Annotated in this window: 42 protein-coding genes, 1 rRNA gene and 1 other annotated feature; of the genes, 5 read left to right on the forward strand and 38 right to left on the reverse strand. The window is 39.8% G+C overall.

Features of this window, described 5'->3' with window-relative positions; genetic code table 11:
- Window positions 1-67: 67 nt before the first annotated feature.
- A 16S ribosomal RNA gene (locus tag PYW42_RS13910) occupies window positions 68-1,628 on the reverse strand.
- A 666-nt stretch (window positions 1,629-2,294) separates the two neighbouring features.
- Between PYW42_RS13910 and croR the strand changes: the two genes are divergently transcribed.
- From croR to serS, 3 genes are all read left to right on the forward strand, one after another.
- Window positions 2,295-2,984: a response regulator transcription factor CroR gene (gene croR, locus PYW42_RS13915; protein WP_002355963.1), complete on the forward strand. Its 690-nt coding sequence runs from the start codon at window positions 2,295-2,297 to the stop codon at window positions 2,982-2,984.
- Window positions 2,974-4,155 (forward strand): sensor histidine kinase CroS, encoded by a 1,182-nt coding sequence (gene croS, locus PYW42_RS13920; protein WP_002395290.1) that lies wholly within the window; start codon window positions 2,974-2,976, stop codon window positions 4,153-4,155. Before croR ends, croS begins: the two co-directional genes overlap by 11 nt.
- A 40-nt stretch (window positions 4,156-4,195) precedes the next feature.
- Window positions 4,196-4,402, forward strand: a binding site (T-box leader).
- An 87-nt stretch (window positions 4,403-4,489) separates the two neighbouring features.
- Complete coding sequence (gene serS / locus PYW42_RS13925) at window positions 4,490-5,761, forward strand: serine--tRNA ligase (RefSeq protein ID WP_002355965.1); 1,272 nt, start codon at window positions 4,490-4,492, stop codon at window positions 5,759-5,761.
- 211 nt (window positions 5,762-5,972) lie between these two features.
- Here serS and guaB read toward each other — a convergent pair whose 3' ends face one another.
- The 32 genes from guaB to PYW42_RS14085 form a co-directional block, all read right to left on the reverse strand.
- Complete coding sequence (gene guaB / locus PYW42_RS13930) at window positions 5,973-7,454, reverse strand: IMP dehydrogenase (RefSeq protein ID WP_002389478.1); 1,482 nt, start codon at window positions 7,452-7,454, stop codon at window positions 5,973-5,975.
- A gap of 157 nt (window positions 7,455-7,611) precedes the next feature.
- The gene (locus PYW42_RS13935) at window positions 7,612-9,294 is read right to left on the reverse strand and encodes a 6-pyruvoyl-tetrahydropterin synthase-related protein (RefSeq protein ID WP_002389487.1); all 1,683 of its coding nucleotides are present in this window, start codon (window positions 9,292-9,294) and stop codon (window positions 7,612-7,614) included.
- Between the two features lie 166 nt (window positions 9,295-9,460).
- Complete coding sequence (locus tag PYW42_RS13940; RefSeq protein WP_002363563.1) at window positions 9,461-10,150, reverse strand: DUF1129 domain-containing protein; 690 nt, start codon at window positions 10,148-10,150, stop codon at window positions 9,461-9,463.
- A 112-nt stretch (window positions 10,151-10,262) separates the two neighbouring features.
- Window positions 10,263-11,378: a redox-regulated ATPase YchF gene (gene ychF / locus PYW42_RS13945; protein ID WP_002355971.1), complete on the reverse strand. Its 1,116-nt coding sequence runs from the start codon at window positions 11,376-11,378 to the stop codon at window positions 10,263-10,265.
- 56 nt (window positions 11,379-11,434) lie between these two features.
- Window positions 11,435-11,620: a DUF951 domain-containing protein gene (locus PYW42_RS13950; protein ID WP_002355974.1), complete on the reverse strand. Its 186-nt coding sequence runs from the start codon at window positions 11,618-11,620 to the stop codon at window positions 11,435-11,437.
- Between the two features lie 117 nt (window positions 11,621-11,737).
- Window positions 11,738-12,628 carry a ParB/RepB/Spo0J family partition protein gene (locus tag PYW42_RS13955; protein WP_002355975.1) on the reverse strand — a complete coding sequence of 297 codons (891 nt, stop codon included), beginning with the start codon at window positions 12,626-12,628 and terminating at the stop codon, window positions 11,738-11,740.
- Entirely contained in the window at window positions 12,621-13,382 is a 762-nt protein-coding gene (locus PYW42_RS13960; RefSeq protein WP_002355976.1) for a ParA family protein, read from the reverse strand. Before PYW42_RS13960 ends, PYW42_RS13955 begins: the two co-directional genes overlap by 8 nt.
- Before the next feature lie 15 nt (window positions 13,383-13,397).
- Window positions 13,398-14,114 (reverse strand): 16S rRNA (guanine(527)-N(7))-methyltransferase RsmG, encoded by a 717-nt coding sequence (gene rsmG / locus PYW42_RS13965; protein ID WP_002363562.1) that lies wholly within the window; start codon window positions 14,112-14,114, stop codon window positions 13,398-13,400.
- A 247-nt stretch (window positions 14,115-14,361) separates the two neighbouring features.
- A complete protein-coding gene (locus tag PYW42_RS13970) occupies window positions 14,362-15,348 on the reverse strand; it encodes a DUF3114 domain-containing protein (RefSeq protein ID WP_002359189.1) in 987 nt (328 codons plus the stop codon).
- Window positions 15,349-15,758: 410 nt separating this feature from the next.
- A complete protein-coding gene (locus PYW42_RS13975) occupies window positions 15,759-17,531 on the reverse strand; it encodes an oleate hydratase (protein WP_002361446.1) in 1,773 nt (590 codons plus the stop codon).
- Window positions 17,532-17,731: 200 nt separating this feature from the next.
- Window positions 17,732-18,409 carry a fructose-6-phosphate aldolase gene (locus PYW42_RS13980; RefSeq protein ID WP_002389452.1) on the reverse strand — a complete coding sequence of 226 codons (678 nt, stop codon included), beginning with the start codon at window positions 18,407-18,409 and terminating at the stop codon, window positions 17,732-17,734.
- Window positions 18,410-18,436: 27 nt separating this feature from the next.
- Window positions 18,437-18,793 (reverse strand): PTS glucitol/sorbitol transporter subunit IIA, encoded by a 357-nt coding sequence (locus tag PYW42_RS13985; RefSeq protein ID WP_002355981.1) that lies wholly within the window; start codon window positions 18,791-18,793, stop codon window positions 18,437-18,439.
- A gap of 24 nt (window positions 18,794-18,817) precedes the next feature.
- Window positions 18,818-19,813, reverse strand: coding sequence for a PTS glucitol/sorbitol transporter subunit IIB (gene srlE / locus PYW42_RS13990; RefSeq protein ID WP_002355982.1), 996 nt, complete (start codon window positions 19,811-19,813; stop codon window positions 18,818-18,820).
- A 16-nt stretch (window positions 19,814-19,829) separates the two neighbouring features.
- A complete protein-coding gene (gene srlA, locus PYW42_RS13995) occupies window positions 19,830-20,384 on the reverse strand; it encodes a PTS glucitol/sorbitol transporter subunit IIC (protein WP_002389431.1) in 555 nt (184 codons plus the stop codon).
- A complete protein-coding gene (locus tag PYW42_RS14000; protein ID WP_002355985.1) occupies window positions 20,384-20,869 on the reverse strand; it encodes a transcriptional regulator GutM in 486 nt (161 codons plus the stop codon). The genes srlA and PYW42_RS14000 overlap by 1 nt, the downstream gene beginning before the upstream one ends.
- Complete coding sequence (locus tag PYW42_RS14005; protein ID WP_010816069.1) at window positions 20,866-22,728, reverse strand: BglG family transcription antiterminator; 1,863 nt, start codon at window positions 22,726-22,728, stop codon at window positions 20,866-20,868. The genes PYW42_RS14000 and PYW42_RS14005 overlap by 4 nt, the downstream gene beginning before the upstream one ends.
- A 15-nt stretch (window positions 22,729-22,743) precedes the next feature.
- Complete coding sequence (locus PYW42_RS14010; protein ID WP_002355987.1) at window positions 22,744-23,544, reverse strand: SDR family oxidoreductase; 801 nt, start codon at window positions 23,542-23,544, stop codon at window positions 22,744-22,746.
- A gap of 171 nt (window positions 23,545-23,715) precedes the next feature.
- A complete protein-coding gene (gene mnmG / locus PYW42_RS14015) occupies window positions 23,716-25,614 on the reverse strand; it encodes a tRNA uridine-5-carboxymethylaminomethyl(34) synthesis enzyme MnmG (protein WP_002389467.1) in 1,899 nt (632 codons plus the stop codon).
- A gap of 19 nt (window positions 25,615-25,633) precedes the next feature.
- Window positions 25,634-27,031 (reverse strand): tRNA uridine-5-carboxymethylaminomethyl(34) synthesis GTPase MnmE, encoded by a 1,398-nt coding sequence (gene mnmE, locus PYW42_RS14020; protein ID WP_002355989.1) that lies wholly within the window; start codon window positions 27,029-27,031, stop codon window positions 25,634-25,636.
- A gap of 232 nt (window positions 27,032-27,263) precedes the next feature.
- Window positions 27,264-32,228, reverse strand: a complete 4,965-nt coding sequence (locus PYW42_RS14025) for an Ig-like domain-containing protein (RefSeq protein WP_002389408.1) — start codon at window positions 32,226-32,228, stop codon at window positions 27,264-27,266.
- A 740-nt stretch (window positions 32,229-32,968) separates the two neighbouring features.
- A complete protein-coding gene (gene citG, locus PYW42_RS14030; RefSeq protein ID WP_002363553.1) occupies window positions 32,969-33,838 on the reverse strand; it encodes a triphosphoribosyl-dephospho-CoA synthase CitG in 870 nt (289 codons plus the stop codon).
- 6 nt (window positions 33,839-33,844) lie between these two features.
- On the reverse strand, window positions 33,845-35,017 hold the full coding sequence (locus PYW42_RS14035) for an NAD(P)-dependent malic enzyme (RefSeq protein ID WP_002363552.1): 1,173 nt from the start codon (window positions 35,015-35,017) through the stop codon (window positions 33,845-33,847).
- Window positions 35,018-35,134: 117 nt separating this feature from the next.
- Window positions 35,135-36,532, reverse strand: a complete 1,398-nt coding sequence (locus PYW42_RS14040; RefSeq protein WP_002355994.1) for an oxaloacetate decarboxylase subunit alpha — start codon at window positions 36,530-36,532, stop codon at window positions 35,135-35,137.
- Window positions 36,525-37,061 (reverse strand): citrate lyase holo-[acyl-carrier protein] synthase, encoded by a 537-nt coding sequence (citX, locus tag PYW42_RS14045; RefSeq protein WP_002386428.1) that lies wholly within the window; start codon window positions 37,059-37,061, stop codon window positions 36,525-36,527. The genes PYW42_RS14040 and citX overlap by 8 nt, the downstream gene beginning before the upstream one ends.
- The gene (gene citF / locus PYW42_RS14050; RefSeq protein ID WP_002355996.1) at window positions 37,054-38,586 is read right to left on the reverse strand and encodes a citrate lyase subunit alpha; all 1,533 of its coding nucleotides are present in this window, start codon (window positions 38,584-38,586) and stop codon (window positions 37,054-37,056) included. The genes citX and citF overlap by 8 nt, the downstream gene beginning before the upstream one ends.
- A gap of 2 nt (window positions 38,587-38,588) precedes the next feature.
- On the reverse strand, window positions 38,589-39,476 hold the full coding sequence (gene citE, locus PYW42_RS14055; RefSeq protein WP_002411369.1) for a citrate (pro-3S)-lyase subunit beta: 888 nt from the start codon (window positions 39,474-39,476) through the stop codon (window positions 38,589-38,591).
- Window positions 39,464-39,772, reverse strand: a complete 309-nt coding sequence (gene citD / locus PYW42_RS14060) for a citrate lyase acyl carrier protein (RefSeq protein ID WP_002389668.1) — start codon at window positions 39,770-39,772, stop codon at window positions 39,464-39,466. The genes citE and citD overlap by 13 nt, the downstream gene beginning before the upstream one ends.
- A gap of 5 nt (window positions 39,773-39,777) precedes the next feature.
- The gene (gene citC, locus PYW42_RS14065) at window positions 39,778-40,770 is read right to left on the reverse strand and encodes a [citrate (pro-3S)-lyase] ligase (RefSeq protein ID WP_002356000.1); all 993 of its coding nucleotides are present in this window, start codon (window positions 40,768-40,770) and stop codon (window positions 39,778-39,780) included.
- 32 nt (window positions 40,771-40,802) lie between these two features.
- Window positions 40,803-40,937, reverse strand: a complete 135-nt coding sequence (locus PYW42_RS14070) for an OadG-related small transporter subunit (RefSeq protein WP_002356001.1) — start codon at window positions 40,935-40,937, stop codon at window positions 40,803-40,805.
- Window positions 40,938-40,958: 21 nt separating this feature from the next.
- Window positions 40,959-42,074, reverse strand: a complete 1,116-nt coding sequence (locus PYW42_RS14075) for a sodium ion-translocating decarboxylase subunit beta (RefSeq protein WP_002383526.1) — start codon at window positions 42,072-42,074, stop codon at window positions 40,959-40,961.
- 29 nt (window positions 42,075-42,103) lie between these two features.
- The gene (locus PYW42_RS14080; RefSeq protein ID WP_002389557.1) at window positions 42,104-42,505 is read right to left on the reverse strand and encodes an acetyl-CoA carboxylase biotin carboxyl carrier protein subunit; all 402 of its coding nucleotides are present in this window, start codon (window positions 42,503-42,505) and stop codon (window positions 42,104-42,106) included.
- Window positions 42,489-42,851, reverse strand: coding sequence for a hypothetical protein (locus tag PYW42_RS14085; protein WP_002356004.1), 363 nt, complete (start codon window positions 42,849-42,851; stop codon window positions 42,489-42,491). Before PYW42_RS14085 ends, PYW42_RS14080 begins: the two co-directional genes overlap by 17 nt.
- Before the next feature lie 404 nt (window positions 42,852-43,255).
- Between PYW42_RS14085 and PYW42_RS14090 the strand changes: the two genes are divergently transcribed.
- Both PYW42_RS14090 and PYW42_RS14095 read left to right on the forward strand, forming a co-directional pair.
- Window positions 43,256-44,653, forward strand: a complete 1,398-nt coding sequence (locus PYW42_RS14090) for a CitMHS family transporter (RefSeq protein ID WP_002356005.1) — start codon at window positions 43,256-43,258, stop codon at window positions 44,651-44,653.
- A gap of 133 nt (window positions 44,654-44,786) precedes the next feature.
- Window positions 44,787-45,482, forward strand: coding sequence for a GntR family transcriptional regulator (locus PYW42_RS14095; RefSeq protein ID WP_010816071.1), 696 nt, complete (start codon window positions 44,787-44,789; stop codon window positions 45,480-45,482).
- Window positions 45,483-45,525: 43 nt separating this feature from the next.
- Here the strand turns inward: PYW42_RS14095 and PYW42_RS14100 are convergent, their stop codons facing one another.
- The 5 genes from PYW42_RS14100 to rpmH form a co-directional block, all read right to left on the reverse strand.
- The gene (locus PYW42_RS14100; protein WP_002363545.1) at window positions 45,526-46,248 is read right to left on the reverse strand and encodes a response regulator transcription factor; all 723 of its coding nucleotides are present in this window, start codon (window positions 46,246-46,248) and stop codon (window positions 45,526-45,528) included.
- A 366-nt stretch (window positions 46,249-46,614) separates the two neighbouring features.
- Entirely contained in the window at window positions 46,615-47,391 is a 777-nt protein-coding gene (gene jag / locus PYW42_RS14105; protein ID WP_002361456.1) for an RNA-binding cell elongation regulator Jag/EloR, read from the reverse strand.
- A 14-nt stretch (window positions 47,392-47,405) separates the two neighbouring features.
- Entirely contained in the window at window positions 47,406-48,233 is an 828-nt protein-coding gene (locus PYW42_RS14110; protein WP_002356010.1) for a YidC/Oxa1 family membrane protein insertase, read from the reverse strand.
- Window positions 48,233-48,589: a ribonuclease P protein component gene (rnpA, locus tag PYW42_RS14115; protein ID WP_002356011.1), complete on the reverse strand. Its 357-nt coding sequence runs from the start codon at window positions 48,587-48,589 to the stop codon at window positions 48,233-48,235. Before rnpA ends, PYW42_RS14110 begins: the two co-directional genes overlap by 1 nt.
- A gap of 203 nt (window positions 48,590-48,792) precedes the next feature.
- Window positions 48,793-48,927: a 50S ribosomal protein L34 gene (gene rpmH, locus PYW42_RS14120; protein WP_002356012.1), complete on the reverse strand. Its 135-nt coding sequence runs from the start codon at window positions 48,925-48,927 to the stop codon at window positions 48,793-48,795.
- Window positions 48,928-49,449 lie beyond the last annotated feature (522 nt).

Raw genomic sequence — 49,449 nt, forward strand, 5'->3', positions numbered from 1 at the left:
TTGAGAGTAGACCTCTCAAAACTGAACAAAGTAAAGACGAAATGTGTATTTCCGTAATATTCCTTAGAAAGGAGGTGATCCAGCCGCACCTTCCGATACGGCTACCTTGTTACGACTTCACCCCAATCATCTATCCCACCTTAGGCGGCTGGCTCCAAAAAGGTTACCTCACCGACTTCGGGTGTTACAAACTCTCGTGGTGTGACGGGCGGTGTGTACAAGGCCCGGGAACGTATTCACCGCGGCGTGCTGATCCGCGATTACTAGCGATTCCGGCTTCATGCAGGCGAGTTGCAGCCTGCAATCCGAACTGAGAGAAGCTTTAAGAGATTTGCATGACCTCGCGGTCTAGCGACTCGTTGTACTTCCCATTGTAGCACGTGTGTAGCCCAGGTCATAAGGGGCATGATGATTTGACGTCATCCCCACCTTCCTCCGGTTTGTCACCGGCAGTCTCGCTAGAGTGCCCAACTAAATGATGGCAACTAACAATAAGGGTTGCGCTCGTTGCGGGACTTAACCCAACATCTCACGACACGAGCTGACGACAACCATGCACCACCTGTCACTTTGTCCCCGAAGGGAAAGCTCTATCTCTAGAGTGGTCAAAGGATGTCAAGACCTGGTAAGGTTCTTCGCGTTGCTTCGAATTAAACCACATGCTCCACCGCTTGTGCGGGCCCCCGTCAATTCCTTTGAGTTTCAACCTTGCGGTCGTACTCCCCAGGCGGAGTGCTTAATGCGTTTGCTGCAGCACTGAAGGGCGGAAACCCTCCAACACTTAGCACTCATCGTTTACGGCGTGGACTACCAGGGTATCTAATCCTGTTTGCTCCCCACGCTTTCGAGCCTCAGCGTCAGTTACAGACCAGAGAGCCGCCTTCGCCACTGGTGTTCCTCCATATATCTACGCATTTCACCGCTACACATGGAATTCCACTCTCCTCTTCTGCACTCAAGTCTCCCAGTTTCCAATGACCCTCCCCGGTTGAGCCGGGGGCTTTCACATCAGACTTAAGAAACCGCCTGCGCTCGCTTTACGCCCAATAAATCCGGACAACGCTTGCCACCTACGTATTACCGCGGCTGCTGGCACGTAGTTAGCCGTGGCTTTCTGGTTAGATACCGTCAGGGGACGTTCAGTTACTAACGTCCTTGTTCTTCTCTAACAACAGAGTTTTACGATCCGAAAACCTTCTTCACTCACGCGGCGTTGCTCGGTCAGACTTTCGTCCATTGCCGAAGATTCCCTACTGCTGCCTCCCGTAGGAGTCTGGGCCGTGTCTCAGTCCCAGTGTGGCCGATCACCCTCTCAGGTCGGCTATGCATCGCGGCCTTGGTGAGCCGTTACCTCACCAACTAGCTAATGCACCGCGGGTCCATCCATCAGCGACACCCGAAAGCGCCTTTCACTCTTATGCCATGCGGCATAAACTGTTATGCGGTATTAGCACCTGTTTCCAAGTGTTATCCCCCTCTGATGGGTAGGTTACCCACGTGTTACTCACCCGTCCGCCACTCCTCTTTCCAATTGAGTGCAAGCACTCGGGAGGAAAGAAGCGTTCGACTTGCATGTATTAGGCACGCCGCCAGCGTTCGTCCTGAGCCAGGATCAAACTCTCATAATAAAAGTTAGAACAATCTTGCGATTGTTAAGCTCAATTTGTTTGCTAGCATATTGCTTGCTTGTTAAAAATGTTTGTTGTCTTGAATTGAATCAAGACGCCCTACACATTTGGTTCGTCTATTCTTTGTTCAGTTTTCAAAGGTCTACGTTACCTCGCAGCAACTTTTATATCATAACAAACTTTCGTTTGAATGTCAAGAACTTTTTTTAAAAAGTTTTTTAAGTTGTTTTGCTCGGTTGTTGTTGTCTGTTGTGACAACTTCTATATCTTATCATCTCGCTTGTTATTTGTCAACAACTTTTTTGTTGTTTTTTCAAACTTTTTTCGAGAGATTTGAAATCAAGAATTGTTATTTAATTATTGATTTCTGAATCGCTCAGCTGTGTGACTCGCCTTGCGACATGTAATAATATACCAAGATTTCAAGCATTGGTCAATCATTATTTTCACTTTTTTTAAACTTTTTTTCAATACCGATTATTATGATTGGTATAGGTATTTTCGTTCGTTTTTTACCCCCTTTCATCCTTTTTTGGCTATAGTTTATTAACTTTTAGCAAAATCTTCTAAATTTATCGTAATATATCAAGGATTTTGTCCTTTTTAGCAATTATTTGTTAAAATATGGAAAAGAGATTTTTTTATATATGGAGGAAATGAACGCTTATGAAAATTTTAGTTGCAGATGATGATAAAGAAATTGTAGAACTATTGAGTATTTATATTCATAATGAAGGATACGAAGTCGTGAAAGCTTATGATGGAAAAGAAGCGTTATCCAAATTGCACACAACACCAGATATCGATTTATTAATCTTGGACATTATGATGCCAATCATGGATGGAATGGAAGTAGTGAAAGAACTTCGAAAAGAATCGCAAATTCCAATTATTATGTTAACAGCAAAAACAACCGATATGGATAAAATCAAAGGCTTAGTTGCTGGTGCAGACGATTATGTCACCAAGCCTTTCAATCCTTTAGAAGTAATGGCTCGGGTGAAGTCTATTTTACGTAGAAGCCAAATGCAATTAACCAAAGAAGAACCCGATGAATTAGAAGTCGGCCCATTAATGATTAATAAGGACTCTCACGAAGTCAAAACAATAGAAGGAAAAGAAATTCAATTAACCGCTCTTGAGTTTGGTATCCTCTATCTATTAGCTAGTCATCCAAATCGTGTGTTTAGTGCGGATGAAATTTTTGAGCGTGTGTGGCAACAAGAAAGTATTGTTTCTGCTAAAACCGTGATGGTTCACGTCAGTCATTTAAGAGATAAGATTGAAGAAGCAACTGGTGGAGAAAAAGTCATTCAAACAGTGTGGGGAGTTGGATATAAGATCGATGCTCGTTAAACCTAAAAAGATTGAAAAACAAAAACGAATTACCTTAACTTCTAAAGAAATCAGCGAGTTATTAGCAGAAGCAATTGTGACAATTGTTTTATTACTACTATTAAATGTCTCAATTATGTTCCTTTTAGGACAACTACTTAGTGAAAACTCGCTCTTAGCTGGTGTCATCTGGGCCACTAAGGATGCGGTCGCTAAAGAATTAAATACTGATTTGTTTTGGAGCTGGAATAAATTTGTCTTACCTATTTTCTTTTTAGTAGATGCAGCTGTTCTCTATTGGCGCTTAATTCGTCGCTACCACCAAATGCAATTGCGTCATATTATCAGTGAGTTACATTACATCGCTGATGGTAATTACAATCACCGCATTCCGTTTGAATTAAGTGGTGATTTAGCAAAAGTCGTGACGAGTATTAACGGTCTGGTGGATAGTACTGTCGCAGCCATTGAAGATGAACGGCGAATTGAAAAATCAAAAGATGAATTAATTACGAATGTCAGTCATGATATTCGGACACCGTTAACTTCTATTATTGGTTATCTGGGATTGATTGAAGATCGTCAATTTCATAGCCAAGAAGATTTACTGAAATATACGCATACCGCTTACGTCAAAGCGAAACAAATGAAATTATTAGTTGATGATCTTTTTGAATATACAAAAGTCCGTCAACCAAGTGTACCGATTCATACGACGACTTTTGATATGGCACAATTAATTGAACAGCTTGCTGCCGATTTTGAATTGGAAGCGAAAAAGATTAATATGCAAATCCAAGTAAAAGCCAATCCAGCTTCTTTAATGATGGAAGGCGATACAGAAAAACTAGTCCGAGTCTTTAACAACCTTCTTTCAAACGCTTTGAAATATGGCAAAGGCGGCCATCATATTGTGATGGAAGTAGACAAAGTCGGCACCGAAGCAATTATTGCTGTTCGCAATGATGGACCAGCTATCCCTAAACATTCTTTAGATCAGTTGTTTGACCGCTTCTATCGTGTCGAAGAATCCCGATCACAAGAAACGGGGGGTACTGGTTTAGGTCTGGCTATTGCACAAAGTATTGTCGCTTTACATGGTGGATATATTTATGCGAAGTCTGATCAAAAGTGGACTTCCTTTATTATTCATCTACCCTTACAGCGTACCAACAAGAAATCAGAGAGTTAATTGACATCCCTGAACTTTTTCGGTATTCTATAGAAAAGAGAAAACTAAGAGAAAAAGTATTTATGGCACTGAATTCCAGAGAGTTTGCGGGGGTGCGAGCAAACATTCATCTATAAAGAAGTCCGTCTCTTCCAGGTGTCCAGCGAAATAAGTTGGAACGGTCTGCAGCCGTTATCTGCAAATCAAGGGCAGTAACATTACTGAACTTGGGTGGTACCGCGAGATTTCCAGTCATTTCGTCCCAAGAATATTTATTTTTGGGGTGAGATGGCTTTTTTGTTGTTTTCTACAACAGTTATTATTGATTATGTACTAATTTTAAGGAGGAAAAAATATGTTAGATGTAAAAATGATGCGTCAAAATTTTGACGAAGTAAAAGCAAAGCTACAAACCCGTGGTGTGAAAGAAGAAATCTTAGTGGAATTTCTGCGTTTAGATGAAAGTCGCCGTGATTTATTAGTCAAAGTCGAAGAAATGAAAAAATACCGGAACGATGTGTCTGCTGAAATTGCTCAATTAAAACGGAACAAAGAAGATGCAACGGCCAAAATCGCGGAAATGAAAGAAGTCGGCGGTAATATTAAAGCGTTAGATGCAGAAATTAATGCTATTGACGAAGAGCTACGTGGGATCACAACTACTTTACCGAACTTGCCAGATGATTCTGTGCCTGTTGGTGCTGGTGAAGAAGAAAATGTAGAAGTACGTCGTTGGAGTGAACCAAGAACTTTTGCTTTTGAACCAAAACCACACTGGGAAGTCGCTGAAAACTTAGGCATTCTAGATTTTGAACGTGGTGCCAAAGTAGCTGGTAGCCGTTTTGTTTATTACAAAGGCCTAGGTGCTCGCTTAGAACGTGCGTTATACAACTTCATGTTAGATTTACATGTTTATGAACATGGCTATACAGAAATGATTACGCCTTATATCGTTAATGACACCGCCATGTTCGGAACTGGCCAATTTCCTAAATTTAAAGAAGATGTCTTCCAATTACAAGATACGGATTTAACGTTAATCCCAACGGCGGAAGTCCCTCTAACCAATTACTACAACAATGAAATTTTAGATGGCAAGGATTTACCAATTTACTTTACGGCCTTGAGCCCTTCTTTCCGTTCTGAAGCTGGTAGCGCTGGTCGTGACACACGTGGGTTAATTCGTTTACACCAATTTAATAAAGTCGAAATGGTTAAATTTAGTGATGCAGAGCATTCTTATGAGGAATTAGAAAAAATGACGAATAATGCCGAAGAAATTCTGCAAAAACTGGGATTACCTTACCGTGTCATGGCTCTTTCAACAGGTGACATGGGCTTCTCAGCTGCGAAAACTTATGACTTGGAAGTTTGGATTCCCGCTCAAGAGACATACCGTGAAATCAGTTCATGCTCAAACTGTGAAGATTTCCAAGCGCGCCGTGCGATGATTCGTTACCGTGATGAAAATGATAAAGTCCAATATGCGCATACACTCAATGGTTCTGGTTTAGCCGTAGGACGGACAGTCGCTGCTATTTTAGAAAACTACCAAAACGAAGATGGCTCTGTAACTGTACCAGAAGTCCTAGTTCCTTACATGGGTAACCTAACAGTTATTAAATAAAGGGAAGATGAAGGTCGTTGTCTGATATCAGATAACGGCTTTTTTTCTATAGGAAAAGGAGCCTGTAACAAAAATCCAAAGTGATTTTTGTTACAGGTTTAAAAATTGATAAACGGCGGAAACAGAAGCAACTCCTTCATTCTACAGAAAAAGAGGCAGACGTCGAAATGACGTCTGCCTCTTTTAAATTTCAAAAAAATCAGCTTTTATTTTATTGAACAGAATAGTTTGGTGCTTCTTTTGTGATTTGAACGTCATGTGGATGTGATTCTTTCAATCCGTTACCACTCATTTGAACAAATTGTGCTTCTTCACGCAACGCTTTCAGGTCTGCTGCACCGACGTAACCCATCCCTGATTTCAAGCCACCGATTAATTGGAAGACAATATCAGAAACGCTTCCTTTGTAAGCGACACGTCCTTCGATTCCTTCTGGCACTAATTTGTTTGCTTCATTGACACTTCCTTGGAAGTAACGATCACTTGATCCTTTTTCCATTGCACCCAATGAGCCCATGCCACGGTAAGTTTTGAAACGACGGCCTTGATAAATTTCAAATTCGCCTGGAGATTCATCTGTACCTGCTAACATACTTCCTAGCATTACAGCATGTCCACCAGCAGCTAAGGCTTTCACGATATCACCAGAATATTTAATACCGCCATCAGCGATAATTGCTTTACCATATTCTCTAGCCACAGAAGCAGCATCATAAATCGCTGTTAATTGAGGAACACCAACACCGGCAACGACACGTGTTGTACAAATTGAACCAGGTCCAATACCAACTTTGACAACGTCAACGCCGACATCATACAATGCTTTGGTTGCTTCAGCAGTGGCAACATTACCAGCAATTAATGTTGCTTCAGGGAACGTTTCACGAATTTCTTTAATTTTGCGAATAACGCCGGCACTATGGCCATGTGCAGTATCGATAACAATCGCATCGGCACCTGCTTCTAATAATGCTTCCGCACGTTCGAACGTATCACTAGTGACACCGACTGCTGCCGCCACAAGTAAACGACCGTGTTCATCTTTGGCAGCATTTGGGAATTCAATCACTTTTTCAATGTCTTTAATTGTAATTAAGCCACTTAAGCGACCTGCTTCATCAACGATTGGTAATTTTTCGATTTTATGTTTTTGTAAGATTTTTTCTGCATCTTTTAAAGATGTGCCAACTGGCGCAGTGACTAAATGATCTTTTGTCATGACTTCTTCAATTTTGATTTGGTAGTCCGTTACAAAACGCATATCACGGTTTGTAATAATTCCGACTAATTTACGGTTTTCCATTGTTTCTACAATTGGCACACCGCTAATACGGTAACGACTCATTAATTCTTCTGCATCCACTACTAAGTTTGTTGGTGTTAGAAAGAATGGATCAATGATAACGCCGCTTTCAGAACGTTTGACTTTACGTACTTCGTCTGCTTGTTGGGCGACAGTCATATTTTTATGTACGACACCTAGTCCACCTTGACGAGCCATCGCAATTGCCATATTACTATCTGTAACAGTATCCATACTGGCACTCATCAATGGAATATTTAACTTGATATTTTTAGCTAATTGTACACTCATGTCTACATCATTTGGTAAGACATGGCTTTCTGCAGGGATTAATAGCACATCATCAAATGTAAGACCTTTTTTCGCAAATTTTGTTTCCCAATTTGACATTTTTTTGTCCACTCCTCAACTTAATTTTATATATGAAAATAACAGATAATACTAAGGAAGTCAACTAGATTTGTTTAAATAATCAATGAGGAATAAAGGACAAAACGCCAAAATCGGTTTGTCCTTTATTAAACTCTTCCTAATTAAGGTCCTACTTTCATCGTTGTTCTTTTATCTTGTGTTTCTTTTTTTGTTGTAAAAATCGGCTAAATCCAAAACCACCAACAGAAAGCAAGGTCATCATTGTCCCTATTTTTTGCACTTTTGTTCTTTGGTAACGGATGTCGACATGTCCTGTACCAGATAAAGAAAGAGCGGCTAAGCCTCCTTGATTGGTTAGGTTCATTTTTTTAGCGCCCGTTTGGTTTTTCATTTGAATCGTGGCTTGATAGCCTAAGTAATAAATAAAAGGAACGGTCACCTTCGCTGATTGCTTCACCACTTGGTAGTCAAATGAAATTTTCCCATAAGGCATTCTAACATTTGTAATGGTTACTTGTGCTGCCGAATAATCAAGTTGTCGTTTTTTCTGTTTCAATAATTCCTGATAATTGATTTCATCTGGCAAATATTCATGGCCCGCACCGATATAAAAAGGCGTTGGTTGCTCATACTCAGCTTTTGTTAACAGGTGGCCTTGTTGTGACTGAATACTTTGATATTGATAAATGCCTAAATTGCTGATGGCAAGGAAAACCAACAAAGCCACAGTCCAAAATTTACGGAAAACACCCCATTCGTCTTGTGAAATGAAAAAAGCGAGCATTACGGAAAGAATCCCTAAAAACCGCCAAGGAAACTGAATCGTATTTAAAGGCGTGTGGTTCAGCCAGTGCCAAGGAAAAAGCGTAGTAACCATCAATAAGAGTACCAGCGTCAAACCAATAAACCGTTTGTCCTGAATTTTTTTGCTAGCAAGCGAAACCACTGCTACAACAAGCCCTACAAACAAAAGGGTTCCTAGATTCGCTGTTTTCGCGTGAAAAACACTGCTCTTTAAACTATTAATGAAAAGAGAAACAATGGGATAACTTCTTTCGGAAATATAAGTGAGTGGATTGGACGTAACTTTAAACACTTGATTTTTCATTTGTTCAGCAACTGGTAAAAGATAAAAGGCCAGCCAAAGCAATGTCAGACCTGCAGCCTTCGCTAATGCCCACAGGACCTCCTTTTTAAAAAACTGCTGCCAATAAAACAGAATGTATAACCCAATCCAAATAGAAACCATTTCAATAGAAATAAAGTGAGCCAACCCAATCCCAGTCATCGCCAGCGTTAACAACGGCCAACATTTCGTGGTTCCCTTTCGTAATAAAAACAGGCTCGCTAAGACCAACGGAAAAAAACTTAGCGCCAAAAATTCTCCTAACGCTTGGCGATTAAACAAGTCTTGCATGCGGTAGATAGATAAGCCATACAAAATGGCAAAGAGATAGCTTCTTTTTTTAGAGAGCGCCATTAATCGGCCTGCATAATAAGTAAGACTAAATGTTGCCAAGTTTACCGCAAACACAAAAATCGCCATACTAGCGACAAAGGAAAGCCCCAGAACACGCAAAAGCGCAGGTAAATAAAGATACGCATCTGGATAAAACAAACTAGAGGCATAGCCATAGCCTCCCAAGAAAAAATAATTGATTTTAGGAAACCAGTCGTTGTTTTTAATTGCTAATGCGAGGCCTTCCACCCGATTTTGATGAAAGCGGAAATCACTTGCTCGTAAAAAATTCTCTTGAAAATAGACAAAATAGAGAGAAAGTCCACTTAATAAGAGAAAACTAATAAAAATGAGTAGCCGCTCGTGTTGACGGCACCAAGACTTCACTTGTTGTCCCATAAGAGGCTCCTTTCTTTAGCAAACTTCTGAAAACAGAAGCCTGGGACACTAGTTTTTTCGACTAATCCCCCAGGCTTTAACTGTTAAAACGCTCTATTGAGAGAGCGACTTTACTTGTTGCAGTTTCTGCGTCAGCCGAGCGCATTCACAATTGAGCGCGCGCCGTTTATTGACGTGTCATGAAACTACCTTGAATATTGTATTTTTTCTTGAAGAAATAGCGTGCTACAAAGGCTAACGCACCGATTACTAAAGCAATCATCGGATCTAAAATGGGATTGATTACTGGTGGCAGCATCGCTGAACCAGCGAAAACTGCAATCCACAAGAACATTCCGCCAAATAGAATGGCGGTCGTTTTTAACCAACCAGGACGTTTGCTTTTGTCGCCACCTTGACGATCAAAACGGTAAACATATTTGTGCATTAGATAGAAAACATAACCCCCAGCCATCGCACCTAAGATATATGTGGTTAATCCGAGAGGCTGTGCGGTTCCTTTTGAAAATAGAGACATCGCCGCTAACATGATTGTTAATAAACCAAGCAATAATAAGGTATTGTCGAGCCAAATCATCCAGCCCGCTGGTTCTTTGACTTCTGCTGGTTTATTTAAAATTGCTTCCGTCCGTTCTGAAACAGTGCCAAATAACTGACGGGCTGTTTTACCTGTTTTTTGACCGGCTACTAATTCTGGTAAAATACCGTGTAGAGCCAATGCTAGCTCCTCTTCAGATAAATTAGCCGCTTTTAATGATTTTTTTAAGTCAAAAATGTATTGTTCATTTCTTTTAGTCAAATTCTGTTCTAATTGACGATTCTCAGCCACGATTGCTCGTAATGCTTCTGCTTCCATAGTTGTATCCTCCTCACCCTCATGTAGAGGGAACCTCTTTCTAAACGGCTGAATGGCCTTAAATATGTGGGCTTACCCCAAAACAAATTGCTTGTTGGGCATGGGTCTTTTCTTAAACGTTAAAACGGAACAACATAACATCGCCATCTTGAACGACGTAGTCTTTTCCTTCTAAACGAACACGGCCCGCTTCTTTGGCAGCTTGCATATTGCCATATTTATCTAGGTCTTCATAAGAAACTGTTTCCGCACGAATGAAGCCTCGTTCAAAGTCACTGTGGATAATCCCAGCTGCTTGAGGTGCCTTGATTCCCTTACGGAACGTCCACGCACGAACTTCTTGTTCACCAGCTGTAAAGTAGGTAGCTAAGCCTAACAAATCGTACGCCGCACGAATCAATTGATCTAAGCCAGATTGTTCAATGCCCATTGCTTCTAAAAATTCAGCCTTGTCTTCTTCAGAATCCAATTCAGCAATTTCTTCTTCTGCTCGCGCACTAACCACGATTACTTCCGCATTTTCACTGGTTGCAAAATTACGAACTTGTTGTACATACTCGTTGTTGTCTGGATCCGCCACTTCATCTTCTGAAACATTTGCTACATAAAGGACCGGCTTTGTGGTTAATAAGAAAAGAGATTTAACAATTTTCTCTTCTTCTGGCGTAAATTCAATCGTACGAGCAGATAAACCTTCTTCTAAAACTGGTTTAATTTTGTCTAAAACAGCTAATTCTTCCACCGCTTCTTTATCTTTTGCTTTCGCCATTTTAGCCACGCGAGTATAGCGCTTATTGATTGAATCTAAATCTGCTAAAATTAGCTCTAAATTAATTGTATCAATGTCTGCTAAAGGATCAACGAAATCCGCATCCCGATTTTGTTCACGCATGATATTTTCGTCATCAAAACAACGAACCACGTGACAGATTGCATCTACTTGACGAATGTGACTTAAAAACTGATTTCCTAGCCCTTCTCCTTTACTGGCACCTTTAACAATTCCGGCGATGTCTGTAAATTCAAACGTTGTGGGAACTGTTTTTTTCGGTTTTACTAGTTCTGTCAAGCGTTGTAAACGGGCATCTGGTACTTCAACCATGCCGACGTTTGGATCAATCGTTGCAAAGGGATAATTTGCAGCTTCTGCTCCTGCTTTTGTAATTGCGTTAAATAGGGTCGATTTACCAACGTTTGGTAAGCCGACAATTCCAGCTGTTAGTGCCATTTGTTTTCCACTCTTTCTCTCAGTCTATTCTCTTTTCTATTAGAGGCATCAAAGCATTAGTCTGCTTTTTTCTCGATTACTTTTTTTAATTTTTTAGTAAAATCACGACGCGGCATCATGACAATATGCCCGCAATTCGTGCACTTGATTTTGATATCAGCGCCCATGCGAATGATTTGCCAACGATTTGCTTGGCAAGCATGCGGCTTTTTCATTTCGACAATATCGCCTAAATCATACATGTTCCAAGCCTTCTTTCTTCTCTTACTTATATAAAAATACCATGATTACAATACCATTTTTTAACGAAACTAGCAAAAGGATTTGTGACTTTCTGTCTTACTTTCTCACTTTGCTTTTTATTCCTCGTCAAAATGAATATCTAAAATATCTAAAATTCTAGCCAAATCCGAAGAGGACAAGTACTCAATTTCAATTTTCCCTTTGCCTTCTTTTTCTTGAATCGCTACGGTTGTCCCAAATTTATCCATTAAGCGGTCTTCACTTTCACGAATATAAATGGGTTTTTCTTTGATGGCTTTTTTCGCTTTTTTGCCCTTTTTGCCTTGTGTTTCGTTTAATTCAGCGACAAGTTGTTCTAATTGTCGAACCGTTAAATTGTCTTTAATACAACGATTAGCTAATGGCAATAGCTGTTCTTTGTTCTTCAAGCCTAATAACGTCCGTGCTTGACCCATTGACATGCTTTGTTTTTGAACCATTGCTTTGACCGCATCTGGTAAAGTTAGCAACCGTAAATAATTGGCAATATACGGGCGACTTTTGCCCAAACGTTCTGCGACTTCCGCTTGTGTTAATTTCAAATTTTTCATTAGCATTTCATAGGCTTCTGCTTCTTCTAGCGGATTTAAATCTTCCCTTTGTAAGTTTTCCAAAACAGCAACTTGCATCATGGATTCTTCATCAAATTCGCGAATAATTGCGGGAATTTTTTCTTTGCCGGCTAATTTAGAAGCCCGGAACCGACGCTCACCTGCAATAATTTCATAGCCTTTAACTGCCGATTTACGAACAATAATCGGTTGAAACACACCGGAATGTAGAATCGAGTTTGCAAGTTCTTGTAAAGAGGTTTCATCAAATGTTTTCCGCGGTTGGTAAGGATTGGGACGAAGTTCGTTTAATAGAATTTCTGTCACTTGTTCGTTCTTAACGTCGACATCTTCTAGCTTTGCGATATCTTGAAACAAGGCATCGATGCCTCTGCCTAAACCTTTGCCTTTATTCATTCTCCAACACTTCCTTTGCTAGTGCTTGATACACTTCGGCACCTTTTGAGCGAATATCATAGTCAATGATTGGTAAACCATGACTTGGTGCTTCGGATAAACGGACATTTCTTGGAATAATCGTATCATAGACTTTTTCACGGAAATATTTACGGACTTCTTCAACGACTTCGGCACCTAAATTGGTCCGAGCATCGTACATGGTTAACAAGACCCCTTCAATTTTCAATTCAGGGTTAAAATGTTTTTGAACCAAGCGAATCGTATTTAGCAATTGACTCAAGCCTTCTAATGCGTAATATTCACATTGAACAGGAATTAGAATCGAATCACTTGCTGTAAAAGCATTGATTGTTAAATGCCCTAGAGAAGGCGGGCAATCAATTAAAACGAAATCATACATGTCTCTTACTTCATCAATTGCTAATTTCAAGCGCGATTCTCGAGCCATCATTGAAGTTAACTCAATTTCGGCGCCTGCTAATTGAATAGTTGCAGGGACAATATCTAAATTTTCACGGCTGGTATGTTGAACCACGCTAGTGATTGGTTCTTCATTTACAAGGACATCATACACATCATGTGCGACATCTGGTTTAGGGACACCCATGCCACTGGTAGCATTTCCTTGTGCATCAATGTCGATCAGTAAGACTTTTTTGCCTAAGTTTGCTAAACATGCGCCTAAATTTACAGTGGTCGTTGTTTTACCAACGCCGCCTTTTTGGTTCGCTACAGAAATAATTCGTGTCATGTGTGTGCCTCCATCTTATTTAATCGGTTGTTTATTTGGTAATCCAGGTTTTCTGGGATATTTTTTAGGGGTTTCTTTTTTCTTTTGAATCACGACAATGTGACGTTCGTCTGCCGTAATCGGCAAAGTAAAACCAACTTCTTTTTGAAATTGACCGCCTAATGTAGCGATTGCAGGTTTTGCTTCATTAATTTCTTCTTCACTTTTCGATGCTTTTAAGGCTAAAAAATAGCCTTCTTTTTTAACTAAGGGTAAACACAGTTCACTTAAAACATTTAATCGTGCAACTGCTCGCGCTGTAACGTAATCAAACGCGCCACGAAATTCTGCTTTTTGACCAAATGTTTCTGCACGATCATGATACAAAGAAACATTAGCCAAACCTAGTTGATTCACCAACTCTGTTAGGAAAGTAATTCGTTTATTTAAAGAGTCAACAATTGTGACATTTAATGAAGGAAAAACAATTTTCAAAGGAATACTTGGAAATCCTGCGCCTGCGCCAACATCACAAATGGCTTTGTCACTGGCAAAGTCTTCAAAGAATGCCAACGAAACAGAATCATAGAAATGTTTCAAATAAACTTCTTTTTCTTCTGTAATGGCTGTTAAATTCATTTTTTCATTCCATTCTACTAGTAAATGGAAATATTGGTCAAATTGTGTCATCTGTTGGTTTGTCAATTCAATGCCTTTTTCGGCTAATAGTTGTCTAAATTCTTCGGGTAGCATAAAGACTCCTTCCTTTTTTGTGAAACAGAAAAATGTTTCACAATCATCTTTTCCTACTTTAACGCAAATAGCAATTTCTTGCAATGCTTTTCGGAAGATTTTTGCCTGAATGATAAAAGAAAAACCCGCCTTTTTATGTAGTAAAAAGTCTCTAGCCACGGGCCAAAATGTTCAATTGGCGGCAACGAAAACCGCCTTTCTCTAAGAGTAAAACAAGCCAATGTTTCATGTGAAACATTGGCTTGTTTTACTTACTATAATCATCGCACTTTATTTGTCGTTCTCTGCGGTAGTCGTATTCTTGGATACGGGGACTTAACCAACCTTTTTTGGCTGTTTTTCGTAATTGATGATCAAATCTCCCTGGTGGTGAACTATCTAGTAATTCATGGGTACGATTATTCCGATTTGCATAATTAAACGATTCACCATTCAAGACTTTTTCCTGGTATTCATTGTTTTTGGCCGCTTGATAATAAGCTGGATTACTAATTAATCTGCCTCGCCAGTCTTCAACTAACACATCCCACTGGGTTACAAAGGTCCCTTCTTCATTCAAAATAAACTCACTGTGAAAATTAGGCGTCAATCGTTTCTTATTAATCAAAGAATAAGATGCCCCCTCAGGGTATTTGTTGTGTAAACGAGCAGAGCTTTTTTTCAGTTTCCGCCCGCCCATTCCTTGCGGCTTGGCCGCAAAAACATAGCGTTTTAATGCCTGTTCATCGGTGTCCCCTTCTTGTTTAAAAAAATCGCGGATATACGTGATATTTTGACGATCAATATACATTCTTAATTGATGTATCTTTTTCGCTTTCTCTTGATTAAAGCTCCCAAGAAGACCTAACGGATAGGCTTTTTGAACTGTTTTTGCCAACAAATGCCAAAACGTCGCATGCGGTGCAATCGTCTTCGAGAAACGATAAGGTCCTACTAATTGCAACATGCCATGCTGATCCAACACTGCACCTAATTGCCATAACAGTAACGAGAGCTTTTCTTGCGGACGATAAGCCGAAAAGCGAAATAATCGCTCATACGCTGAAGAGCCCACTTCTTCCACTTCAGAAAACAGTTCCGTGACTGCTGTTTTCGCTTGCTCAAGTGGCAAGAAACGCGTGTCTTTTATGGCGCTTTCCACTAATCCATAAACAGCTTGGCGGTCCCAGCCAGCGTCAATCGCCGCCTCTACACCAGCACTCATTGCTTGTTGTAATTCTTGCCAACGTCCCATCTTCTCGCCGCCTTTTTCTATATACTTCTTCTATAATGATAATCCTTTCCCCGCAAAATGCCAACTGCTTTAACGCAAAAAAACAACCCGCCCTTTGGGGAAGGGCGGGCGGAGGAGTTAAAAAATGAAAAAGTGTTTTGTTAGGGTTTTGTTTATCGGGTATGTTTAAATAATAGCCGTTAAATGTGAAGAAACTATGGTAAAAATGCGCCTTCTTTTCAACAAAATTTTGAAAAAGTCTCTTCAGAAATTAAGATTTTTTTGCGAAGTTGCCCACTGGCTACTCCCATTCAACATATTATATATTTAATATCTATAAAATCGCAAAAGAAATATACACAATAATGAATATTTATTCAACGGTTAATAAAACAACCAAAAAAGCGAGTGATTTACACTCGCTTTTTCAACTAAATTAAATGATTTTCTCTTAAAATATCACCAATATACGTATCCTCAAATTTCTTCACAAAGTGTTCAACCATTTTGCGTTCCACGAACGGCATATCCATTTCTGTTAATTTTTTCTTGTCAGATAAATAATAAACAGAGTTTGCTAAGACGCGCAAGTCGTATGCAGAAGCAAACACTTCTGGTACTCCGCGTTCAACCTCTAGCAATTGATAAACAGCTTCCATCGCTGTCCGTACAGAATACTCTGTTGTAAACACCGTATCTCGTTCAGTATCTGCGAAGTTCCCAATGAAAGCAAGATTTTTAGAGCCGTTTGGTACAACTAATGGTCGATCGCCTGGTTCTCTTAACATAAAGTAAGAAGTGATAAACGGCATATAAACCGGAATAGTGGTAGCCGATTCTTCTGAAATACGTTCAATTTCCCCTTCTGGGACCCCTAAATGATAAAGTAACTCTTGCGTAATTTCTTGGCCTGTACATTGTTCGATTGGTTTTTTAATATAATTTCCTGGTTTATTAGAAAGTAATCCATATACCCAAGTTATAGATTGTTGATCATTTTGTTCTTTGAAATGCGGTTGTCTATGCATAGCAAAACTCATCATCCAATTAGAGTCTTTGATAGTAATAATACCACCTGTGACAATTTTTCCTGTCCGTAATTTACGATGTGTTAACCGAGAAAGATACGGTTCAATATCGAAATTTTCCCACGTAATCGTTGCTGAGACAAACCAACTTTCATCTGGTAAATTTTCACAGAAAACTTCTGGGTGCCCAAATTCTGGGGATTGTTTTGCTAAGTTTTTCCAGAGATTCCAACTTCCCCCTAGTTCATGAGTAATTGGTGCTGGTGTATGATGATCTCCTTGCGTCGAACTTTCAGTAATTGAGCCATTCGTTACGAAGACTAAATCATTTTCAGTTAAAGGAATTTCTTTGGTTTTGCCCGCTTGTGTCAGCAATAATCGCCGAGCAACTTTAGTAGCTCCTTTGATGTCGACTTGGATATCATTGATCGTTGTTTCATATTGAAAGTCTACCCCTTGATTGGTTAAAAAGCTTAGTAATGGTTTCACTAACGATTCGTATTGATTGTATTTGGTAAACTTCAAGGCTGTAAAGTCAGGCAAACCTTTGATGTGGTGGATAAAGCGCATGATGTAACGGCGCATTTCAATGGCAGAGTGCCATTTTTCAAAAGCAAACATTGAACACCAATAGATCCAAAAGTTGGATTCAAAAAATTCTTCGCCGAAAACATCTTCAATTTTTTTGCCAATTAATTGATCTTCAGAAGTCATAAATAAATCAACGATTTCTTTTTGTGCTTTTTTGGATAAAGTAAATTGTCCATCATCTGGGACACGTTCGCCACGGTTATGAATAATGCGGCAATTTGAAGAATTCGGATCATCTAAATCTAAACGGTAAAACTCATCTAGGACAGAGGCATCTTCTACTTCTAATGATGGTACCGAACGAAATAGATCCCACAAACACTCGAAATGGTTTTCCATTTCGCGTCCGCCGCGAGTGACAAAGCCATCATGGGGAATAAATTTACCATCTAAAGAACCGCCAGACAGCGTGAGTTCTTCAAAAATGTGAATATTTTCGCCCTTCATTTGACCGTCACGAATTAAGAAAACAGCCGTTGCTAAACCTGCTAGGCCACCACCAACGATGTAGGCACTCTTGTCATCTACACCTTTTGGTTTTCTTGGTCGAGCAAATGCTTCATAATTTCCATTTGTGTATCTCATTCTCGTTTCCTCCTATCATTTGATACCCTCATCATACTGCTACCAAAAAAAATACCCAAAAGATAACCCTTTTTTTTAAGAAATTCTTTGACAAATAAAGAAAATTGTCTAATTTTTAAGCAAATGAATAATCGTAGATGTTTCATGTGAAACAAAAAAAGAACGAGAAGAAAAATGGCCGCTTTTTCTTCTCGTTCTTTTTATGCTAATTCGTTTACCGTTTCTACTCCAAAAACAGCAACCCAATCTTCCTGAAAATCAGTTACTGCTTTTTGAATGGCGGGCATTGCCAAGCCTTGTGTCACGAGTTCTGGTGCGATAGTGACCGCTTGCGCCCCCATTTGACAGGCTTGATTAATTTGTGCCACGTTTTTAAAACTAGCAGCTAAGATCTTACTCTTTGCGTTCGTCCGTTTAATTTCTGCAGCTAAATGCTCAATAACCTTTTGAGAATCAATTGTTAAATTCTCCATCCTATTATAATACGGTGCTAAATAATCTGCACCTGCCGCAATCGCTAGGTAGCCTTGAAATTCTGTATAAATAGCGGTTGCTGTTATCCGATAATTTGCCTGCTTTAGTTGTTTGATGGCTGCCAAGCCTGCTTCATTGACTGGGATTTTAATGAATGTTTCTTGGCCTAATTGTTGTACAATGGTTTGGGCATCTTCTAGCATCTCTTCTGTCGTTTGACCGACCACTTGGACGTGCAAACTCGCTTGTCCAATCTTTTTTTTGATTTCTTTCATCTGCGCAAAGAAGTCAATTTTTCCTGCTTGTTTAACAATACTGGGATTAGACGTTACGCCTGCCAGTGGTAAAATTTTCTGATACTTTCGAATAGCCTCAAGATTAATTGTATCTAGCATAAATTCCATCTTTTACGTTCCTCCCTCAAACGATAATTATAGAATAGTGATTGTTGTACCAACAGTTATTTCAGGAATAGCTTTTTCTTCAACATATAATGTACCTGGTAATTCAGGTGTTGTTGCGCCATCAAATTTAATAGTAATGTGACCCAATGTGTCTAAATTAGTTAATACTACCTCGCCTACAGCGGTAATCTGGTAAGTTTGTTCATCAATCACTAACGTTTGCTTGTCCGTAATCGCTTCTGTGACTGGCTGAACCTCAATGTTATAACAATAATCTGCTAAAGCATCTGGTGCATCTTTTCCAAATAAGATGACCATTTTTTCTTCTTTAAATAATTCGGCTTCTGGCCCAATAGACTGAACCTTTGTTGTAAATACTGACATTTCCCATCCTCCAAAAAAAATTTTTTAACTATACAATCCAAAACTTGCTAACCAAGCAACTAGTACTCGAGGGGCACCATTTAAGAAACGAGAATATAAAACAGAAGGGACCCCGACTTCAACGGTTTCAGCTTCAGCTTCTTCCAAGCCTAAGCCCACGGGAATAAAGTCGCACGCGTTTTGTGTATTAATAGCAAACAATGCTGGTAAGGCTAGTTGTGGCGGAATGTTGCCTTTCCCAATTTCCACACCAATTAACGTACCAATTACTTGGCTGATTACTGCTCCAGGACCTAATAAAGGAGAAAGAAACGGCAGAGAACAAATAAAACCAATAATTGTTAAACCCACAATGTTTCCTGCCAATGGCGCCATGATATTGGCAAAAAATTCACCAATTCCTGAACCTTGAATCACACCAATTAATAAAGAAACAAATGCCATAAACGGAATCACTGTGTTGATCATCGTTTGTACGCCTTCACGGGCTGATTGGTTGAATGTCGCTACAACTTTTCCTGCACCCATACCAATTTTCGCAACAAAACTTTGTTGTTCCGCTTTTTGTTCAGTAATTTTTTTACTTGTATCATATTTAAATTCTGTTTTTTTCGAGGTGGGCTTTTCTGTATCAGCAGCAGCTTCTTCTGATGTCAATGTAATTTGTTTCGGGCCTACAGCGGAAACATAAATTGTCTCATTAATGTATTGTGCTAAGGGACCACTTTTGCCAGTTGGAACAACGTTAATAGTAGGAATTCCTTTTTTAGGATAAATTCCGCAACGAAGAGTGCCTCCACAATCAATAATGGCTAATGCGATTTCATCATCTGGAATCGATGTCTTAAAACCATTGACCGCTTCCATTCCTGTCAATTCTACGATTTTATCAACAATTGCGGGTTTCTCGCCGCCACCTGTAATGTAAATAAATTTATGTTTTTCTTCTGTCGGTGTAATCACTAAGGGCCCACCATAACCGCCATTTCCTTTAACTACCTTAATACTATTGTACGTCATCTCACCTTGCTCCTTTCTAATCCACAGCAATCTCTACTGTTTTACTAAGGGTAATTCCTTGTTGTTTGCAAACATAGGCGGTAGTGAAATCGGTAACCCAACCGCCAATAAAATTCATTAATATCCCTACAAACATATAGCGAATCGCTAGGTCCATCGAATTTAGTCCTAACGTATCAATCCCTTGCGCAATCCCTAACCAAACGAACAATTCACCAGGATTAATATGAGGAAAAACTCCATTACTGGTATGACAAAATTGCGCTTGTGCAGCATAATAGCTAGGTTTATAGTATTCTGGTAAAAATCGTGCCATCGTAAAGGACATTGGATTGCCTAACATAAAAGCGGATAAAAAAGGCAGCACTAAATATCGCGTAATAGGATTTTTGGCAGAAAGTTTGGCTACTTTGGTTACTCTTTCTTCTCCTAGAAAAGCAATTAAGGTATTCATAGCTACCATTAACATCAAAACAACAGGTACGATGCCTGTCATCCAAGAAATAAATGTTTCTGCTCCTGTTTGGAAAAGGTGCATAAATCCTTCCGCAAATTTTGTAATATAAGACATTACTCGACACTTCCTTTCAATTTTGTTTGTACTTTATTTTTCCATAATTGCCATTGAATTTTGGCTCCATTAAGCGGCGTTAATGGTTGTGTTTCTTGATAATTGCCAAGCTCAACACGTAAGTAAATTTCTCGTGCATTTTCCATCGCTTGTTGGGTTAATTTATTTTCCTTTTGTACGAGTGGATGGTAATGATCCATATAATGAATATCCTCGTTCACGTACTGAGGTAAGGGATGAAATTTAGCTAGAACGGTGACACCTTGCATCTTTCTAGCGGCTAAGATTTTCCCTTGCGAATCCACAGCAAACAAGATAATCGTGCCTGCTTTTAACTTCCCTGCACGTCGACCAATCGCGACTTTCCCTAATTGTCGCAATTCTTGGTAGTTTTGATTAAAGTGTTTAATCTGTTTCATTCCCATAGCTATCTGAACGAAGTAAGCTGTTAAAAAAAGCGCCCCGAATACGTAGATAAAACTCATATGATAATCCCCTTCCTTTGCATCCACTCTTTAACCGCTAAAACATCTCGTTGCTTCCGTAACTCATTACGTAAACGTTCGTCTCCTGCGATTGTAAACAAGCGGTCATATAGTTGTAGTAACTCTGCTTCAACAGTGGCCGTCAGCTCTTCTGGAATACCCAACAGCAAAATAACATCAACTTTACCTTCTGGTGTAACCAGTGATTCTTCAAAAACCCCAATCGATAAAATAATCGTTGGTAAGGCTTGATTAATTGTATTGGGAAAGGCAATCCCCGATTCAAAAATAGTTGTTTGTTGATCTTCTCTAGTAAAAATTCGTTCGATAAATTGAGGATCTACTAATTTTTCTGCTTCTAAATCAGCAACCATTTTCTGGATATTCGCTCGGTAACCTTGAGTATTCTCTAATAATTGATAGGTCATATGAATATTTTGAGATTCCACGGAACGAATTTCTTTTGCTCTCTGCCACTCATTTCTGAGCCAAGTATCGTTAAATAAATTAGTTAAATGGATCATCGGTGTTTGTGGTCGAATATTTTTTAAGGGAATGGTTGTAAAAATAGCAAAATATTGATTCAATTCTCTTCTCTCTGCCTCTTCTTCAGAAAAATGGGCAATCTGGACGTCTGGACCCAAAACTTTTTCCAATTGCCGCTGAATGATCAAGGCCGTTCCATGACCTGTACTGCAGATTACAGCGATTTCTTTTTTGGCTCCCGCTTCATAGTTCCCTCTCAATGCTAGTTCAAAATACAAAGCGAGATACCCAAATTCAACCGTCGGCACACAACGATTCAACAAACGGCCCAATTCTTGCAAGCCAATTTTGGCTAATTCATAGGCCAAAGGATATTGTCGTTCAATTTCTCCATAAAATAAATCGTGACACTCCACATGAAAAACGAGTCGATTCATCACGTTTCTTAAATGATCTTTCATTTCTGAAAACAAGAAGTCCTCATCAAATTCAACAACAACTGAATGATGAATTTTTTTCATCATTTTTTGAAAATAGTCAGCTAAGAGTCCTTCATCAGCCAATAAAGAATTACGAATATGGTTTGTGTTGATGTTAAAAGGAAAGCTGATAAAGGAACGTTCCCATTGGCTTAACGTTACATTATAGGTTATTTCCAAGTGATACATCAGTTCTTCAATCTGCTCGTTATGACGAACATAATCAACATATTCTGGTGGTAGTTCCGTAATGAGTTTTCCAGCTAAAACACGCTGCAAAACAATTGAAACCACTCTTCGTAAAAGAAAACTATCTTGTTTCGCTAGTCTTGTTTCTTTGATTATTTTTTGTATCATTTGTTTGGTAGTTTCATGAAGAAACTGTTCTTCAAAATATTCTTGGACGTAATTCACATGAAGTAAGCGTAAATCAAACTCTTTTCCTTCTAAATGAATGCCACGGTTTGGCGTGCCTACAACCGCAACCTGCCAAGGAGCAATCAGCTCTTTCATGCGCTTAATGTCTTTATTAACTGTGCCGCGACTAACGGCGAGTTCTTCGGATAAATCATAAGTTGAAATAAATTGATCTTCTTCTATTAATCGTTTGATAATGTAGGAAACACGCTTGCTTGAAGAATTAAAATCAGATTCCCTTTTTAGCCGTCCAGACAAAACCTCTTCAAAACCTTCAAAGTTATTGATTTCTAACTGAAAGAGATTTTCCTTCTGAATAATTTGGGCGATACCGATTAATTCATCATTCAATGTATCAATGTTTTTACGAACTGTTTGAGGACTTGCGGCTAATTTTTCTTGCAATTCCTGTAAGCTCATTCCTTTGTGATCAACTAGTAATTTTATTACTTGGTACCATCTATTTACTAGCGTCATTTAGTTTTCCCACCTCTATCCTCTTGTTTTACCTCCAGCTACGTTTGTGGTGATGCCTGTAATATAGCTTGAACGGTCTGATAAATAATAGCATACTAAGTCAGCGACTTCATGGAGTTTTCCGCTACGACCTAATGGAATCGTACTTGTTTTTGAATAACCTGCTCGCAATTGCTCAACAGAAATGTTTCGTGTATAAGCCAATGCTTCTTCGTATGCTAAAGTGCGCAAGCCCGTTTCTTCCATAATGCCTGGCGCAATCCCCACGACACGGACGTTTGATTTTCCTAACTCTTTAGCCCATGAACGTGTATAACTGCTGACCGCTGCTTTCGTTGCAGCGTAGGCGCTTTGCCCTTCGGAGCCTTCTAATCCAGCTTCTGAAGACATATTAATAATGACACCTGCTTGTTTTTGTACAAGAATCCGGCCCACTGCTTGGCTCATTAGGTAGAGCCCTTTTTGATTGATGGCTACAATTTTGTCGAATACCTCATCCGATAATTCATAAGGCCCATGAGGATGATTTTTATCCACCAATAGACGAGGAATATTGATTCCGGCATTATTTACTAGGCCATCTACGGTTCCAAATTTTTCCACCACTTGAGCGACACCCGCTTCTACTTCTGCTCGAGAAGTTACATCGACTTTCACAAAGAGTAAATGCTCATGTTGCGTTTCTGATGCTGAAATATCAAAATTAGCGACATAGACCTCTTGTGCTAACAAGCTTTCAACAATGCTACGACCAATACCAGATGAGCCTCCTGTAACAATCACTACTTTTCCTTTAATTCCTAACCAATCTGTCATTTGTTCCACTCCTATCATTTGTTTGCGCTTTCGGTATAGGTCAGTTTGTGAAATTATTTAAGACAGTCTTTTTTTGCAGTTTAGAAAAAAAAGTAGACTAATTCAAAACAAAAAAGCAGTTGCTTCTTCACAATCAATCATCCGTGAAGAAGCAACTGCTTCAAATTTTTATTATCCTTGCACTTTCGCGATTTTTCCTTGTTCGATGTAGACCATCAAAATGCTAATGTCAGCGGGGTTCACACCGCTGATACGGCTTGCTTGGGCAATCGTTTCTGGTTGGATTTTTTGTAGTTTTTGTTTTGCTTCTGTCGCCAAGCCGTTAATCGCTTGGTAATCAATGTTTTCTGGAATGCGTTTTGCTTCCATGCGTTTTAGTTTCTCAACTTTTTCCATGGCTTTTTTAATGTAGCCTTCGTACTTGATTTGAATTTCTACTTGTTCAATTACTTTCGGATCGAGTGCCTCTTCAGGTGCGGGAATAAATTGAGCGACTTCTTGATAACTGATTTCTGGGCGTTTCAGAAAATCTCTAGCTAAAATACCGTCTTTTAAGCCAGCAGCGCCTTTGGTTTCCAAAAATGCTTGCACTTCTTTGGTTGGTTTAATCCGATGTTTGCCTAAGCGGGCAATTTCCGCTTCAACAGCCGCTTTTTTGACTAGATAGGCGGCATATTGTTCTTCTTTGACTAAGCCAATTTCATGACCCATTTCTGTTAAACGTAAGTCCGCATTGTCATGTCGTAAAATCAAACGATACTCCGCACGTGACGTTAATAAGCGATAAGGTTCGTTAGTGCCTTTTGTAACTAAATCGTCAATCATGACGCCAATATAGCCATCACTACGTTTTAAAACAAGAGGCTCTTTGCCTTGAATTTTCAATGCAGCGTTAATTCCTGCCATCAAGCCTTGACCAGCAGCTTCTTCGTAGCCACTAGTTCCGTTCGTTTGACCTGCTGTATAAAGATTTTCAATGACCTTTGTTTCTAATGTTGGGCGTAATTGGTGAGGGACTACCACATCGTATTCAATGGCGTAACCTGTACGCATCATTTCTACTTTTTCTAATCCTTCAATAGAATGAAGCATTTCTGTTTGGACATCTTCTGGTAAAGAAGTAGATAAGCCTTGGACGTAAACTTCTTCGGTATTCAACCCTTCTGGTTCCAAGAACAATTGGTGTCTTGGTTTGTCTGCAAAACGAACAATTTTGTCCTCGATGGATGGGCAATACCGAGCGCCCACACCTTCAACAATCCCAGTAAACATTGGGGCGCGGTGTAGATTTTTTTGAATAATTTCATGCGTTGTTTCATTCGTATAAGTTAACCAACAAGGTTCTTGGTTTTGATTGTAGGCACTATCTAGCGTGCTGTAACTAAAGTGGTTGGGTTCTTTATCGCCTGGTTGTTCCTCTGTCACAGAATAATCAATCGTACTTGATTTTACTCGTGGCGGCGTTCCTGTTTTAAAGCGATCGATTTCTAAACCTAATTCTTTTAAATGATTGGCTAAACCAACGGAAGGTTGCGAATTGTTTGGTCCTGATGAATATTTTAATTCACCAATAATAATTTCGCCACGCAAGGCAGTACCGGCAGTAATCACCACTGCTTGACTACGGTATGCGGCACCTGTTGAAGTTACAACACCACGACAAACGCCATCTTCCACGATTAATTCTTCAACAATCCCTTGACGAAGGGTTAAATTTTCTTCTTTTTCAATGGTATGTTTCATTTCTGTCGCATAGGCATGTTTGTCAGCTTGCGCGCGCAACGCACGCACTGCTGGACCTTTACCAGTATTTAGCATCCGCATTTGGATGTAGGTTTTATCAATGTTTTTACCCATTTCGCCGCCTAATGCATCGATTTCTCGGACAACGACTCCTTTGGCAGGTCCACCAACAGAAGGGTTACATGGCATAAAAGCAACCATATCTAAATTAATCGTTAAAAGTAACGTTTTAACGCCCATTCGTGCGGCTGCTAAGGCTGCTTCAGAGCCAGCATGTCCAGCACCGACGACAATAACATCATATGATTCTGCTTGATATTGATTCATAAAAAATTCCTCTCTTGTCTTATTTTCCTAAACAAAATTGACTAAATAACTGTGTAATTAATTCATCTTGGACACTATCGCCGACGATTTCCCCTAAATAATCCCAACAACGGGTCATATCAATTTGAACTAAATCGACTGGCATACCTGCTTCGATGCCGTTAATCACTTCTTGTAACGAAAGCGCTGCTTGATCTAGCAAAGCAATATGACGTGTATTAGAAATATAGGTAGCATCTTTTTCGCCTGTTTGGCCGCCAAAGAAAAGATCAGCAATTTTCGCTTCTAACTGGTCTAAGCCTGTGTTTGACAACACCGAAACGGATAAAATTTCTTCTGCAGGGACTAATTCTTGTAATTCGTTAGGATCCAGTTTTGTCGGTAAGTCCATTTTATTTAAAAGAATAACGCGTTTTAAGCCTTTCGTTGCTTCCAACAGTTGACGATCTTCCTCTGTCAATTCTTCGCTTTGATTTAAGACTAACAAAATTAAATCCGAATCTGCTAACGCTTTGCGGCTACGTTCGACACCAATTCGTTCCACAATGTCTTCTGTTTCGCGAATCCCCGCTGTATCAATTAATTTTAAAGGAACGCCGCGAACGTTAACGTATTCTTCAATGACATCACGTGTCGTTCCAGCAATATCTGTAACGATGGCTTTTTCTTCTCGTAACAGATGGTTTAACAAACTGGATTTCCCGACATTTGGTCGGCCAATAATTGCTGTACTTAGACCTTCTCGCAAAATTTTTCCTTGTTTAGCGGTCGTTAATAATTGTTGAATCTGCGCTTTCACAAATTCGGCTTTTTCTAAAAGTAATTTCGTGGTTAATTCTTCGACATCATCATACTCTGGATAATCGATATTAACTTCTACTTGTGCTAAAGTATTTAAAATTTCTTGTCTTAATGAACGAATTAACGCCGACAAGTTACCATCCAATTGATTCAATGCAACATTCATCGCTTTATCTGTTTTAGCACGGATTAAGTCCATCACTGCTTCTGCTTGTGAAAGATCCATTCGGCCATTTAGAAAAGCACGTTTTGTAAATTCCCCAGGTTCGGCCATTCGTGCGCCTTCACGTAACAGTAATTGCAGTAGTTGGTTCACCACGACAATGCCGCCATGACAGTTAATTTCTACCACGTCTTCTCGTGTAAATGTTTTCGGTGCCCGCATCACAGAAAGCATGACTTCATCAATCAATTGATCGTTTTGCGGATCAACAATATGACCATAATGAATCGTGTGCGTGGGGACTTTAGCTAAATCTTTAGTGCCTGACCGATAAACTTTGTTTGCAATAGCAACTGCTTGCTCGCCACTTAAACGAACAATACTAATCGCACCTTCACCTGGCGGCGTAGAAATCGCCGCAATTGTATCAAATTCCATTGTAGCTGATTGCATAATTAGCTTCCTTTCTTCATAACAACAAAAAAAGCGCCCACTCCTCCTGCATTAAAAAATTCAGGTTGGATTTAGCACTTTCACTGCTTGTTCCTTCGATTTTCTGAAAATAGAATAGCACATTTTATTCTATTTGGCAATTTTTCTTCATTAAATGGAACGAGAAAACGTATCATTGAGTGGGGAATTCTCAACAATACGTTTTCTCATCTATAGGAATTAAAGGAGAGAGCTAGTTTTTACGTTTGCGTTTGATGATTCCCATGCTCGCAAGGAGTGCGACAAAGGCGCCAAACAAACTTGTTGTCACGGCTGAAGACTCTTTTTCACCTGTGCTAGGTAAGTACCCTGTTTTCCCGTGATTTCCAGTGCCATAACTGATGGTACTTAGTTTAGGGTGGTAGCCACTACCATTTGTACCGAGGCCATTGCCTAGTGAACCTAAGCCAGAACCTGTTGTGCCTAAACCAGAACCTCCATTTGGATTTGAACCTGTGTTTGAACCATTCCCATTATTCCCGCCAGTTGCGCCATTGTTTCCTGTGTTGCCGCCTGTATTGCCGTTATTTCCGCCAGTGTTACCATTGCCTCCTCCAGGATTCGTTGGGTCGGCTGGTGTCATGAAGGTTGTAGCCGTACTGTAATGTCCTGCGCCATCGGTAGCTGTCGCAAGTAAACTTTGTTGAGCAGTCGCTTGTCCCGCTGTTAATTGGATAGCGAAGTTGCCTTCAGCATCGGTGGCACCTACAGCAATCACACTTCTTAATAGTCGGTTACTAATTTGAATGATTCGGTTTGGTTCAGCTGTTCCTTTGATGAGGTAACCGGCTTTAGACGTTCCTAAAACTGAAGAAACAGTTGGTGCCGCAATTTTAATTTCTGGTTCTCCCGTAATATCGGCTGGCGTCATAAATGTGGTTTTAGGACTCACATTTCCTTGTGTATCTGTGGTTAGTGCGGTTAACGTTTCTTTTTCTGTTGCTAACCCTGCTGCAATATGAACGGAGAAGGTGCCTCCAGTAGTTGTATTGCCACTTGCCAATAATTGTTCACTGCTATTGTAAAATTGAACCGTGACATTTGGATCAGCAGTTCCAGTGACTGTATAGCCATTGGCTTTGTTTCCTTCAACCTTCGTAATAGTTGGCGCCGCTAAAACGACATCCGCTGGAATAACGGCTGTAGCTGGTTGACTTTCATTACCAGCGCCATCTTTGCTAATAATCGTAATCGTTTCTCCTGGTGTCACTACGCCAGCTGGTAGAGTCACCGTATATTGGCCGGTTTCGTTAACAGTTGTAGCAGCAATGATGGTTCCGTCTGCGTCACGGACATCAATAGTGGTTTTGGGCTCCGCCGTTCCAGTGATTTCGTAACCTTTACCAGAATTTCCGGTAATAGAATCAATGGTTGGTGTGGCTAAGTCGGCTGGTGTAGTTGCTGTAGCCGGCTGACTTTCTTTTCCTGTTGCATTTTTCGCTACGACAGTTATTGTTTCGTTAGCTGAGGCCTTCCCTGGCTCTAAAGTCACTGTGTATTTGCCATCAGTTCCAGTAGTTGCCATGCCAAGGACTGTGCCATCGGCATCACGCACCTCAACTGTTGTACCAACTTCTGCTGCTCCTACTACTTGATAGCCGTTTGTCGTGCTACCAGTGATTTTGTCAACAGTAGGTGTCGCGACTGGTGCATCTGGATCAGCAGGTGTTTTGAAAGCAGTCGGATTACTTTCTTTCCCAGCAGCATCTTTCGCAATGGCAGTTAAGGCTTCGTTAGCTGTTGCTGTGCCCGTCGGAAGAGTGATTGTAAAGGCGCCAGCACCATCAGTCGTTCCCATAGCAATAACTAAACCTGCTTCATTGTGAATCTCAATGGTGACATTTGGCTCTGCCGTGCCGGTTACTTGATACCCAGTGGCAGTTGTTCCTGTAACAGTCGTCACAGTTGGTGCTGCTACGGTTGCATCTTCAGGGACCGTCACTTCCGTTGGTTGACTTTCATTGCCGTCACCGTCTTTTCCAACAACTGTTAATGTATCACCAGGATTAGCGGCTCCCGCTGGAAGGTCCACAGTAAAGTTTCCTTGATCATCCGTTGTCGTTGTACCAATAATTGTTCCATCTGGGTTCCGTACTTCAATGGTGGTATTAGGGTCCGCCGTCCCAGTGATTTCATAACCAGTTGTTGAATCTCCAGTAATGTCACCAATTGTTGGTGTGGTAACATCAGCGGGTGTCATAGCTGTAGTTGGTTGACTCTCAAGTCCAGTATCATTTTTAGCAACTACATTCACTGTTTGTTTAGCTGTTGCTTTTCCTGAAGCTAACGTCACAGTATATTGGCCAGTCGGTCCAGTTATTGCGGTGCCTAAAACTGTTCCGTCTGTTGCACGAACTTCAATGGTGGTGCCAAGTTCAGCGGTACCTGTCACTTGATATCCTTGTGTTGTATTCCCAGTTACTTTGTCGACACTTGGCGGTGCCACTACTTCATCTGCTGGTGTTTGGAAGGTTGTCGGTGTACTTGTATTGCCATCAGGATCTTTGGCTAACGCTGTCAATGTTTCGTTCGCATTTGCCGTCCTAGCTGGAAGGTTCACAGCAAAGGAACCAGTCCCATCGGCAGTCCCTGTTGCAATCACGTTCCCATCTGCATCACGAATTTCGATGGTAGCATTCGGATCAGCGGTGCCTGTCACCTGATAACCAGCAACTGAATTACCTGTTACTCCTGTTACAGTTGGTGCTGTAACCGTGGCATCAGCAGGAACAAGGACTTCAGTCGGTTGACTTTCATTTCCCGCGTTATCCTTTCCAATCACTGTTAACGTATCCCCAGGATTGGTCGTTCCCGTTGGTAGCGTTACAGTAAAATCACCATTCGCATCAGAGGTACCTGTACCAATGACTGCCCCAGATGGATCACGAACTTCGATTGTTGTGTTAGAGTCTGCTGTTCCTGTAATTTCATAACCCGAACCAGAGTTGCCTGTGATGTTATCAACTGTTGGTGCAGTGACATCAGCTGGTGTTGTCGCCGTTGCTGGTTGACTTTCCGTGCCACTAGCGTTTTTCGCTACAACGCTCAGCGTTTGATTTGCTGTTGCTGTTCCTGAATCTAAAGTCACTGTATATTTTCCGTCAGTTCCAGTTGTTGCAGTATCAAGGACCGTGCCAGCTGCATCGCGAACCTCAATGGTGGTGCCAACTTCAGCAGTCCCTTTGACCTCATAGCCTTTTGTTGTACTACCTGTTACAGTCTCAACAATTGGCGTCGCCACGGGCGTATTAGGATCCGCTGGTGTTTGGAACGTTGTTGGCGTACTTTCTGTACCGCTAGCGTTTTTCGCTACGGCGGTTAACGTTTCATTGGCGCCTGCTTCACCTGCGGGAACGGTAACTGTAAATGCCCCTGTCCCATCAGCGGTACCTGTACCTATTACGGTGCCTCCTGCATTTCGGATTTCAACCGTTGCATTGGCGTCGGCAGTTCCTTTAACTTCGTAACCTGCCGTTGAATTACCTGTAACTCCTGTGATTGTTGGTGCGGTTACGGTTGCTTCATCCGCTGGTGTTTGGAACGTTGTTGGCGTACTTTCTGTACCGCTGGCGTTTTTCGCTACGGCGGTTAATGTTTCATTGGCGCCTGCTTCACCTGCGGGAATGGTAGCTGTAAATGCCCCTGTCCCATCAGCAGTACCTGTACCTATCACGGTGCCTCCTGCATTTCGGATTTCAACCGTGGCATTGGCATCGGCAGTTCCTTTAACTTCGTAACCTGCCGTTGAATTACCTGTCACTCCTGTGATTGTTGGTGCGGTTACGGTTGTCTCATCCGCTGGTGTTTGGAACGTTGTTGGCGTACTTTCTGTGCCGCTGGCGTTTTTCGCTACGGCAGTTAACGTTTCATTGGCGCCTGCTTCACCTGCGGGAATGGTAACTGTAAATGCCCCTGTCCCATCGGCGGTCCCTGTGCCTATCACGGTGCCTCCTGCATTTCGGATTTCAACCGTGGCATTGGCATCGGCAGTTCCTTTAACTTCGTAACCTGCCGTTGAATTGCCTGTTACTCCTGTTACGGTAGGTGCGGTTACTTCACTAGTAGTACCTGCAGCAAAATAAATGTTGGATACACCGTCTGCTGTTGCTAATAAATTAACGTCTAAAAGATCTGTTTGAACGACTGTTCCTACAAAACGAGCATCTAAATTATTGGATAAATTTTGAGGTGTTGAAACGGTAGTTGGTAAAGTAACCGTGGTTGCGCCTAGTAAAGAAGCATCCACTAACTCATTTACGCCTGAACCACCAACCGCTAATAAAGGCAAAGCACCTGAAACAGCCACGTTCACCGTGCCTTTGACAGGAAGCAAGGCTGCATTTATGGCTGTAGCGACAAGATTACTTGGGATACTGGTTCCTTTTGCCTCCAAAGCTTGAACTGCCGCATTCAAATCTTGTAAGATGTTTGAAACATTTTGGGCTAAAACTAACCCTAAACCATCACTAATTGGTGCGCTAATGTATGAGCCGTCAGCTGCTAATGTTTCCGAAGCTGTAAATGAAGCAGCACCTAAGTTTTCAATGTTATTCACTAATTCCAACTGACGATTCACTTCCGTCAAATCAATATCAACACCAGTTAAATTCCCTAAAGCCCCACTGGTAATTTGAGTAATCACATTGGTTAAATCATTGGCTGCATTCAAAACGGCGGTCAAAAAAGTAACTTTTGAAAGATCAATCGTGACATTGGTATTGATTGCTGCGCTGCCTGCTGCAGCTACATTTCCTCTTAACTCAGGAGGAACCACTAACACCGCTTGTTTTTGTCCACTAAACACAGCGGAAGCATCTGCTAAAGCGCCACCAGAAACTGTGAAATTAACTGGTTGATTTTGGTTTGCGGCTGTCCAACGATTACTCGTTGAAGTGCTACTGTCATTATTTGACGTAACATTTGATAATAGTTCGATATCCAAGACCGCTGCTGATGCACTGATTGTGCCAGAGGTAACAGCTATACTTACAGGGATTGCTAATGACGTAAATAATAAACCACTTGATATTGCTAAATTAAGCATCTTGCGTTTTGTCCATTTTTTATGCTGACTTTTCCGATTAAAATCCTCAACAATTTTCTTTTTCATCTGATCGTCCCTCTTTTCTTTAAAATAAACGATAAATACCAAGATCATTAGCTTCCCCTAGTTGTTCATCTCCCCCTTTAGCGATTTAAATGGATTTAACACCTGCAGTTTAGTACATTTCCTCAGCTTTTCAAAATATAATGCTGTGAATTTTTATATAAAAATTCATTTGATAACAAACATCCTGGATATGTTAAAAAACTCACTAATTCATTAGTGAGTTATTATACAATGAGAGGAAAATGAGGAAGTTTATACATTTCTCCTCAATTATTAAAGATAAATAAATTATTTTATTATAACTTATCGTTTGATAAATCGATAATTAAATAACGGAAAATTTTTTTATTTTTTTGAGAAATTCCACTATTATTTTTTCTGCTTCTTTGACTGTTTTTATCAATTTTATGGCTGTAAGTCATAAAAACTTTACATCAAAAAAATGACTCTAATCTATAACAATTTTTTCTGTTTTTAAGATTTTTTTATGAAATTTTTTATATTAAAAAAATTTCATAAAAAAAGGCGACAGCCGTTTTTGAACGAATGCCGCCTTTTAGATAAACAAAAACCTGATTCTAAAAGAATCAGGTTTAGGAAAAGCAAATCAAGATTCGCTTCAACTGTTTATCATCGTATTTGTATACTCTGATAAGAATGATTTCGTAATAAAATATACTGTGTTTCGTGGTATTTGTCAATCGCTTTCTTGAATTCTCTTGAGACCTTTCCATAGGCATATAAGGTCAAAATAACTGACCAAATCAGCGTTGTAACTATCTTTTTAATTAAGGGGTCAGCCAATTTAATTTCATTAGTTTATCTAAAAACACCACCAAAATTAAAGCATCTGCACTGCCACCAATACTCCAATTTTTTTCTTTGAATAAGTGATTCAATCTTTCTAAACAAAGGGTTCCCCGTAACGTTTGTGTCCCCCCTGAAGCAAAATATTCCTGGATTAACGGTTGATATATTTCAAAAATTTGGACATTTTGACTTCGTTTAATCAAATTCGTATCCTCAACATAGAGCGATAAATAAAGGAGCGTATCAATGAGTTTTTGTTGTTGTGTGCCTTGATGTTTTTGATAATAAGGCACTCCCTGTTCAAAGACAGCGGGATAACCTTGTTGCGCCTCACCACGGATTCCAGTCAAGCCATGCTGAACAAATAGTCGTTCACCCCAAGTTAGTTTTTCTAGCTCATTCGTAGCGAGGTTTTCAAAGTCAGCCAATAAGTCTTGCGTCATTGTTTGAAGCGTTTGTTGAAACAATTGTAAGGTGCAAGGGGTCTCCCAAATCATTAAACGACCACAGATAGCTAAAAAAATACCTAGAGAAAAAATCGCTCCTTTATGTGTATTGATACCTTCTGTTGCCTCAAACATCGCTCGTTCTGCTTCTAAACCAACTTGTCGAATCGTGCGAAATGTTGCCTCAATCGGCAAATGACGTAGCTCTGTCCCAGCTTGAACGAAGGTTTCAAAATAAGGAGTCAAAACCACACTACTTTCTAAAAAAGTGAAAACATCCATATCTTGATGGGCGCCTGCATCGACTGGATCCACCAAGCCTGGTTTATTTAAACAGGTCACTTCATAGAGTAGTGCCAATTGTGCTTGCTGCGCTAATTTACTCCTTGCTTGCTTTGTCATTGCCTTTTACGTCCCTTCTTCTGCCGTGGCCTTTTCTTGTTTTATATAGTCTAGTACAGCATTAAAAACCGTGTCAACTACGCCGCCATCAAATACATTAGGTATGAATTTTTCTGCTGTGGGTTCTGAAATCATAGCGGCCAAGCTTCGTGCTACTGTCATTTGCAAACCGACATCGACTTTTCTGCCTTTCGCTGCCAATAACCCTTTAAAAAGACCTGGAAAAGCTAAAATGTTGTTCACTTGATTCGGATATTTGGAAGAACCAGTTGCTAATAAACGGACGCCATTGGCTTGGGCGAGGGCTGGTTCAATTTCTGGTTTAGGATTTGCTAAAGCAAAGATAATTGGGTCTTGGTTCATTGATTTAATCAGGGCTGGCGTTAGCACATCCGCTTCTGATAAGCCTAAAAAAACATCCTGATTGACGACAGCGGTGGCTAAATCTTTATTTTCTACTGATGGTTTTATTACCTGTCGAAGCAAAGCACGTTGGTAAGGATTCAATGTCGGGTCTTCTTCTCTTAAAACACCTTGGCGATCTACTAAGGTGAGATGCGTAATCCCCGCTTGAATACATAACTTAGCGGTCGCTACACCAGAAGCACCAACTCCGTTAATCACCACACGTAATTCATTTAAAGGTTTTCCTTTAATTTTAGCTGCGTTAATTAGTCCAGCTAAAACGACGATGGCTGTTCCTTCTTGGTCATCATGATACACAGGAATGTTCAAACGTTGTTGAAGTTTTTCTTCAATTTCAAAACATTTTGGTGCAGAAATATCTTCTAAATGGATTCCTGCAAAACTATTTTGTAAATTTTCAATTGTTTGAACCATCTCGTCCACTGATTTTTGTTCCAGTGCTAAAGGAATAGCATCGACCCCCGCCAAATTTTTATAAAGTAAAGCTTTGCCTTCAACAATTGGCAAGCCCGCTTGCGTGCCCATATTGCCGAGACCCAGAACAGCTGATCCATCTGTAATAACCGCAATTAACTTACCACTAATGGTCCACTCGCGCGCTAATTCATGATTTTGGGCAATCATTAAACTCAATTCTGCGACACCAGGTGTATACATTTTGGCTAAATCATGATGGTTTAACACCGCTTCTGTTGCTTCAAGACTTAGTACACCAATATTTTTTTGATGAATTGCTAGAACTTCTTCTAACACATTGTCACTTCCTTTCACGGGCTGCCTTTTTTCTATTTGATGAAGCAAGGGTTTGAACAACCGTTATCGTCGCTCAAACCCTTGCTTCTTTATACATTTGCGGAGCACTTGCCCGTTCTATTCTGGCAAGTCAAGTTTGACTGTCACTTTCTGTAACGGTACATCGTAAAAAGGATCTTCACGACGTCCTAAAAAGTCTTTTCCTTGTTGCGGGAACATCGCATATAATAGGACATCCTCTTCAGATTTTGCGTATTGTTGGATTTCCTTTTCTAAACTATGCAACTCTGGTTTCAATAAATCCGCTGGTCGACAAGTGATTACCTCTTCATCCCCAATGATTTTTTGCTTAATCTCTTCTGCGATAGGTGCTGGTGATTTGCCGTATTCTCCGCGCACATAATCTTTGATTTCATTCGGTATTAAGGAATATCTTTCCCCAGAAATCACATTCATTAAGGCTTGTGTTCCAACCATTTGTGAAAGCGGCGTAACTAGTGGTGGATACCCTAAATCTGCTCTTACTTTAGGTACTTCAGCTAAAACTTCTTCATATTTGTCTTGTAAGCCTTGCTCCGTTAATTGACTTAATAAGTTTGATAACATACCACCAGGCACTTGATAAATCAAGGTTTTCGGTTCCGTATCTTTAACTTTAGGGTTTAAAATGCCTTCACTTCTAAAGCGATCACGAATCGGATTGAAATAGTCAGCAATCTCTGTTACTTTTTCCATATTTAAACCTGTTTCAAAGCCTAAATCTTCTAACGCAATGGCTACAGATTCTGTGGCTGGTTGACTCGTACCGCCAGCGAAAGAAGAGATAGCTGTATCGATGATATCCGCACCTGCTTCAGCAACTTTTAAATAGGTCATCTCAGAAATACCACTAGTCGCATGCGTATGCACCTCTAAAGGTAAATCAATGGCATCTTTCATTTTGCTCACTAATTCAAAACCCGTTTGTGGCGTCAAAACGCCTGCCATGTCCTTAATACAAATGGAATCCGCTCCTGTTTGACTTAATTCTTTGGCTAATTTTACAAAGTAATCGATGGTATGAATTTCACTCGTGGTATAAGAAATCGCTGCTTGACAGTGTCCGCCAGCTTCTTTTGTTGTTTGAATTGCTGTTTGTAAATTACGGACATCATTCAAGGCATCGAAAATACGAATAATATCAATCCCATTTTCAACTGATTTTTCGACAAAGGCCCGCACCACATCATCAGCGTAATGACGATATCCTAGTAAATTTTGTCCTCGTAATAACATTTGAAGTTTGGTATTTTTAACTTCTTTGCGAATTTGGCGAAGACGTTCCCAAGGATCCTCGTTTAAATAGCGGACACAGGAATCAAACGTTGCCCCGCCCCACATTTCTAATGCATGAAATCCTGCCTCGTCCATTGTTTTAATAATCGGCAGCATATCTGAGGTTGGCATCCGTGTTGCAATTAAACTTTGTTGTCCATCCCGTAGCACCGTTTCTGTAAAACGAATTTTTTTACTCACTTGGCTGCTCCTTTCGTGTCAAAATTATTTCTGTTATTTTTTCTTGCATTGCTTCAAGACTGTGACGTCGATTTCGTCCACAGACTTTCGCCTCTTCTTGGCACATAAAACAGCGCCGTGGTGGCAAGCCTAAATCTCCTCGATGAAGGCTTTTTAGTTCCTCATTTCCCCATAAAACATCTAGGTCCACTAAACGACCATAAGGATGTGTTTCTTCAATTTTGACCATTCTTTGTTTTAACTCTTGCGGGGCTAACGAAACCGCCAAATAATATTCAGGACCTGTCTTTTCATTCCGGTAAAAATTAACAATCGGTACTTGATCCAGCAATTGTTGCTCGACTTCGTCAATTACTTCTAAAAAAACAGCCGTTAAGGTGGGCGAATTTTTCACTTCTCCAGGAATATTCATTGTGGCAGATAAGAGACTAGCTTCTGGTGCTGTTTCTAACAACTCCTTCTGTGTGGCAGCTCTTTGTTCGCGAGCATCCAACATCTCTAAAAGTGTTACTTTTTCCCCATTAAACATTGCGTACCACATCAATTAGACTACCATCTCGGTATTCAATTAACGCAACAACTTTGTCTCCATATTTAATTGGTTCCGGGGTGCCAACAATGTTGTAGGCTTTGTCTTTCAACTCTTCTAACGTAAACTGAGGAACATCTAAGGTTTTAAAACAATCAATTAAGTCTGTTCTTTTTGGATTGATTGCAATGCCGACTTCTGTTACTACGACATCGACACTCGTACCTGGTGTAACGACTGTATTTACTTGCTCAACGATTGTTGGGATCCGTCCACGAACAAGTGGTGCAATCACTAGACTCATTTTACAAGCCATACTTGTATCGGAATGTCCGCCAGAAGCACCACGGATGACACCATCTGAACCAGTAATGACATTTACATTAAAATCTGTGTCCACTTCTAAAGCAGATAAAATAGCTGTGTCTAATTGATTAATAACCGCCCCTTTGCTAAGCGGTGAAGCATACATATTGGCATCAATTTCATAATGATTGGCATTTTCCCCTAAAGAAATAGCTGATGGATGATCAAAGTCTTGGACGTCAATAATTTTTTCTACTAAGCCTTCTTCCAAAAGTTCCACCATTGCATTCGTAATTCCGCCTAAAGCGAAACTTGCTTTAATGCCATCTTTAAGCATTTGTTCTCTCATGAACCGCGTAACTGCTAGTGAAGAGCCACCTGTTCCTGTTTGGAATGAGAAGCCTTCTTTGTAGTAAGGAGAATGTGTAATTATTTTTGCGGCATATTCAGCAATCAATAATTCTTTAGGATTCTTTGTAAAACGTGTTGCGCCTTTGGCAATTCCATCTGGATCACCAATTGCATCAATTTCTACCACATAATCAACATCTGTTTGTGGAATACTGATAGGGGTATTAGGATATGGTACTAATGTGTCAGTAATGATGACCACTTGATCCGCATATTTTGCATCGACCATCGCATATCCAAGAGAACCACAGGTAGCTTTTCCTTTGGTTCCATTCGCATTTCCATAAGCGTCTGAACTTGGTGCACCTAAGAAAGCTACATCAATATGGATATCGCCTGCTGCTACTGCCCGTGCCCGGCCACCATGTGAACGAATCACCACAGGATTTTCCATGATACCTGCTGAAATAGCGGCGCCTACTTTATCTCTCAAACCTGAAGAAGTAATGTTGGTGACTACTCCATTTTTAATGTGTTCGATCAAAGGTTCATGAACATTTGCAATTGAACTAGGTGCAATCGAAATGTTTTTCAGCCCCATGGCGGCAATCTCGGCTAAAACTAAATTCATCACATAGTCTCCTTCACGGAAATGGTGATGGAAAGAGATGGTCATGCCATCTTTCAACCCTGTTTTTTCAATTGCTTCACGAATACTTCCTAAAAGTTTTGTCTCCCGAGGTTTCACTGGTTTAATTGCTCGGCTCGCTTCTTGATAAGCATCAATGTGTGCTAATTCTCCTTCATAAATGCCATATTGCTCTGCATAAGATTGAGGAATGTCTTTGCCTACTTTATTTACTACCATGTCTATATTTCCTCCTCGGTAATTAATTTAGCCGCCAATGCTAACGCAATGACCCGTTCAGCTCGTTCAACAATTGGTTTATCAACCATTTTTCCATTTACGGAGATAACACCGGAACCTTTTGCTTCGGCTTCCCGAATGCCCCAGATTACTTCCTTAGCATTCTGGATTTCTTTTTCTGTTGGCGCATAAATAGTATTAACTAATGGGATTTGACGAGGGTTAATCACCGATTTCCCATCGAAACCTAGCTGTTTAATCAAACGAACTTCGGCTTCAAAGCCTTCCGTATTGTCTACATCTGAATAGACCGTATCAATAGCTGCAATCCCAGCTGCTCGAGCGGCATGTAAAATCATGCTACGAGCAAAGAATAGTTCTTGGCCATCTGGATGGCGCCGTGTTTTCATATTGGTAACATAGTCTTCGGCGCCTAACGCGATGCCAATCAAGCGAGTTGAACTTTTGGCAATCGCGAGCGCATTTAGAACACCTTCAGCCGATTCGATAGCAGCCATCATTTTCGTTGTTCCTACGGGAATGTCATTTTGCTGTTCTACTTCTGTAATGACTGCCTCGACATCAATGATATCTTGGGCTGTTTCTGTTTTTGGTAAACGAATCACATCGACACCAGCTAAGACCATTGCTTCAATATCTTCTGCGCCACCGGCATCTAAAGCATTGATCCGAACAACAATTTCAATATTGCCATAATCGAAAGTTTTCAAAGCAGAATGGACTAAAACACGGGCAGAGTCTTTTTCTTTTAATGAAACTGCATCTTCTAAATCAAACATGATTGAATCTGCCCCATACAAAGGTGCATCTCTTAGCATTGCTGCGTTCGCTCCAGGGACAAACATCATTGTTCTTCTTAAACGTTCCATGAGTCCAACTCCTTCCAATCATACGTTTCTTTTTCAGCGCCTCGATGTAAAACTGTAATCATCCGAGCTTTGATTGTACAATCTAATGCCCCTTTATCAATCGCCTTGACCGCAACGCCTTGGACATCTAAATGTTCCAAAGTTGTCGTAATCACCTGACGAATTTGATTGCCAAATTGTTTTTCGACACTACTTTCTAATTCAATGGTATTTTCTGTTGATTCAATGGGTTGGATGGTAATCATAATATCACTTGATTCTACTGTCCCTGCAGTAGCATTTTTGATAATCTTCACTTTCTTCACCTCATTAGTTTCTTGTGTTCTACTAAGTATTGATAACTTGTTGCTGGTAAAAACTTCTTGAGTGTCTCTTTGTCGCCTTCAGCCATCGCTTTGCGAACTTTCGTCGCACTAATCAGCTCTCCATCACTCGCTAATCGCGGGACAATGGTTAGCGTTATCGTTTGTCCGAAAACTTGTTGCATTGCTTGATTGTAGACAGCGGTCACTTCTGAATAAGGCTCTTCTCCCACATAACGTTGCTGAATTTCGAGTATTGGCGCAATTCTTTCTTTAAATAACGTTGCATCAAGCGTTGCTTGAATTGCAGCTACCTCTAATGGCGCTTTTTCTTTCAAAAAATAGGTAGGAAAAGTCGCAGACGAAACTAAGTAATCTTCTGTAGATAGGACTGTCACATTGGGTAAATGGGCGACCCCTTTTTGCACCATTGCGAAACGTGCTTCTTTTGAAAATAGCGATTTATCTTCAGATAAAACAAACACATAAACGTGTGGACTTTCTTTGGCTGCTTTTTCGACTAAGTACTGATGGCCTTTCGTAAAAGGATTTGCATTCATGACAATGCTACTGGCTGGCCCTGCTTTTTTATGCTGTGTCAGGTAACCAAGATAATCGGCAAAATCTGGTTTGCCTTGCTCCATAAATAGCACCTCTTGGTTCGCAACCACTTTTTGAAAGCCTAGCGACTGAAAAATTTGTTCATTTTTTGGTTTTGTATACAAAAAACTGTGTAATTGGTTTTCTTCTCTCAGTTTTTCAAGTAGATGAACCACCAATTGGGTTAACAAATTTTCAGATTGATATTTTTTACAAACGGCCACGCACTTAATCGTTTTGCCTGAAAGCGAGCCAGAGGCGATTAATGCTGTGTCATCATATATGCCAACGGTGTAATCAAGTGCTTCTGTCGTTTGCAATTCGGCTTTTTCCATTAATTCGCGCCAAGCTTGATAAGCTTTTTTATCTTTTTGCAACCAGATTCTTTTCATTGTATATACGCTGCTCACAGCAATAACCTCCTTTATTTTTTAATTGGAAATAATTTTGTTAGTAATTTAGATGCTAGATAAATGATAAATAAAACAACGAAAACGCCGCCCCAACCAAAACCTAACAGTTCAAAAGCAATTTTTAAATCTTCCATGTTAACAGACATGTATTCGTTCTCCTTTCCGTCCTATGTTAAAAAGGCTAATAGTAAGCCACCAGCAATTACAGAAGCGATTTGTCCTGAAACGTTGGCACCAGCAGCATGCATTAAAATAAAGTTTTGTGGGTCTTCATCTGTAGCCATTTTTTGAATGACCCGACTAGACATTGGGAAAGCGGAAATACCCGCAGCACCAATCATGGGATTGATTTTTTCTTTTCTAAATAAATTCAAGAATTTAGCAAAAAGCACGCCGCCGACTGAGTCCATAATAAAGGCGACTAACCCTAAGCCAATAACCATCAATGTATCGACTTTTAAGAACTCTGCATAGTTCATGCTAACGGAAATAGATAGTCCTAGCAAGATACTAATAATATTTACCAATTCATTTTGAGCTGTAATGGATAAACGATCCAAAACGCCACATTCTCTTAATAAGTTCCCAAACATTAAGAAACCAACTAATGGTAATGACACCGGCGCAATTAACCCTGCGACAATCGTAATAACAACCGGGAAAAGAATTTTCGCTGTTTGAGAAACTTCACCGGCCCGATAAGTCATACGGATACGACGTTCAGCTTTCGTCGTCACTGCTTTAATCGCTACTGGTTGAATAATCGGAACTAACGCCATGTAGGAGTAAGCGGCAACCATTATGGCCCCCATGTATTTTGAATGTAAGGTATTTGCTACGAAAATAGACGTTGGACCATCAGCGGCACCAATAATCCCAATCGAAGCAGCATCGTTTAAATCAAAACCTAATAAAACAGCCATAATAACTGTAAAGAAAATCCCAAACTGTGCAGCGGCACCAAACATCAACATAAACGGATTTTGTAACAATGGCCCGAAATCAATCATTGCCCCAATCCCAATAAATAATAATAACGGGAATAACTCTGTTTTTATTCCAAAATCAAAAAGAACATTAAACGGACCTGGCTCGCCGCCAGCGCTCAATACGCCGGAATTAGGAAAGTTCACTAAAATCGTTCCTAAACCCATCGGCACTAAAAGTGTTGGTTCATATTCTTTTTTTATTCCTAAATACATTAATAGTCCACCAATCAGCATCATCACAATGCGTCCTGGTTCTTGGCCCATTCCTATAACACCTTGAATCAGTGTCTCCACACAAATCACTTCCTCTTCTTAAATTAATTCTAGTTAATTGTTATTAATGGTTCCCCTGGATTCACAATTTGGCCTTGGGTAACATGAATTCCTGTTACCGTACCTGCTTTTCCTGCAACGATTTCATTTTCCATCTTCATTGCTTCTAAAATTAACAATGGTTGGTTCTCAGACACCGTATCACCAACATTGACTAATACTTTTAACACAGTTCCTGGCATTGGCGCAGGCATTGCATCTGCTCCTGCTGGGGCGGTTGGCTGTGCTGCAGGCGCTGGGGCTTCTTCAACAGCAGGGGCTGGTGTTTCTGTCGTAGCAACTGGCGCTGTTGGTTGTGGCGCAACAGGTGCTGGTTGTGGGACGCCACCGATTTCTTCCATCTCGACTAAATATTCTTTCCCATCAATTGAAATTTTAAATTTGCGTAACATAATGATCCTCCTCAAGGTTTTGTTTTGAAATTCTTTTGACAACTAGCTGAGACTCTTCTGAAAGCTCTGCAGCTATACTGGCTGCAATAATGGCAACTTCTTTTGCTTCTGGATTTCGTTTTGCGATTTTTTTGATAACAAAACGACTTTCTGGAAACTCTCCTGCTGCGATGGCAGTGGCCACAATACTTACCAATTGATATTCTTTTGGCTCAGCAGGAATATATGCTGGTATATCTATCCATCGCTTTTCCAAGTTATCCGCTTCACGTTGGATAACGCTTTCATTAATCTCGGTATCCTGCGTGTGTTGCTCTTTCTTGAATAAGGACTTAAATAGGCCCATATTGTCTCTCCTTTCACTAATTCTTGGTATACGTTCATTATAGAAAAAACCGTTAAAAAACCTAGTGAAAACACTAGCTCAGATTGTTCTTTTATTGTTTATTTTGTGAAAAAAACTCTGTAAACATTGGTATATAAGCATTTATCAGCCGTTAAGATTCTATTAATATTATATTAAGTTATTAATAAGAATTTGATTGTTGAATTGTTTTTTTGATGTTCTTTTTGTTTTAGGCTATTTATTCTCTGCGAAAGTTTGTATATTCTCACACTATAGACAAACACAAAAAATATTTTTTGTTGTAAACCAGAATACTGTGAAACATTTCTCATGGCTATTCTTTTTTATTAACACCGGTTGTTAACGATTACAAAAAAGTTCTAAAAAAAGAAAGGAAGAAAAACATGTTACTCACTATTTTAGCTTATGGTATGATTATCATCTTTATGTATGTAATCATGAAAAAGAAATTGTCACCGTTTACATCTTTAGTAATTATTCCTCTTATTTTTACTTTGATTGCAATTGCAACTGGAGTAGCGAGTCCGCCACCTGGTGCTGACGGTGTTGTCCCTGAAGTCAACATTGGAAATTTCGTCTTAGATGGGATTTCAACTACTTCAAAAACTGGTATTATGTTATTATTTGCCATTCTTTACTTCTCTATTATGTTGGATGCTGGTTTGTTTGACCCAATCACTAAAAAAATGATTTACTTTGCTAAAGGCGATCCAATGAAAGTCTTGATGGCTACTGCGGTAGTTGCTGCTGCTGTTTCCTTAAACGGAGATGGAACAACTACGACCTTGATTTGCTGTTCTGCGTTTATTCCCATCTACAAAAAACTTAATATGAAATTGATGAATTTAGGTGTGCTTGTTATCTTACAAAACACCATTATGAACTTATTACCTTGGGGCGGTCCAACAGCTCGTGCCATGGCCGTACTAGAAGTTGATGCCGATATTCTTTCTTATTTAGCACCTGGTATGATTTTATCTGTATTGTATGTTATCTTCTTTGTTGCTTATCGCATGGGGAAAAAAGAACGTGCTCGCTTAGGCGTGACAACGCTTACTGATAAAGAATTGGAAGAAATGACTATTGTTAACGATCCTGAGTTATTAGAAATTCGTCGTCCAAAGAATTTTGCATTCAATGGTATTTTAACGATTGTCTTAATCGGTTGGTTAGTCCTAAGTTCATTCGTTGGTCAATTAGGTTTGCCTTCGTGGATTGAAATGCCACCGTTATTATTATTCCTAGTTGGTACTTGTATCGCTTTAATGATCAACTATCCAAAATTAAAAGATCAAAGCAGCCGTATCAGTGCAAATGCTGGTGATGCTGTGCAAGTAGTTATCTTAGTTTTTGCTGCTGGCGTCTTCATGGGCTTATTCCAAGGTTCTGGTATGGCCAATGCCTTAGCAAATAGCTTTGTTAATATTATTCCAAAACAATTAGCCGGCGCTTGGGGCTTAGTGATTGCGTTCATTTCAGCACCAGGAACATTCTTTATTTCAAACGATGGTTTCTATTTCGGTGTCTTACCAGTCCTAGCAGAAGCTGGACGTTCTTATGGATTTGACAATATGTCTATGGCTTTAGCTTCCTTAATGGGGCAAGCGTTCCACTTATTAAGTCCATTAGTGGCATTTATTTACTTGCTATTACGTTTAACTGGTTTAGATATGGGCCAATGGCAAAAAGAATCAGCAAAATATGCCTTAGGAATTTTCGTTATTTTCGTTGTTACAATTGTTGCTTTAGGTCACATGCCTTTATTTATTCCACAAAATTAAACGTCGTCGCTGAAACCGTAGGAGTGCCTTTTCTCCTCGGTTTTCTTTTCATTTTGTCTTTTCTTGCGTTATATTTTCATTTTTAATATTATATTTATTATCTATAAAAATAACCTATAGGGAGGTGCCTCATATGAATCCAACGGTTGAAGCAGTAAAACGGAACTTAGATTTAACCAGCAGTAAACCTCTAAAAATTTGTACCTATGAAGCCTTTAAAAAAACCATTATTTTAGGGGATATTCCTGCAGGTGAACGGATTAACGAAAAAGAATTTTCCGAGCAATTAAACATTAGTCGGACGCCCATTCGCTTTGCTTTACAAGAATTGGTCAAAGAACAATTGGTGGAACATATACCTATGGTGGGTATCGTGGTTAAAGGGATTAGTATGAAAGATGCTTATGAAATTTATGATATTCGTAAATCTTTGGACACTTTAGCAACCATTAAAGCCATGGAACTCATGACACCAGAAGATTTTGATAAATTGGAAGCCTTACTTCTCGAAGGAGAACAATACAATAAAAATAACCAAGTAGATGACTTACTACAGAACTTTTCAGATTTTAATTCCTTTATTTATACTAAGAGTCAGATGCTACGTTTAAAAAAAATTGTGACTGATCTCCATGCTTACTTAATCTATTTCAGAGATATTGCGATTCGTGCCTCAGAACGTCGTAGTATTGCCCTAGAAGAACATTGGTTAATTTTCCGCGGAATGAAAACAAAGAATATTGACCAGATCACACTTTTAACCCATGAACATCTAAATCGTTCGCTTCAATTTATTTTGAAAGAAATGGAACGTCGACAAATTGAATAATCAAAAAAGACCCGCAGTCGCTCGTGCAACTGCGGGCCTTTTTTCATTTTTTTTGTACGCAACCATCTGGCGTAAAGGTATAACCAATGCCCCAAACGGTCCGAAGGTAACAAGGTTCTTTCGGGTTTTCTTCTAATTTACTTCGTAAACGATTAATAAAAACCATAATCGTATTCGCATCGACATCCCCGGTACCCCAAACACTGCTGTAAATTTGTTCTTTAGAGAATACTTGCTCGGGATTCTCCAGAAAAAATTGAATTAATTGAACTTCTTTCGAAGACAATGAAATAGGTAAATCCTTTTTAAATAGTTGATAACGACCATAATCAAAACGGAAATCACCTACCTGTAGCTCTTCTTTTTTATAAACATTCAATTGTTTTCGAATCATTCGAGCTCGATTCAACGAAGCAATCACCTGAGCCTTAAAAACATTCAAGGAAAAAGGTTTCGTTATATAACTATCCACGCCCATTTCCAAGGCTGCAATGATATCCTCTTCTTCTTTTTTGCTACTAAAAAAGATAATTGGCACTAGTGGATATTTCTCTCTAATCATTTGGACTAAGTAGTAACCATCGCTGTCATGTTCCAAGTTATCATCTAAAATGAACAAATCAAAGGTAACTCTGGACACAATATCTTTTGTTTTTTCAATTGATTCACTTTGGTAAATAAGAATACCTGTTGATTGTAATGCTTTCCAAATCAAGCGACGAACTGCTGCATCATCATCTACAACCAGTATTTTCTCCGTACGCATACCTGTTGCTCCCCCTACGTCTCTTTACAAAACTTTTTCATTTGAATTTACTACTGGAGTAATTACTGATTATCATAACATAAAAAAAGAAACGGAGACGGCTAAAAAATCATTTAACTGGGAAAGAGCCTGATAAACGGCGGGAACAGAACCAACACTACGCGTTGCTCCGATCTCAACAACTTCTAAGAGCTAAAGCTCTAAGAGTTGAAGGTCCTTCGGAAATAAGCCGAAATTGTTGAGAATCACGAAGAACGTAGTGATTCGATGATGAACAATACCTACTTGGTCTCCAAAAATTAAAAAGCAATTTTCGGAAATTCCTTCTTATTTCTCGGAGCTAAACGGTTCCGTCCCGACCTCTGTTTAAAAATACTTCTTAACTGGTTCAACCACTAAATACCGATAAGGTTCATCCCCTTCAGAATGGGTTTTGATTTGCTCATCTTTACTTAGCGTGTGATGAATTTGTTTTCTTTCAAAAGCCGGCATTGGTTCCAAGAAGACTGGCCGCCCAGTGCGTTTGGCTTTTTCCGCGGTGCGTTTCGCTAAACGTTCCAAAATTTCATGACGTTTTTCACGATAATTTCCGACATTCACAACAATCGATAGCTTATTGCTTGCAATGCGGTGAATAAAGACTTGCGCTAAATACTGTAACGCATTTAACACTTTTCCGTGTTTTCCAATTAAGATACCTTGTTTTTCTGTTTCTAAATGGAAGATAATATTGCCATTCTCGCGCGCTATGCGAACCATGGCAGGGGCGTTCAGTTCATTTGAAATATTCGTTAAATACATCGCTAATTCAGTAATAGCAGCTTCATCTTCCAGATTTTCTAAAGAATGTGTTGATTCCTCTGAGAGACTAGGAATTGCTTCGGTTAATTCCTCAACTGCTTCTTCCACTGCTGTTGCTTCATCGGCAACAACAATATCTTCCACTGTTTCTTCGACCGCTTCTGTGACTTGCTCACTAATCGTTGGTTCCATTGAAATTTGGGCAAGTTTTTTTCCTAGACCTAAAAATCCTTTTTTTCCTTCGTCTAACACATCAATTGTAACATCCTCTTTGGTTAAACCAAGTGCTTGTAAGCCTTTCTGCGTTGCTTCTTCGATTGTATTTCCTTCATAAATCGGCATCTGAACGACCTCCTTTATTTTTTCTTCCCTTTTTTCTTAGGACTTTTTGCTCGTTCAAGCGCTCGCTCCCGTGCTTTGGCTTGACGTGCTGCTTCCTCCCGCTCTTTACGGATTTTGAATGGATTGTTTAATAACAATGTTTGCCCTGTTTGGAAGGCATTTGAGACCACCCAGTAAAGAGATAAACTGCTGGCTAATGAAATCCCCATAAAGAAGATCATCGCTGGCATAACGTAATTCATAATTTTCAGTGAGGCATTTGTTTCTAGTTGGCTCATACTTGAAAGATACGTACTAGCAAACGTAAAGACAGCCGCTAAAATCGGTAAAATTAAATACGGATCCGGCTTATCGAGGCTTAACCACAAGAACGTTCCTTCTTTTAACTCAGGCACGCGTGAAATGGCTTGATACAAAGCCATCATGATTGGTAGTTGAACCAACAATGGTAAACAGCCAATGTAAGGATTCACATTATTCTCTGCATACAAACGTTGCTGTTCTTCTCGGAATAAGCGTTGTGTTTCAGGATCTTTTGAAGAATATTTTTGTTGCAAGGCCTTTAATTGCGGTTGCAACTCTTGTGTTTTACGCATACTCTTCGTTTGGAAATGCATCAACGGCAATAAAATAATCCGGATGACTAACGTAAATAGGATAATCCCAATTCCGACACTGCCGCCTAATGATAGGAACTTAATCGCTTGGGCAAAATAATAAACAATGTATCGATCCCAAATTCCTGTACTACTTTCACTTACGGGCGCGGTTCCGCAGGCGGATAAAACAAAGACTAAGGTCACTAACCCAGCCATTAATAATAAGCGCTTATACTTCTTCACTACTCAATTCCCTCTCTTACATCTAATATTTTAGCTAAATTTAACACATGTGTTAAATTAGCTTTCACTTCTTCAGACGATAACTTTTCCAATCCTGGACGTGCAATCACGATAAAATCAATTTCTGGAGAGATACGGTCTTTTAATTGAAATAAACTCGCGCGGATTTTCCGCTTCACAGCATTCCTTGTGACCGCGTTTCCAATTTTCTTCCCAACAGAAATCCCCACTCGAAAATGGGCTTGTTGTGGTTTCTCTAAAACGTACACCACGAAACGACGATTTGCACAAGATTGTTTTTTATTAAACACCTGTTGAAATTCTTTTTCTTTCTTGACACGGTAGGACTTTTTCATCGGCATCCCTTTGTTTCTATATTTTTTTACTTCTTAATAATAATAGCATATTTCCGCTCTTTTTTAGTAGCCTTTTCTATAGAATCCTGCTTTCTTTTATTGAAAACAGAAAAAGAACCCTTAGTTATCTTCACATCTTCCAAAAAATTATGGAGATAACTAAGGGTTCTTAGAAATTGACTGTTTAAAAGACCAGACCATCATTAAGCAGAAATAACTTTTCTACCTTTACGACGACGGCTTGCTAATACGCGACGGCCATTTTTAGTGCTCATACGTTTACGGAATCCGTGAACTTTTTGGCGTTTACGTTTGTTTGGTTGATACGTTCTTTTCATGCAATTACACCTCCTGAAATTGTAACTATCCATCAATATATAGACATACTTTGATAGTATAACGAGTAATAGGGTCTTTTGTCAATAAAATTTAAGAAATATTTCCTGAGAAAGATTCGTTTCAATTATCCACAAATTAAATTTTCCTGTGAGTAGCTTGTGGATAGTTTTCCACATTTTTTTCTGTTCACAGCCATTTTTCCACTAGTTTTACACAAAAAAACAGCCTGTTAAAAAGTTTTGCACAGGTATTTTTTTAGCTGTTGATAAGTTCTTGAAACATGATTGTGTCAAGCTTAATTATTCTCAACTTTTTGTGGATAACTTATTCAACAACCACTTTCTTCCGCAAGTGTCGACACCCTGTGGAAAACTTTTTTCACCCTTGTGTACTTTTTTTCCACATTGAACAATTGCTTGTGGAAAAAGTTTTAAAAAAATGCTAAAATCGACTATGCTCATTCTTTTAAGTTATCCACATTTTTTAGATAACCAAAATTTAAACATATAGGAGGTCACTGT

Source organism: Enterococcus faecalis (assembly GCF_029024925.1).
Lineage (GTDB): Bacteria > Bacillota > Bacilli > Lactobacillales > Enterococcaceae > Enterococcus > Enterococcus faecalis.

Coding starts and splice junctions, on each gene's coding strand:
- PYW42_RS14010 (WP_002355987.1), bottom strand. CDS start 23,544: ATGACAGATTGGTTAGGAATTAAAGGAAAAGTAGTGATTGTTACAGGA.
- PYW42_RS13970 (WP_002359189.1), bottom strand. CDS start 15,348: ATGGGACGTTGGCAAGAATTACAACAAGCAATGAGTGCTGGTGTAGAG.
- PYW42_RS14090 (WP_002356005.1), top strand. CDS start 43,256: ATGTTACTCACTATTTTAGCTTATGGTATGATTATCATCTTTATGTAT.
- rnpA (WP_002356011.1), bottom strand. CDS start 48,589: ATGAAAAAGTCCTACCGTGTCAAGAAAGAAAAAGAATTTCAACAGGTG.
- PYW42_RS14000 (WP_002355985.1), bottom strand. CDS start 20,869: ATGAGTTTTATCTACGTATTCGGGGCGCTTTTTTTAACAGCTTACTTC.
- PYW42_RS14080 (WP_002389557.1), bottom strand. CDS start 42,505: ATGTTACGCAAATTTAAAATTTCAATTGATGGGAAAGAATATTTAGTC.
- ychF (WP_002355971.1), bottom strand. CDS start 11,378: ATGGCACTAACAGCTGGAATTGTCGGCTTACCAAACGTTGGTAAATCG.
- PYW42_RS13950 (WP_002355974.1), bottom strand. CDS start 11,620: ATGTATGATTTAGGCGATATTGTCGAAATGAAAAAGCCGCATGCTTGC.
- mnmG (WP_002389467.1), bottom strand. CDS start 25,614: ATGAATCAATATCAAGCAGAATCATATGATGTTATTGTCGTCGGTGCT.
- croS (WP_002395290.1), top strand. CDS start 2,974: ATGCTCGTTAAACCTAAAAAGATTGAAAAACAAAAACGAATTACCTTA.
- PYW42_RS13980 (WP_002389452.1), bottom strand. CDS start 18,409: ATGGAATTTATGCTAGATACAATTAATCTTGAGGCTATTCGAAAGTAT.
- citE (WP_002411369.1), bottom strand. CDS start 39,476: ATGGAACGTTTAAGAAGAACAATGATGTTTGTCCCTGGAGCGAACGCA.
- srlA (WP_002389431.1), bottom strand. CDS start 20,384: ATGTCTTATATTACAAAATTTGCGGAAGGATTTATGCACCTTTTCCAA.
- PYW42_RS14085 (WP_002356004.1), bottom strand. CDS start 42,851: ATGGGCCTATTTAAGTCCTTATTCAAGAAAGAGCAACACACGCAGGAT.
- mnmE (WP_002355989.1), bottom strand. CDS start 27,031: ATGCAATCAGCTACAATGGAATTTGATACAATTGCGGCGATTTCTACG.
- PYW42_RS13935 (WP_002389487.1), bottom strand. CDS start 9,294: ATGGGACAACAAGTGAAGTCTTGGTGCCGTCAACACGAGCGGCTACTC.
- PYW42_RS14025 (WP_002389408.1), bottom strand. CDS start 32,228: ATGATCTTGGTATTTATCGTTTATTTTAAAGAAAAGAGGGACGATCAG.
- guaB (WP_002389478.1), bottom strand. CDS start 7,454: ATGTCAAATTGGGAAACAAAATTTGCGAAAAAAGGTCTTACATTTGAT.
- PYW42_RS13975 (WP_002361446.1), bottom strand. CDS start 17,531: ATGAGATACACAAATGGAAATTATGAAGCATTTGCTCGACCAAGAAAA.
- serS (WP_002355965.1), top strand. CDS start 4,490: ATGTTAGATGTAAAAATGATGCGTCAAAATTTTGACGAAGTAAAAGCA.
- PYW42_RS14005 (WP_010816069.1), bottom strand. CDS start 22,728: ATGACGCTAGTAAATAGATGGTACCAAGTAATAAAATTACTAGTTGAT.
- citG (WP_002363553.1), bottom strand. CDS start 33,838: ATGACAAAGCAAGCAAGGAGTAAATTAGCGCAGCAAGCACAATTGGCA.
- citF (WP_002355996.1), bottom strand. CDS start 38,586: ATGGTAGTAAATAAAGTAGGCAAAGACATTCCTCAATCTTATGCAGAG.
- PYW42_RS13940 (WP_002363563.1), bottom strand. CDS start 10,150: ATGGAAGCAGAAGCATTACGAGCAATCGTGGCTGAGAATCGTCAATTA.
- PYW42_RS14100 (WP_002363545.1), bottom strand. CDS start 46,248: ATGCGTACGGAGAAAATACTGGTTGTAGATGATGATGCAGCAGTTCGT.
- croR (WP_002355963.1), top strand. CDS start 2,295: ATGAAAATTTTAGTTGCAGATGATGATAAAGAAATTGTAGAACTATTG.
- rsmG (WP_002363562.1), bottom strand. CDS start 14,114: ATGCTACCCGAAGAATTTAGACAACTATTAGCCGAAAAAGGCATTGAA.
- jag (WP_002361456.1), bottom strand. CDS start 47,391: ATGCCGATTTATGAAGGAAATACAATCGAAGAAGCAACGCAGAAAGGC.
- srlE (WP_002355982.1), bottom strand. CDS start 19,813: ATGACGTACAATAGTATTAAGGTAGTTAAAGGAAATGGCGGTTATGGT.
- PYW42_RS13955 (WP_002355975.1), bottom strand. CDS start 12,628: ATGAATAAAGGCAAAGGTTTAGGCAGAGGCATCGATGCCTTGTTTCAA.
- PYW42_RS14070 (WP_002356001.1), bottom strand. CDS start 40,937: ATGTCTGTTAACATGGAAGATTTAAAAATTGCTTTTGAACTGTTAGGT.
- rpmH (WP_002356012.1), bottom strand. CDS start 48,927: ATGAAAAGAACGTATCAACCAAACAAACGTAAACGCCAAAAAGTTCAC.
- citX (WP_002386428.1), bottom strand. CDS start 37,061: ATGTTTAATGGGGAAAAAGTAACACTTTTAGAGATGTTGGATGCTCGC.
- citC (WP_002356000.1), bottom strand. CDS start 40,770: ATGAAAAGAATCTGGTTGCAAAAAGATAAAAAAGCTTATCAAGCTTGG.
- PYW42_RS13985 (WP_002355981.1), bottom strand. CDS start 18,793: ATGTCAGTATTTACAACAAAGGTTCAGTCTATTGGGCCAGAAGCCGAA.
- PYW42_RS13960 (WP_002355976.1), bottom strand. CDS start 13,382: ATGACACGAATTATTTCTGTAGCGAACCAAAAAGGCGGCGTTGGTAAA.
- PYW42_RS14095 (WP_010816071.1), top strand. CDS start 44,787: ATGAATCCAACGGTTGAAGCAGTAAAACGGAACTTAGATTTAACCAGC.